This is a genomic window from Paractinoplanes polyasparticus (assembly GCF_019710575.1).
GTDB classification, from domain to species: Bacteria; Actinomycetota; Actinomycetes; order Mycobacteriales; family Micromonosporaceae; genus Actinoplanes; species Actinoplanes polyasparticus.
Genome location: NZ_JAHWFK010000024.1, coordinates 1 through 57,671, shown reverse-complemented (window position 1 = coordinate 57,671; position 57,671 = coordinate 1). Strand labels below are relative to the sequence as shown.

General features: G+C 70.2%; 51 protein-coding genes, 3 tRNA genes and 1 other RNA gene (1 of these 55 running past the window's edge). 23 read left to right on the top strand and 32 right to left on the bottom strand.

Annotation, left to right across the window (positions count from 1 at the left end):
• From KXC43_RS23120 to KXC43_RS23110, 3 genes are all read left to right on the top strand, one after another.
• Positions 1–352: the 3' portion of a Crp/Fnr family transcriptional regulator gene (locus KXC43_RS23120; protein WP_020515203.1), read on the top strand. It extends 326 nt beyond the left edge of the window; the window shows 352 of its 678 coding nt (coding positions 327–678); its start codon lies off the left edge, out of view; the stop codon is at positions 350–352.
• Positions 353–554: 202 nt separating this feature from the next.
• Positions 555–1,886 (top strand): carboxyl transferase domain-containing protein, encoded by a 1,332-nt coding sequence (locus KXC43_RS23115; RefSeq protein ID WP_221378209.1) that lies wholly within the window; start codon positions 555–557, stop codon positions 1,884–1,886.
• Positions 1,883–3,889, top strand: coding sequence for an ATP-binding protein (locus KXC43_RS23110; protein WP_221378208.1), 2,007 nt, complete (start codon positions 1,883–1,885; stop codon positions 3,887–3,889). The genes KXC43_RS23115 and KXC43_RS23110 overlap by 4 nt, the downstream gene beginning before the upstream one ends.
• Here KXC43_RS23110 and KXC43_RS23105 read toward each other — a convergent pair.
• The 5 genes from KXC43_RS23105 to sp36 form a co-directional block, all read right to left on the bottom strand.
• Positions 3,866–4,807 (bottom strand): serine/threonine-protein kinase, encoded by a 942-nt coding sequence (locus KXC43_RS23105; RefSeq protein ID WP_221378207.1) that lies wholly within the window; start codon positions 4,805–4,807, stop codon positions 3,866–3,868. The two genes, KXC43_RS23110 and KXC43_RS23105, sit on opposite strands and share 24 nt — an antisense overlap.
• Before the next feature lie 31 nt (positions 4,808–4,838).
• Positions 4,839–8,489 carry an adenylate/guanylate cyclase domain-containing protein gene (locus KXC43_RS23100; protein WP_221378206.1) on the bottom strand — a complete coding sequence of 1,217 codons (3,651 nt, stop codon included), beginning with the start codon at positions 8,487–8,489 and terminating at the stop codon, positions 4,839–4,841.
• Positions 8,486–9,298: an MBL fold metallo-hydrolase gene (locus tag KXC43_RS23095; RefSeq protein ID WP_255644620.1), complete on the bottom strand. Its 813-nt coding sequence runs from the start codon at positions 9,296–9,298 to the stop codon at positions 8,486–8,488. The genes KXC43_RS23100 and KXC43_RS23095 overlap by 4 nt, the downstream gene beginning before the upstream one ends.
• 109 nt (positions 9,299–9,407) lie before the next feature.
• Positions 9,408–9,893 (bottom strand): RidA family protein, encoded by a 486-nt coding sequence (locus KXC43_RS23090; RefSeq protein WP_221378205.1) that lies wholly within the window; start codon positions 9,891–9,893, stop codon positions 9,408–9,410.
• A 64-nt stretch (positions 9,894–9,957) separates the two neighbouring features.
• Complete coding sequence (gene sp36 / locus KXC43_RS23085) at positions 9,958–10,113, bottom strand: Sp36 family protein (RefSeq protein ID WP_127498762.1); 156 nt, start codon at positions 10,111–10,113, stop codon at positions 9,958–9,960.
• Between the two features lie 118 nt (positions 10,114–10,231).
• Here sp36 and KXC43_RS23080 point away from each other — a divergent pair, with 118 nt between their 5' ends.
• Genes KXC43_RS23080 through bagB form a run of 3 tightly spaced genes read left to right on the top strand, consistent with a single transcriptional unit; the run spans position 10,232 to position 13,216 of the window.
• Positions 10,232–11,053, top strand: coding sequence for an Rv0361 family membrane protein (locus KXC43_RS23080; RefSeq protein WP_221378204.1), 822 nt, complete (start codon positions 10,232–10,234; stop codon positions 11,051–11,053).
• Between the two features lie 23 nt (positions 11,054–11,076).
• Positions 11,077–12,030 (top strand): ATPase BagA, encoded by a 954-nt coding sequence (bagA, locus tag KXC43_RS23075; RefSeq protein WP_221378203.1) that lies wholly within the window; start codon positions 11,077–11,079, stop codon positions 12,028–12,030.
• Positions 12,031–12,088: 58 nt separating this feature from the next.
• Positions 12,089–13,216, top strand: coding sequence for an ArsA family ATPase (gene bagB / locus KXC43_RS23070; protein ID WP_308129207.1), 1,128 nt, complete (start codon positions 12,089–12,091; stop codon positions 13,214–13,216).
• Between the two features lie 10 nt (positions 13,217–13,226).
• Here bagB and KXC43_RS23065 read toward each other — a convergent pair whose 3' ends face one another.
• Positions 13,227–13,529: a WhiB family transcriptional regulator gene (locus KXC43_RS23065; protein ID WP_097317528.1), complete on the bottom strand. Its 303-nt coding sequence runs from the start codon at positions 13,527–13,529 to the stop codon at positions 13,227–13,229.
• A 325-nt stretch (positions 13,530–13,854) separates the two neighbouring features.
• Between KXC43_RS23065 and KXC43_RS23060 the strand changes: the two genes are divergently transcribed.
• Entirely contained in the window at positions 13,855–16,266 is a 2,412-nt protein-coding gene (locus KXC43_RS23060) for a transglycosylase domain-containing protein (RefSeq protein ID WP_221378352.1), read from the top strand.
• Positions 16,267–16,340: 74 nt separating this feature from the next.
• Here the strand turns inward: KXC43_RS23060 and KXC43_RS23055 are convergent, their stop codons facing one another.
• The 5 genes from KXC43_RS23055 to pyrE are packed head-to-tail and all read right to left on the bottom strand — an operon-like array spanning position 16,341 to position 19,369.
• A complete protein-coding gene (locus KXC43_RS23055; protein WP_308129205.1) occupies positions 16,341–16,604 on the bottom strand; it encodes a hypothetical protein in 264 nt (87 codons plus the stop codon).
• A 38-nt stretch (positions 16,605–16,642) separates the two neighbouring features.
• Positions 16,643–17,704, bottom strand: coding sequence for a Gfo/Idh/MocA family protein (locus KXC43_RS23050; RefSeq protein WP_221378201.1), 1,062 nt, complete (start codon positions 17,702–17,704; stop codon positions 16,643–16,645).
• 37 nt (positions 17,705–17,741) lie between these two features.
• Entirely contained in the window at positions 17,742–18,494 is a 753-nt protein-coding gene (locus KXC43_RS23045) for a hypothetical protein (RefSeq protein ID WP_221378200.1), read from the bottom strand.
• The gene (locus KXC43_RS23040) at positions 18,491–18,805 is read right to left on the bottom strand and encodes a PadR family transcriptional regulator (protein ID WP_221378199.1); all 315 of its coding nucleotides are present in this window, start codon (positions 18,803–18,805) and stop codon (positions 18,491–18,493) included. Before KXC43_RS23040 ends, KXC43_RS23045 begins: the two co-directional genes overlap by 4 nt.
• 39 nt (positions 18,806–18,844) lie before the next feature.
• Positions 18,845–19,369 carry an orotate phosphoribosyltransferase gene (pyrE, locus tag KXC43_RS23035; protein WP_221378198.1) on the bottom strand — a complete coding sequence of 175 codons (525 nt, stop codon included), beginning with the start codon at positions 19,367–19,369 and terminating at the stop codon, positions 18,845–18,847.
• Between the two features lie 91 nt (positions 19,370–19,460).
• Between pyrE and KXC43_RS23030 the strand changes: the two genes are divergently transcribed.
• Genes KXC43_RS23030 through KXC43_RS23020 form a run of 3 tightly spaced genes read left to right on the top strand, consistent with a single transcriptional unit; the run spans position 19,461 to position 23,192 of the window.
• Positions 19,461–20,621: an FIST signal transduction protein gene (locus KXC43_RS23030; protein WP_221378197.1), complete on the top strand. Its 1,161-nt coding sequence runs from the start codon at positions 19,461–19,463 to the stop codon at positions 20,619–20,621.
• Between the two features lie 3 nt (positions 20,622–20,624).
• Positions 20,625–22,832: a putative bifunctional diguanylate cyclase/phosphodiesterase gene (locus tag KXC43_RS23025; RefSeq protein ID WP_221378196.1), complete on the top strand. Its 2,208-nt coding sequence runs from the start codon at positions 20,625–20,627 to the stop codon at positions 22,830–22,832.
• 60 nt (positions 22,833–22,892) lie between these two features.
• Positions 22,893–23,192 carry a hypothetical protein gene (locus KXC43_RS23020; protein ID WP_221378195.1) on the top strand — a complete coding sequence of 100 codons (300 nt, stop codon included), beginning with the start codon at positions 22,893–22,895 and terminating at the stop codon, positions 23,190–23,192.
• 51 nt (positions 23,193–23,243) lie between these two features.
• On the opposite strand, the gene KXC43_RS23015 is transcribed toward KXC43_RS23020, so the two are convergent.
• Together KXC43_RS23015 and KXC43_RS23010 are read right to left on the bottom strand one after the other, a co-directional pair.
• Positions 23,244–24,191, bottom strand: a complete 948-nt coding sequence (locus KXC43_RS23015; RefSeq protein WP_221378194.1) for a DUF4190 domain-containing protein — start codon at positions 24,189–24,191, stop codon at positions 23,244–23,246.
• A 639-nt stretch (positions 24,192–24,830) separates the two neighbouring features.
• Positions 24,831–25,283: a GatB/YqeY domain-containing protein gene (locus KXC43_RS23010; protein ID WP_221378193.1), complete on the bottom strand. Its 453-nt coding sequence runs from the start codon at positions 25,281–25,283 to the stop codon at positions 24,831–24,833.
• 26 nt (positions 25,284–25,309) lie between these two features.
• Between KXC43_RS23010 and KXC43_RS23005 the strand changes: the two genes are divergently transcribed.
• The 3 genes from KXC43_RS23005 to KXC43_RS22995 all read left to right on the top strand — a co-directional run bounded on the left by KXC43_RS23005 (position 25,310) and on the right by KXC43_RS22995 (position 27,404).
• Positions 25,310–26,206, top strand: coding sequence for a metallophosphoesterase (locus KXC43_RS23005; RefSeq protein ID WP_221378192.1), 897 nt, complete (start codon positions 25,310–25,312; stop codon positions 26,204–26,206).
• A gap of 72 nt (positions 26,207–26,278) precedes the next feature.
• A tRNA-Pro gene (locus tag KXC43_RS23000) sits at positions 26,279–26,355 on the top strand.
• 104 nt (positions 26,356–26,459) lie between these two features.
• Positions 26,460–27,404, top strand: coding sequence for a toll/interleukin-1 receptor domain-containing protein (locus tag KXC43_RS22995; protein WP_221378191.1), 945 nt, complete (start codon positions 26,460–26,462; stop codon positions 27,402–27,404).
• A gap of 21 nt (positions 27,405–27,425) precedes the next feature.
• Here KXC43_RS22995 and cutA read toward each other — a convergent pair whose 3' ends face one another.
• The 3 genes from cutA to KXC43_RS22980 are packed head-to-tail and all read right to left on the bottom strand — an operon-like array spanning position 27,426 to position 30,075.
• A complete protein-coding gene (gene cutA / locus KXC43_RS22990; RefSeq protein ID WP_221378190.1) occupies positions 27,426–27,749 on the bottom strand; it encodes a divalent-cation tolerance protein CutA in 324 nt (107 codons plus the stop codon).
• The gene (locus tag KXC43_RS22985) at positions 27,746–28,801 is read right to left on the bottom strand and encodes an aspartate-semialdehyde dehydrogenase (protein WP_221378189.1); all 1,056 of its coding nucleotides are present in this window, start codon (positions 28,799–28,801) and stop codon (positions 27,746–27,748) included. Before KXC43_RS22985 ends, cutA begins: the two co-directional genes overlap by 4 nt.
• A gap of 8 nt (positions 28,802–28,809) precedes the next feature.
• The gene (locus KXC43_RS22980; protein ID WP_221378188.1) at positions 28,810–30,075 is read right to left on the bottom strand and encodes an aspartate kinase; all 1,266 of its coding nucleotides are present in this window, start codon (positions 30,073–30,075) and stop codon (positions 28,810–28,812) included.
• A 222-nt stretch (positions 30,076–30,297) separates the two neighbouring features.
• Here KXC43_RS22980 and KXC43_RS22975 point away from each other — a divergent pair, with 222 nt between their 5' ends.
• The 7 genes from KXC43_RS22975 to KXC43_RS22945 all read left to right on the top strand — a co-directional run bounded on the left by KXC43_RS22975 (position 30,298) and on the right by KXC43_RS22945 (position 38,839).
• A complete protein-coding gene (locus tag KXC43_RS22975) occupies positions 30,298–31,074 on the top strand; it encodes a hypothetical protein (protein ID WP_308129204.1) in 777 nt (258 codons plus the stop codon).
• 184 nt (positions 31,075–31,258) lie between these two features.
• Positions 31,259–32,986, top strand: a complete 1,728-nt coding sequence (gene leuA / locus KXC43_RS22970; protein ID WP_221378187.1) for a 2-isopropylmalate synthase — start codon at positions 31,259–31,261, stop codon at positions 32,984–32,986.
• Between the two features lie 99 nt (positions 32,987–33,085).
• Complete coding sequence (locus tag KXC43_RS22965; protein WP_221378186.1) at positions 33,086–33,730, top strand: HNH endonuclease family protein; 645 nt, start codon at positions 33,086–33,088, stop codon at positions 33,728–33,730.
• The gene (locus KXC43_RS51155) at positions 33,730–34,131 is read left to right on the top strand and encodes a hypothetical protein (protein ID WP_255644617.1); all 402 of its coding nucleotides are present in this window, start codon (positions 33,730–33,732) and stop codon (positions 34,129–34,131) included. The genes KXC43_RS22965 and KXC43_RS51155 overlap by 1 nt, the downstream gene beginning before the upstream one ends.
• 87 nt (positions 34,132–34,218) lie before the next feature.
• Positions 34,219–35,685 (top strand): calcium-binding protein, encoded by a 1,467-nt coding sequence (locus tag KXC43_RS22955; protein ID WP_221378185.1) that lies wholly within the window; start codon positions 34,219–34,221, stop codon positions 35,683–35,685.
• A 166-nt stretch (positions 35,686–35,851) separates the two neighbouring features.
• A complete protein-coding gene (locus tag KXC43_RS22950) occupies positions 35,852–37,333 on the top strand; it encodes a calcium-binding protein (RefSeq protein WP_221378184.1) in 1,482 nt (493 codons plus the stop codon).
• A gap of 135 nt (positions 37,334–37,468) precedes the next feature.
• Positions 37,469–38,839, top strand: coding sequence for a calcium-binding protein (locus KXC43_RS22945; protein ID WP_221378183.1), 1,371 nt, complete (start codon positions 37,469–37,471; stop codon positions 38,837–38,839).
• Between the two features lie 61 nt (positions 38,840–38,900).
• Here the strand turns inward: KXC43_RS22945 and KXC43_RS22940 are convergent, their stop codons facing one another.
• From KXC43_RS22940 to ffs, 9 genes are all read right to left on the bottom strand, one after another.
• Entirely contained in the window at positions 38,901–39,938 is a 1,038-nt protein-coding gene (locus tag KXC43_RS22940) for an ABC transporter ATP-binding protein (protein WP_221378182.1), read from the bottom strand.
• A 16-nt stretch (positions 39,939–39,954) separates the two neighbouring features.
• Positions 39,955–40,995, bottom strand: coding sequence for an ABC transporter ATP-binding protein (locus tag KXC43_RS22935; protein ID WP_221378181.1), 1,041 nt, complete (start codon positions 40,993–40,995; stop codon positions 39,955–39,957).
• 11 nt (positions 40,996–41,006) lie between these two features.
• A complete protein-coding gene (locus tag KXC43_RS22930; RefSeq protein ID WP_221378180.1) occupies positions 41,007–42,008 on the bottom strand; it encodes an ABC transporter permease in 1,002 nt (333 codons plus the stop codon).
• A 117-nt stretch (positions 42,009–42,125) separates the two neighbouring features.
• A complete protein-coding gene (locus KXC43_RS22925; RefSeq protein WP_308129203.1) occupies positions 42,126–43,898 on the bottom strand; it encodes an ABC transporter substrate-binding protein in 1,773 nt (590 codons plus the stop codon).
• 71 nt (positions 43,899–43,969) lie between these two features.
• Positions 43,970–44,974, bottom strand: coding sequence for an ABC transporter permease (locus KXC43_RS22920; RefSeq protein WP_221378179.1), 1,005 nt, complete (start codon positions 44,972–44,974; stop codon positions 43,970–43,972).
• Positions 44,975–45,385: 411 nt separating this feature from the next.
• Positions 45,386–45,979 (bottom strand): recombination mediator RecR, encoded by a 594-nt coding sequence (gene recR, locus KXC43_RS22915; RefSeq protein ID WP_221378178.1) that lies wholly within the window; start codon positions 45,977–45,979, stop codon positions 45,386–45,388.
• A gap of 4 nt (positions 45,980–45,983) precedes the next feature.
• The gene (locus KXC43_RS22910; RefSeq protein WP_221378348.1) at positions 45,984–46,283 is read right to left on the bottom strand and encodes a YbaB/EbfC family nucleoid-associated protein; all 300 of its coding nucleotides are present in this window, start codon (positions 46,281–46,283) and stop codon (positions 45,984–45,986) included.
• A gap of 242 nt (positions 46,284–46,525) precedes the next feature.
• Positions 46,526–50,896: a DNA polymerase III subunit gamma and tau gene (locus KXC43_RS52800; protein ID WP_308129202.1), complete on the bottom strand. Its 4,371-nt coding sequence runs from the start codon at positions 50,894–50,896 to the stop codon at positions 46,526–46,528.
• A gap of 85 nt (positions 50,897–50,981) precedes the next feature.
• An RNA gene (ffs, locus tag KXC43_RS22900) (signal recognition particle sRNA small type) lies at positions 50,982–51,078 on the bottom strand.
• Between the two features lie 79 nt (positions 51,079–51,157).
• On the opposite strand from ffs, the gene KXC43_RS22895 reads away from it, so the two are divergent.
• Positions 51,158–51,245, top strand: a tRNA-Ser gene (locus KXC43_RS22895).
• Between the two features lie 185 nt (positions 51,246–51,430).
• Here the strand turns inward: KXC43_RS22895 and KXC43_RS22890 are convergent.
• Together KXC43_RS22890 and KXC43_RS22885 are read right to left on the bottom strand one after the other, a co-directional pair.
• Entirely contained in the window at positions 51,431–51,772 is a 342-nt protein-coding gene (locus KXC43_RS22890; protein ID WP_221378177.1) for an STAS domain-containing protein, read from the bottom strand.
• A 719-nt stretch (positions 51,773–52,491) separates the two neighbouring features.
• Positions 52,492–52,581: transfer RNA gene (locus KXC43_RS22885), tRNA-Ser, on the bottom strand.
• Positions 52,582–52,715: 134 nt separating this feature from the next.
• On the opposite strand from KXC43_RS22885, the gene deoD reads away from it, so the two are divergent.
• Entirely contained in the window at positions 52,716–53,423 is a 708-nt protein-coding gene (gene deoD / locus KXC43_RS22880) for a purine-nucleoside phosphorylase (RefSeq protein WP_221378176.1), read from the top strand.
• A gap of 184 nt (positions 53,424–53,607) precedes the next feature.
• On the opposite strand, the gene tadA is transcribed toward deoD, so the two are convergent.
• From tadA to KXC43_RS22860, 4 genes are all read right to left on the bottom strand, one after another.
• The gene (gene tadA, locus KXC43_RS22875; RefSeq protein WP_438870908.1) at positions 53,608–54,060 is read right to left on the bottom strand and encodes a tRNA adenosine(34) deaminase TadA; all 453 of its coding nucleotides are present in this window, start codon (positions 54,058–54,060) and stop codon (positions 53,608–53,610) included.
• The gene (locus KXC43_RS22870; protein WP_221378175.1) at positions 54,057–54,572 is read right to left on the bottom strand and encodes a tRNA adenosine deaminase-associated protein; all 516 of its coding nucleotides are present in this window, start codon (positions 54,570–54,572) and stop codon (positions 54,057–54,059) included. The genes tadA and KXC43_RS22870 overlap by 4 nt, the downstream gene beginning before the upstream one ends.
• Before the next feature lie 89 nt (positions 54,573–54,661).
• Positions 54,662–54,829 (bottom strand): hypothetical protein, encoded by a 168-nt coding sequence (locus KXC43_RS22865; RefSeq protein WP_221378174.1) that lies wholly within the window; start codon positions 54,827–54,829, stop codon positions 54,662–54,664.
• Between the two features lie 124 nt (positions 54,830–54,953).
• Complete coding sequence (locus tag KXC43_RS22860) at positions 54,954–55,325, bottom strand: hypothetical protein (protein ID WP_255644616.1); 372 nt, start codon at positions 55,323–55,325, stop codon at positions 54,954–54,956.
• Between the two features lie 122 nt (positions 55,326–55,447).
• Between KXC43_RS22860 and KXC43_RS22855 the strand changes: the two genes are divergently transcribed.
• Positions 55,448–56,185 (top strand): M23 family metallopeptidase, encoded by a 738-nt coding sequence (locus KXC43_RS22855; protein ID WP_255644614.1) that lies wholly within the window; start codon positions 55,448–55,450, stop codon positions 56,183–56,185.
• A gap of 71 nt (positions 56,186–56,256) precedes the next feature.
• Here the strand turns inward: KXC43_RS22855 and KXC43_RS22850 are convergent, their stop codons facing one another.
• A complete protein-coding gene (locus KXC43_RS22850) occupies positions 56,257–57,393 on the bottom strand; it encodes a PQQ-binding-like beta-propeller repeat protein (RefSeq protein WP_308129201.1) in 1,137 nt (378 codons plus the stop codon).
• Positions 57,394–57,671 lie beyond the last annotated feature (278 nt).

Here is a 57,671-nt window from a genome sequence, read left to right as displayed (position 1 = left end):
GCGGCCGTGGCTCAACAACCGGCCCGAGATCGCCGAGCAGCTGCTGCGGGTGCTCGCCCGCCGGCTCCGGCGCACCAACGACGCCCTGGCCGACCTGATCTTCACGGACGTGCCCGGCCGCGTGGCCAAGAACCTGCTGCAGATGGCGGGCCGGTTCGGCACGCGCGACGGCGGCGTCCTGCGGGTGACGCACGACCTCACCCAGGAGGAGCTGGCGCAGCTCGTCGGCGCGTCCCGCGAGACGGTGAACAAGGCCCTGGCCGACTTCGCCTCCCGCGCGTGGCTGCGGCTCGACGGCAAGAGCGTGATCATCCTGGACCCGGAGCGTCTCGCGCGGCGCGCCCGCGTCTGACCTGAGCTGATCTTCAAGGGGCCGCCCACCGGGCGGCCCCTCATTGCGTATGTAAACCCCTGAAAAGGCGACAAACCAGCCGCATTTGCATCCGTGTCGCACCCACTCGACCACTCGTTACGGAGGTGGTCGAGAGGCATCAACGGATACGAGAGGGCGCGGCTTTGAACATCGGGGTCGAACAGCGCATCGGGGTGCCGACGTGACCGTGCTCGACACCGCCATCGACACGCGCACCCCCGGCTACCTGGAGGGTCGCAACACCACCCTCGACCGGCTGGAACGGCTCGAGGCGGCGATCGAGGAGGCTCGCGCCGGCGGTGGCGAGCGGGCGGTCACCCGGCACCACGCCCGGGGCAAGCTGCTGCCCCGGGAACGCATCGAGATGCTGCTCGACCAGGACGCCCCGTTCCTGGAGTTGTCCCCCGTCTGTGGCTGGGGCACGGAGTTCGCCGTGGGCGCGGGCGTGGTGACCGGCATCGGCGTGGTCGAGGCGGCCGAATGCATGATCATTGCGACCGACCCGACCGTCGAGGGCACGGCGGTCAACCCGTACGCGGTCGAGAAGATTCGCCGGGCCGCGCGGATCGCCGCGGCCAACCGCCTGCCGCTGGTCAACCTGGTCGAGTCGGCCACCGAGGCCGGCGGCGGCGGCTCCCCGCCGGGCGGCGGCATCGCCCGCGATCTGAGCCGCCTGGCCTCGGCCCGGGTGCCCACGGTCGGTGTGGTCTTCGGGCCCACCAACGGGGACGCGGCCTATCTGCCGGCGCTGTCGGACTACACGATCATGGTGCGCGGGCACGCCAAGATGCTGCCCCGGGGCGGCACGAACGGCGCCGAGATGCGCGCCGCGGCGGCGCCGGCCGACCAGCTGGCCGAGGACGAGCGCGACGCCCTGCGGCTGGCCCGTCAGTGCGTACGCCGCCTGAACTGGCGCAAGTGCGGCCCGCCGCCGCGCGTCTTCCCCCCGCCGGCCCCCAAGTACGACGCCGAGGATCTGCTCGCCCTGGCCGGCGCGGGCCGTCCCGCCCTGGTCGAGCCGCGGGAGGTGCTCGCCCGCATCCTCGACGGCAGCGACTTCGACGAGTTCAAGCCGGCCGCCGGCGGCGCCGTGCTGGCCGGCTGGGCCGAGCTGCACGGTTATCCGGTCGGAATCCTGTCCACGTCGGGCGCCCCGCAAACGGCGGCCGACACCCAGAAGGCGGTGCACTTCATCCAACTGGCCAACGCCACCGACACCTCGCTGCTGCTGATCCGGCCCGGCGAGACCGGCGCTCTCGGCTCGGGTGCGGTCGACGCCCTCGCCCACTCCACCGTGCCGCTGCTCGCCCTCAACACCGGGCGCACCGGCGACCCCCGCTTCGCCTTCCGCTGGCCCGCCGACGGCCCGCTGGCCAACGGCGACGACGACGGCGTCATCGACCCCCGCGACACTCGCACCGTGCTCGGGCTCTGCCTCTCCGCCGTGCACAGCGCGGCCGTCGAGGGCGCCGGGCACGTCGGGGTGTTCCGATCCGGAAAGGTGGACCAGTGATCCGACGGCTTCTGGTGGCCGACCGCGGCGAGACCGCCCGCCGGGTGTTCGCCACCTGCCGCCTGGTCGGCATCGAGACGGTCGCCGTCTACGCCGCCGCCGATTCCGACGCGCCGCACGTCGGCGAGGCGGACTACGCCGTACGCCTGGACGGCGGCACCCCCCGCTCCTCGTACCTGCGCGGCGACCTGATCATCACCGCCGCCCAGCGGTCCGGCGCCAACGCCATCCACCCCGGCATCGGCGAGCTGGCCGAGGACCCGGACTTCGCCTCGGCGGTGGCCGAAGCGGGCCTGATCTGGGTCGGCGCTCCGGCCAAGACGCTCGGCGTGCTGCGCAGCAAGCAGGAGACCAAGGCGCGCGTGGCCGAGGCCCGGGTGCCGGTGCTGCCGAGCTTCACCGACCCGGCCGAGGTGCCCGGCTTCCCCGTCCTGATCAAGCCGGACACCGGCCTCGGCGGCACCGGCCTGCGGGTCGTCCGGGATGCCGCGACGCTGGCCGAGGCGCTGGCCACGACCCGGCGCGAGGTGGGCGGCGAGGTCTACTGCGAGCCGTACGTCGAGGACGTGCGGCACATCGAGGTGCCGATCCTGGCCGACGAGCACGGCGCGGTGATCCCGTTCGGCGAGCGCGAGTGCTCGATCCAGCGCCGCTACCAGAAGATCGTCGAGGAGACCCCGTCGCCGGCGGTCGACCCCGGGCTGCGCGAGGAGCTGTGCCGCGCGGCGATCGTCTCGGTGCGGGCGCTGGGCTACGTCGGGGCGGGCGCGGTCGAGTTCCTGCTCGACACGAACGGTGATTTCTGGTTCCTCGAGCTCACCCCGACCCTGCAGGCCGAACACGCGGTCACCGAGTGCGTCTCGGGCTACGACCTCGTACGCCTGCAGCTGCTCGTCTCCGAGGGCGGCAGCCTGCCGATGCCCGGACCGCCGCCGATCCGCGGCCATGCGATCGAGGTCCGCCTGTGCGCCGAGGACCCGGCGTACGCCTGGCTGCCGGCCAGCGGCACGGTGCACCGGTTCGCCGTGCCCGACGTGGCCGGCCGGTTCCGCCCACTGCCGGCTCCCGGCCTGCGGCTCGACGCCGGGGTCGAGAGCGGTTCGGTGGTCGGCGTGCACCAGGACTCCACACTGGCCAAGCTGATCGCCTGGGCCCCCACCCGGCAGGAGGCGGCCCGCATGCTGGCCTCGGCGCTGACCCGCACTCAGCTGCACGGCGTGGCCACCAACCGGGACCTGCTGGTCCGGGCCCTGCGCCACCACGCCTTCCGCACCGGCGACGTGGACACCGGCTTTCTCGACCGGCGGCCCGAGGTGTTCGCGCCGCTGCTGTCGGCGGTCGACGCCGTACGCCTGTCGTGTCTCGCCGCCGCCCTGGCCGGCGCGGCCGACCGGCGGGCCGCCGCCACGGTGCTGGGCACGCTGCCCTCGGGCTGGCGCAACGTGCCCTCGGGCTCGCAGACCGCCGTGTACGACGGCCCGGCCGGCCCGGTCGAGGTCGGCTACCGGATGAACCGGCACGGCGAGCTCGCCGGCTGGTGGGTGCGCACGGTCGACCCCGAGGAGCTCGACCTGGCCGGGCTGGGGCAGGCGCCGGTGTCCACCGACTACCCCGAGACCGTGGTCGTGCAGGCGGGCAACGAGCGGGTCGTGCTCGACGTCAACGGCATCCGGCTGACCTTCAACGTGCACCGGGTGGGGGACGTCTCGTACGTGGACAGCCCGGAAGGCTCGGTGGCGTTACGCGCGCTCTCCCGGTTCCCTCTGCCCGCTCCCGAGGCCGTCGAGGGCTCCCTGATCGCGCCGCTGCCCGGTGCCGTCCGGCGGGTGCTGGTCGTGCCCGGTCAGCGGGTGCGCGCCGGGGAGCTGCTCCTCACGCTGGAGGCGATGAAGCTGGAACACCCGGTGCACGCGCCCAGTGCCGGCGTGGTCGCCTCGCTGCCGGTCGCCCCGGGAGCCGAGGTGGACACGGGCGAACTGCTAGCGGTTCTCGCTCCCGAGTAGGCCGAACCACTTCTTCTTCGGCGGGCGCGGATTGCGGATGGTCGGGGTGTCGTCGCCGGGTTCCCAGCGTGGCGCCGGCACTTGGTGCGGCGGGTTGAGCTGAACCGCGGTCAGCATCTCGCGCAGTTGCTGGGCGGTGGGCCGCGATTCCGGGTCGTTCGCCATGCCGTACCGCAGCACCTGGGTGAGCCCGGCCGGGACGCCCGGCAGGTCGGGGATCGGCTGGTGGAACAGGTCCATCAGGCTCAGCAGGCTGGGGCTGCGGTCGCCGTCCCAGCGCGGCGGCCGGCCCCGCATGACCGCGTAGAGCGTGGCGCAGAGGGCGTAGACGTCGACCGCCCCGCTCGGCTCGTCGTGGCGGAACATCTCGGGCGGCGCGTAGGCCGGGGTCAGCACCTCGAGCGTGACCGAGGAGTCTCGCATCTCGCCCAGCACGGCCAGTCCGAAATCGGCCAGCACAGCGGTGTTGAACTGCGAATACAGGATGTTGGCGGGCTTCACGTCGCGGTGCAGCACCCCGTTGGCGTGCGAGTGCACCAGCGCGTCGGCGATCTTGACGCCGAGGTCGCGGGTCTCGGCGGCGCCCAGGGGCGAGCGACGCATGCGCTCGAGGTACGACCCGTCGCACAGCTCCATGATCAGGTAGGGGTGCTGGTCGACCGTCACCCCCACGTCGAACAGGTCGACCACGTGCGGGTGCGACGACATGCGCCCGGCCGCCCGCGCCTCACGCAGGAAACGCGCCTGGTCGCGGTCGCTCTCGAGGCGGCGGTTCTCCACCTTGATGGCGACCTCGCGGCCGACCGAGTCCTGCATCGCGCGGTAGACGGTGGCGTACCCCCCGCGCGCCATCACGGATAAGCCGGACATGCCAGGCACGTACGGAGCCGGCAACGCTCCGCGCGGTGTCTCGGTCATGAAGTTGAAAATACGCCAGCGGCCCGGGCGATCATCCGGGCCGGTCAGACGCGTAGGCGACAGTCGCAGCCGCGGGGGCTTCGAGCGGCTCCACCGCGAGCGCTGCCCGCAGCTCTTCGGCGGCCTCCCGCTCGCTGATCTGCTCGGTCGAGTACGCCAGCAACACCGCCTCCTCCGCCGCTGCGTGCGCGCCGTCGCACCGGTCGGCCGCGGCCAGCACCCGGGCGTGGACCATGGCGGCCAGCACCCCGCTGCGCACGTCCTCGGCCTTCACCTGCCGGGCGCGCTCGATCCAGGTCAGGGCGGCCTCGACCCGGCCATCGGCCAGCAGGGCGGACGCGTACGAGGCCAGGGCGTGCCGCCGCGAGAAGAGCAGCGAGGGCACCCCGGTGTCGGTGGCGATCGGCGCCAGCAGGCCCATCGCGGTCTTGGCGTCACCCGACCGCAACCGGGCCTCGGCCATCAGCACCCGCGGGCCGACCTGGGCCGGCGCCATCGGGTTGTGCGGCTCGACCGCGGACATCACCCGGCGCGCGTCGGCCTCGGCCCCGGGCAGGTCGCCCCGGTTGAGCGAGATGAACCCGCGCAGCGTCCCGGCCATGCCCAGCAGCAGCGGGTGACCCGTGCGGTCGGCATAGGCCAGCGCGTCGGTCAGCAGGTCGTACGAGTGGTCGAGCTCGCCCAGTCCGCGGGCTATCGCACCCCGGACGACCAGTGCCAGACCCCGGCCCCAGTCGTCGCCGACGGCGTTGAAGTCGCGGTAGGCGCGGCGGGCCTCGCCGTCAGCCTCGGCCAGTTCGCCCAGCTCGGAGGCCGCGTACGCCTCGACCGCCCGCAGCGTGCCGACCGCCCAGGCCTCGCCCACCCGGTCGCCGAAGGGCAGGAAGATCCGGGCCAGCCGGCGTGATTCCTGCAGGCGGCCGGAGAGCAGCCGGGCGAACGCCGTGGTGCCGCGCAGCCACGAGCGGCCGACCGGGTCGCCCAGCTCGGCGAAGAGCCGGGCCGCCCGGCCCAGCACGGCGTCGGTGCCGGCGAAATCCCCCCGGGTGGTGGTCACCCAGGCGAGGTTCTGCAGCGCCCAGGCCTGCCCGTGGCGGTCGCCGGCGGCCAGCGTCACCTGGTAGGCCGCGGCGAACCGGCTGCTGGCCTGGCTGAGCCGGCCGGCCAGGAAGTCGGCCATGCCGAGCCGGCGCATGGCGTTGGCCCGCTCGGGCAGCAGCTCGGCCTCGGTCGCCACCTCGAGCGCCTCCTGCCAGGCGGCGACGGCCCGGCCGGTGTCGCCCAGCGCCTCGTGGGCCCGGCCGACCACCAGCAGCGCCTCGGCCTTGTTGACGGGCTCGTCGGTGGCGTTCTTGGCGATGCGTTCGCCCTGCGTCAGCGCCTCTTCGGCGCGGCCCAGGCGCAGCAGGGCCCGGGCGTGCACGAGCTGGTCGGGCAGCGGCAGGCCCTCGGGGGTCAGGGCGCCGGCCCGCTCGGCGTACTCGATCGAGGCGGCCGGCTCGATGTTGGCCAGCGCGCGGCGGGCCAGGCGGCCGAGCGCGGCCACGCCGAGCGGGGCGACCTCGCGTACGGAAGCCTCGGGACGCAGCCGCACCGCGTCCGCCAGCTCGACCGCGCACTCGGTATGCGTGGCCACGAAAGCGTCGCGCTCGTTGTCGGTCAGGTTGAGCCGGGCCGCGCTGTCGTAGCCGACGCGGTCGAAGCTCTCGGGCGCGGCCCATTGGGCCAGGTAGGCGTGCCGCTCGGCCAGGTCGGCCTTGCCGATGCCGGAGTACGCCGCCTCCCGCATCAGCGGCGTGGTGAAGGCGTAGCCACTTCGCGTGCGGTGCAGCATGCGGCGCTGAAGCAGTTCGTCGATCGAGCGTTCCAGCTCGACCGCGGCGACCGCGCCCGGCCGCGCGTCGCTCGACGCCCGGCGCTCCCGCAGCGCCTCGATCACGCCGATCGGCACCGTGTCGCCCGCGACGGCCGCGTCCCGCAGCACCGAACGCGGCTCGGCCGGCAGCGCGTCGATGCGGGCCGCGAGCACTGCCGCCAGGTCGCGCGAGAGCAGTTGCCGGCCGAGCGAGCCGTCGGCCAGCTGCCACTTGCCGGCCGCGTTGGCGCCCACGGCCGGTGTCAGCGCCCCGCGCTCCATGAGCAGCGTGACCATCTCGGCCAGATAGAACGGGTTGCCCTGAGCAGTAGCGAGCAGCCGGTCGGTGTCGGCCTGGGGCAGCTTGCCGCCGTTCAGATAGGAGGTGAGCAGGCGGGAGGCGTCGGCGCCGCGCAGCGGCGGCAGCGAGTGCACCTCGGCGTCGGCCAGCCGGGTCAGCGCGCCGGCCGTGCGCACCAGTTCGGGCCGGCCCAGCAGCAGCACCACCACCGGGCCGTCGAGCAGCGAGAGGGTACGGCCGAGCGCGTCCACGGTCGAGGCGGTGGCGTCGTGCAGGTCGTCGACGATGACCACGAGCGGCGCCTCGGCGGCCAGGGCGCTCAGCAGCTCGGCGACCGCGCCCGAGATCGCCTCGGCGTCGGCCCGCTTGGTCGAGGGCTGCCAGTCGGCGTCGGCCGCCGGGCCCACCGGGTTGGCCGGGGCCTCGCCGTAGCCCAGCAGCGCGAGCAGGCGGTCGATGTCGATGTCGGCCGGCGCACCGTCGCGGCCGAGCCGGTTGGCCAGCTTGCGCAGTCTCTCCTCGACCACCGTGCGGCCCACCGTGGCCACCACGTCCTTGGGCAGGCCGACCGATTTGCGTACGAGGTCAGCCAGCGGCGCGAAGCGGCGGCGCTCACCGAACGCGCGGCAGCGCACCCGCAGCACCCGGGCGCCCGTGTGTGCGGCATATCGCCCGTTGCCCACGTCGTAGCCGGCGGCCAGCCGCTTGACCTCGCCCGCGAACCGCGACTTGCCGATGCCCGCCTCGGCCGTCATCACCATCACGCGCGAGGTGCCGGAGTCGATCGCCTCGGCCAGCCGGCCGGCCACCCGGCCCAGCTCGGTCTCGCGGCCGACGAAGGGAGCCTCGTCGCCCAGACCCGACCGGGTGCCCGGGGCGTCATGCAGGCCGAGCAGCTCGAACGCCGGCACCGGCTCGCGCTTGCCCTTGAGTCGCAGCGGGCGCAGCTGACGCCACGAGGCCACGTGCCGGGTGCCACCGCTGGTGCGGGAACCGGCGTAGACCGCGCCCACGGCGGCCGCGTCGGCCAGCCGGGCAGCGGTGTTCACCGTGTCGCCGATGACGGTGTACTCGATCGAGGCCTGGATGCCCGCGACCACCTCACCCGTGTTGAGGCCGACCCGCAGGCCGAGCGGGGCGCCGCCGCCGCGCTCGTCGTCGAGCACCCGGCGGACCGCGCGCTGCATGCTCAGCGCGGCCCGGACGGCCCGCTCGGCGTCGTCCTCGTGGGCCACCGGGGCGCCGAAGACGGCCATGATGCCGTCGCCGGTCAGCTTGTCGACGTGGCCGCCGAAGGTCTTGACCGCTCCGGCCAGCGCCGCCAGCACCCGGTCGGTGACGGCGCCGACCCGTTCCGGATCGAGGTCTTCCGACCAGGAGGTGAAGTCGGACAGGTCACCGAAGAGCACGGTGACGATGCGTCGCTCAGCCGCCGGCAGCGTCGCGGCCGCCGGCAGGGCCGCGCCGCAGTTGTGGCAGAAGCGGGCGCCGGGCACGGCGACGGTTCCACACACAGGACAGGTCACAGCGGATCCAACCTGCTTGCGGGTGTTCCTGATTCCCCATTTTTGTGATTCAGGTAATCAAGTTGCGCGGCGGCCGACCACAGGGCGGCGAACCGGACAGCCGGGTCGATGTCGGGGTAGACGATGTCGACGACCTCTTCGGCGGTGCGCGCGCCGGCTGCGATCGCCGCCTCGACCTGCGCCAACCGCTCCCGGCGGTGGTCGCGGTATTCGGTGGCGACGGCCGACACGTCACTACGCGAAGGGCCGTGTCCCGGCAACATCAGAACCTTCTCGTACGCCCGGAGTCGATCGAGACTGCCCAAATAGGCGCCGAGGTCGCCGTCCGGATGGGCAACAACCGTCGTGCCCCGGCCGAGGATCGTGTCACCGGTGAACATCGCCCGGGAGTCACCCTGACGCACCAGGAAACACACCGAATCGGACGTGTGACCCGGAGTGTCGAGAACTTCGACCTCGAGCCCCGAGCCGCCGAGGTGTTCCCGCGGGTCGAGGGGCTCACCGGCGACGCAGTGGGCCGGGTCGGCCGCGAGCACGGCGGTGCCACCCAGGATCTCGGAGAGGCGAGCGGCGCCCTCGACGTGATCATGGTGACCGTGAGTAATCAAAATGAACTGGTACGGACCGTGGTCGGCGATGCGCCTCAGGTGCCCCTCGTCGAGCGGGCCGGGGTCGATGACCACGCCGTACGTCTCGCCGGGCGCCCGCAGCACCCAGGTGTTGGTGCCATCCAGCGTCATCGGACCCGGGTTGGGCGCACGCAACAGCGTCACCCAGCCCGGCAGCCCGTTCGGCGCGACACCCCCCATGCGCGAAATCCTACGTCGCGCATGGGGTTGAACAAGAGGACCGGATGTGCGATCTCCCTGTCCGCTCAGGTCACGCATTGCAACCGGAACGGACGATCGAGGTGGGGGTTTACCCCACCTCGGCGATGATCTCGACCTCGACCGGGGAGTTCAGGGGCAGCTCAGCCACGCCGACCGCGCTGCGGGCATGCCGGCCCTGCTCGCCGAAGACATCGCCGAAGAGGTTCGACGCTCCGTTGATGACGGCGGGCTGACCGGTGAATCCCGGCGCCGACGCGACGAAGCCGGTCAGCTTGACGATCTTCACGACCCGGCCCAGGCCCACCAGCGCCTCGATCGCCGCGAGCCCGTTGAGAGCGCAGAGGCGGGAAAGTTCGGTGCCCTGCTCGGTGGTGACCTCGGCGCCGACCTTGCCGGTGTACGGCAGCTTGCCGTCGACGAGGGGAAGCTGACCCGACACGTACACGTAGTTGCCGGTCTGCACGGCGGGGACGTAGGACGCCAGCGGCGGCACCACCTTGGGCAGGGTCAGACCCAGCTCGGCGAGCTTCGCGTAGGCGTCGACGCCGCCCTCTCCACTGATCGGCGTGGTCACGCTGCTCCTCCGTTGTCGTGCTCTCCTGGCCCTACGTTCGTAACCTGCGCTCCGGTGCAGTCGATCACGACTTCGGTCGCTTCATGTACGCCACCAGTTGCTCGGCGTTCGGGCCGGGCACCACCTGTACAAGTTCCCAGCCGTCCTCGCCCCAGTTGTCGAGGATCTGCTTGGTCGCGTGGACCAGCAGGGGCACGGTCACGTACTCCCACTTCTGCATGCTCGCCTACTCCCTAATCGTCGGTACCTCGGCCAGCTTAGGGCCCGCGGCAGGGTCGGTTTGGCTAGGCTGATCGAGCCTCGGAGCGGACCGGGAGCGGAAGATCACGGAGGGCGACATGACGCAGCCGCCGGGCGAGTGGCCGCCGCCTGCCCCCGGGCCCCCGGCACCGCCGAAGCCGCCTGTGATCGACTTCATCGACGCCGCTCCCGAGCCGCCCGACACCTCTTACCCCCCGGCCGGCTCGTTCGCCGACGAGAGCCTGCACCACGAGAGCACCCAGGTCATCCCGCCCGAGCCCAGCGGCTGGCAGCCGGCCCCGGCCACCTCGCCCTGGCATGCCCAGCACGAGGCGCCCGGCGAGTGGCAGACCACCCCGCCCGAGCACCTGGCCTGGCAGCATTCGATCCCGGCCGCGAGCCCGCAGCCGCCCGACCCGATCTGGGCCGGCGCCCCGCAGCAGCCCTATCAGGTGCCCCCCGAGGCGGACGGCCCGCGCCGCCGCCGGAGCGCGCTCTGGGTCTCGCTGGCGCTCGTCGGCACTCTCTTCCTCTGCGGTGGCGGCGCCGTCTCGGCCTATTTCCTGCTGCGGGACGCCGACAACCCCGGCTCGCCCGACCCGGCCACGGCGGTCGACCGGTTCCTCACCGCGGTCTACACCGAGCAGGACGCCACCGCGGCCGACGACCTGGTCTGCCGCGAGGCCCGCGACGAGACGAAGATCGCCGACCGGGTGGCCGAGATCAAGGCGTACTCCGAGGGTTACACCGACCCGGTCTTCCGCTGGGCCGACCCGAAGGTCTCCGACAACTCGGAGGACCGCGCGCTCGTCTCGGTCGAGCTCACCATGTCCACCGCCGACGAGAAGTCGTCGTCGCAGGATCTGGAGTTCACCGTGATCCGCAAGACCGGCTGGCTGGTCTGCGAGGTGGCCGGCTGACCGCTCGCCGTACCGTTGAGGCCATGGGCGAGCACGTCAGCAGATGGCCGGCACGACTGCATGTGGTGACCGGCAAGGGCGGCACCGGCAAAACCAGCGTCGCCGCGGCCTTGGCCTTGGGCCTGGCCGCGGACGGGCGGCGCACCTTGCTGGTCGAGGTGGAGGGCCGGCAGGGCATCGCCCAGCTCTTCGAGACCGAGCCGCTGCCCTACAAGGAGCTGCGGATCGCCAAGGTGGCCGGCGGCGGCGAGGTGCGTGCGCTGGCCGTCGACCCCGAGGAGGCGCTCCTCGAATATCTCGACATGTTCTACCACCTGGGCGCGGCCGGCCGGGCGCTGCGCAAGGTGGGTGCGATCGACTTCGCCACCACCATCGCCCCGGGCCTGCGTGACGTGCTGCTCACCGGCAAGGTCAAAGAGGCGACGACCAGGTCGCAGGACGGCCGGCGGGCGTACGACGCGGTCGTGCTCGACGCCCCGCCGACCGGCCGGATCGGCCGGTTCCTCAACGTCACGGCCGAGACGGCCAAGCTGGCCAAGATGGGCCCGATCAAGACCCAGAGCGACGGCGTCGCCTCCCTGCTGCGTTCGCCGATCACCTCGGTGCACGTCGTCACCCTGCTCGAAGAGATGCCGGTGCAGGAGACTCTCGACGCGATCGCCGAGCTCAGCGCCCTGCGCATCCCGGTCGGCCGGATCGTGCTCAACGCCACCCGGCCGGCCCTGGTGACCGGCGGCAAGGTCACCAAGGCCGAGCTCAAGCGCGGTCTGGCCGAGGCCGGGCTGCCCACCGACGCGGCCACCGTCAACGGGCTGGCCACCGAGGTCCGGGCCCACCTGACCCGGCAGGAGCTGGAAGAGACGCTGCGCACCGAGCTCGCCGAGACCGGCCGGCCGCTGGTCGAGCTGCCGCTGCTGTCCGGCGGCGTCGATCAGGCGGGGCTCGACGAACTGGCCGCGGCCCTCATGCGTGCGTGACGGGCCACAGTCACCGTGCGCCGGATCAACTTCGGACTACCCTTGAATAGTGGCTGAAGTGAGCACTCAACGACTGGATGTCGACGGTCTGCTCGCCGACCCGTCCACCCGCATCGTCGTGTGCTGCGGCGCCGGCGGGGTGGGCAAGACTACAACTGCGGCCGCGCTCGGCGTACGGGCCGCCGAGGTGCACGGGCGGCGCACGGTGGTGCTCACGATCGACCCGGCCCGCCGGCTGGCCCAGTCGATGGGCCTCAGCGAGCTCGACAACACCCCGCGCCAGGTCAAGGGCATCGACGGTGACAACGGCGGCGAGCTGCACGCCATGATGCTCGACATGAAGCGCACCTTCGACGAGGTGGTGCAGCAGCACACCACGCCGCAGCGCGCCTCCGAGATCTTCGCCAACCCCTTCTACCAGGCCATGAGCTCGACCTTCGCCGGCACACAGGAATACATGGCGATGGAGAAGCTCGGCCAGCTGCGGGCCACCGACGAGTGGGACCTGATCGTGGTCGACACTCCGCCCTCCCGTTCCGCGCTCGACTTCCTCGACGCGCCGGCCCGGCTGTCCCGGTTCCTCGACGGTCGCATGCTCCGCATGTTGCTCGCCCCGGCACGCACCGGCGGCCGCAGCATGTTCAGCCTGGTCACCGCGTCTTTCGGGCTTTTCTCCCGTACGGTGCAGAAGGTCCTCGGCGCCCAGTTGCTCACTGACCTGTCCGGGTTCGTGGCCGCGCTCGACTCGATGTTCGGCGGCTTCCGGCAGCGCGCCGACCAGACGTACCGGATCCTGCAGGACCCCCAGACGGCGTTCCTGCTGGTCGCCGCGCCCGAGCGCGACGCCGTGCGGGAGGCCGCCTACTTCGCCGAGCGCCTGGTCGCCGAGCGGATGCCGCTGGCCGGCCTGGTGCTCAACCGCATGCACCGCACCGAGGTGCCCGGGCTCCCGGCCGACGCCTCGCTGGCCGCGGCCGAGGCGCTGACCGCCGCCGGTGACCAGCCACTGGCCGCCGACGCGCTGCGCATCCACGCCAACCTGGTCCGCCAGACCGATCGTGAGCAGCGGGTCGCCGCCACCTTCATCGACGCCTTCCCGGGCGTGCCGACGGTCTCGGTCACGGCACAGCCCGCCGACGTCCATGACGTCGACGGGCTGCGGACGATCGGCTCGCTCCTGGCGTGACCGACGTGGCTCAGCGAGTGGGGACGAGCACCTTGTCGGCGCCCTTGTCCTTCATCGCGGCCTCGAACATCTTGCGCCAGCTCGCCACGTGCGGGTGACGGCGCAGCAGCGCCCGCCGCTCCCGCTCGGTCATGCCTCCCCAGACGCCGAATTCGATCCTGTTGTCCAGGGCATCGGCGAGGCACTCGTAGCGGACCGGGCAGCTGCGGCAGATTCTCTTCGCCACGTTCTGCTCGGCGCCCTGCACGAACAGCGCGTCAGGGTCGCCACTCTGACACGCCGCCATGCTGGGCCAGTCGCTGATCATCCCCATGTGTAAACGTCCCCCCTTGCGTTACCCCTGACGTCCGCCGCCCCTTGTCCCCCGGGCCGTGCGAACGTCGTGCGACAAGCTCGCCGGACCATCATGCTCTGTAGTCGGGCGATTACGCAACGTTGTACCTGAAATACGTACAGCCCGGCTGTTCTGGGCAAACGCCACGAAGGCCATGGCACCAGTTTCGGTGCGGACTCGGTGCGCTTCGCGGAAATCCCCCCAAGATCTCGGCGAGCGGGGCAGACTAATCGGGGCGAAGCGTGACCTTTCCGATGGGTCGTCACGTGCTTTCTTCGCGTACCCTGCTCGGGTGACCTCCTGGATGCGCAGACGCGATCACAACATTTTCGCCAACGCGACCTCGTTGCTGATCTGCGGTTTACTCGCCGGCGTCGTCGTCGCGGCCGCCGCTTTCCCCGCCGCCGCGATGTCGGGCCTGGCCGCCAAGGCCGGCGGTGAGACGTTCGCGCAGCTGCCCAGCGAGCTCAAGGACTTCAGCTCCCCGCAGATCACCCGGATCTACGCCGCGGACAAGAAGACGCAGATCTCGCAGTTCTACGACGAGTTCCGCAGCGACGTCCGCCTCAAGGACATGTCGAAGTTCATGCCCGACGCGATGATCGCCGCCGAGGACCGCGAGTTCTACAACCACAACGGCGTCGACCTCAAGGGCGTCGCCCGCGCGTTCGTGAACAACAGCGGCAAGTCGGAGTCGAAGCAGGGCGCCTCGACGATCACCATGCAGTACGTGCGGATGTCGCTGGCCTACTCGGCGACCAACCCGCAAGAGGTCGTCGACGCCACCAAGGACACGCCCAAGCGCAAGATCACCGAGATGAAGTACGCGATCCAGGTCGAGAAAGAGCTCAGCAAAGAGCAGATCATCGAGCGCTACCTCAACATCGCGCCGTTCGGCAACCAGGCTTACGGGGTCTACGCGGCCAGCCAGGTCTACTTCAACAAGAAGCCGAAGGACCTGACGGCCGGCCAGGCCGCGATGCTCGCCGGCATGGTCAAGGCGCCGTCCAGCTTCAACCCGACCACCAAGGGCGGGTACGACCAGATCAAGCAGCGCCGCGACAACTACATCCTCCCGGCCATGGTCGAGATGGGGAAGCTCACCCAGGCCCAGGCCGACAAGGCCAAGAAAGAGGCGATCCCGCGCCAGGTCAAGCCGGTCGGCAACGGCTGCGTGTCGGTGGCCAACAACAACTGGGGCTTCTTCTGCGACTACTTCTACCGCTGGTGGATGAGCCAGGAGGCGTTCGGCGCCACCCCGTACGACCGTGAGCGCCGGCTGAAGAGCGGCGGCTACCGCATCATCACCACGCTCGACCTGGGGGCCCAGGCCGACGCCCGCAAGCGGATCAACAAGCGGATCAAGGACGACAACAAGAACGCCCTGCTGCTGGCCGCGACCGAGCCCGGCACCGGCAAGGTGCGGCTGCTGGCGGCCAACCGTAAGTACAAGCTGCCCGACCCCGCCCACCCCAACCCGCTGTCCTCGGACAGGAAGAAGGCCAAGGCGGGCGTACGCGCGACCTATCCGAACACGACGAACCCGCTGCTCAGTGGGGGCGGTGACATCAGCGGCTACCAGGCCGGCTCGGTGTTCAAGATCTTCACGATCATCGCCGCGCTCGAGAAGGGCTACCCGCTGGCCTGGCCGATCAAGGCCGAGAAGCGCTACAAGTCGGGCTACATCATCAGCTCCAGCAGCGACAGCGCCTGCCCGGGCACACACTTCTGGTGCCCCAGCAACTCGGGTGGCGGCGGCGCGGGCGTCTACAACATGCACTCCGCCTTCGCGAAGTCGATCAACACGTACTTCGTGCCCCTCGAGGAACAGGTCGGCGCCGAGAACGTGGTGGCCGTGGCCAAGCGGTTCGGCGTGCAGTTCCGCGTCAAGCAGGACGCCGACTTCGCGAACAACTCGGTGGCGGCCAACCAGTGGGGCGCCTTCACCCTCGGCGTGTCCGCCTCGACGCCGCTCGACATGGCCAACGCGTACGCGACGCTGGCCGGCGACGGCATGTACTGCGAGCCCACCCCGATCGAACAGATCACCACCCAGGACGGCAACAAGCTCGACATCGGCAAACCGCGCTGCATCCGGGCCACCAGCAAGGATGTCGCCCGCGCGGCCCTCGACGCCGCCCGCTGCCCGGTCGGCGACTCGGCCCAGATGGGCCGCTGCGAGGGTGCCACGGCCCGCCAGACCAAGTCGACGGTCAAGCACCCGGTGTTCGGCAAGACCGGCACGACGGACGCCGACAAGACGGCCGCGCTGATCGCCGGCACCACGTCCCTGGTGATCGCGGGCTACCTGGTCAACCCCGACTGGCCCGACCACCGCGACCGCATGTCCCACGACATCGTCAACCCGGCGGTCTACCAGACCCTGGGCGACTTCATGGAAGGCAAGCCGCGCGAGCAGTTCAAGGAGCCCGAGAACCGAAAGATCGCCTTCGGCGACCAGCGCTCCATCCCGAACGTCGAGTGCGACTCGATCGAGGACGCCCGCGACCGCCTGGAGGACGCCGGCTTCGACGTCTCCGTCGGCAGCGAGATCGACTCGGACTGCCCGCCCGGCACAGCCGCCGGCACCAGCCCCGACGGCCGAACCCTCAAGGGCGGTTTCGTCATCATCAACCCGGCCAAGGCCAAGGCCGCACCCCCGGCCGGCCCCCCGGCCGGCCCCGGCGGCCCACCCTCGGGCCGACCACGGCGGTAAGCAATAAGAATGGGCGGGACGTCTTCAGACGTCCCGCCCTTCTCGTACCGAAAGTTTGATTGGAAGAGTGCCCGCTACTCGTCGGTCAGCTCGGCCAGCACGTCCTGGGCGTCCTCGCTCCCCGCCGCGGCGAGCTCGCGCAGCTCGTCCAGGTCTTCCCGCTCGCCGGCCAACTCGATCAGCACGGCCGCCGCATCACTGCTTCCGGCCGCCGCCAGCCGCCGCAGCTCGTCGAGATCGCCGCTTTCGCCGGCCAGTTCCACCAGTTGATCGGTCGCGTCCCGATCACCGACCGCCGCCCGTTCCCGAAGCATCGCCAGTTCGTCGTCGTCGCTCACGGCTGTCATCCTCCCGCACCTGCGACCGATGTCCACCCTCATGTGTGCGCCGATGGCGGCCAGTTTCCCGCGGTCGTGGTCACTTCCTGGCCGGTCTCCGCGGCTTCCTCAATGGCCAGTGCCAGCAGATGATCCTGGCTACCCTCGGCCAGCGGATAGGGCGGTGGCCCCTCGCCTCGCACCCAGGCCGCCATCGCGTCGAGCAGGGCGGCGGTGGCGATCTCGTCGTCGTTGAGGCGATGACCGACGTACGGATTGCGGTGGAGCACCTTGTCGCCGAGCGTGATGGTCTCCGTGTCGAAACCGTTCAGGTCCAGGTCGTGGCCGCTCTGCCGGCGGGTGAGGGCGGTGCGGGTGATCGTCCGCGGGGCCGGCATGTGGACGATCTCGTCGTTGCTCAGTTCGCCGTGCGTGCCGCGGACCAGCAGCCGTCGTGAGCGCAGCAGATTCCTCGTCTGGTTGGTGGTGAAGTCGTAGACAGCCGAGCGCCCGTCGCCGAAGTCCAGCGTGGCGATGGTGGTGGTGGCCGGCTTCGGGTCCGCGGCATCGGTCCACCCGGCACGATCGAGCGGGTCGAGCAGCGGCGCGACGGTTCGCACGGCCCGCACCGTCGCCGGGTCATGTCCGACAGCCAGCATCCCGCGGATCAGCGAGATCGCGTGGTACTGCTGAGTGGACGACACGTGCGCCTGCGTCGGCGTCCCGATGATGCCGGACTGCACCGCCGCGAGCCGGGCGGCATGCGACGGCATCAGCAGATACTGCTCCGCGACCTGCACCAGTCCGGACGGCCCGGCCATCGTCCACAGCGACCGCAGGCCGGCCCGGTCGGGCGCCGGTGGCGTCTCGGCCAGGACGGGCACGCCGAGCTCCACCGCGCCGGCGATGACCCCCGGGTTGGCCGCGCGTGGGACGGCGGTGACCACGAAGTCGGGCCGGGCACTGCGTACGCATTCGCGCAGGTCGCTGTAGGCCGGCACGGGCAACGGCCGTGGCTCCCGCACGACAGCACCGACGCACTCCAGCCGGGGGACCGCCTGCGCGACCCGGTGAAACGCCGCCGCACGAAAGCCGAACCCGACAAGAGCGAACCGCGTCATCCGTCCACGGTAGAGCCCGCCGAAGGCTGGGCCGGCCCTACACGCGAGCCCGCCGGCGCGCCGCCCACGCCCCGACGATGAGGAAGGCGGCCACGTAAGCGATGCGGGACCCGGTGAGGATGAGTACCCCGCGGGCGTCGGCGCCCGGCAGGTCGGCGATCACCTGCAGGAACGCTACGCAGAAGGCCAGCCCGACGGCGAGCGCGACCCGTTCGTCGACCACCGCCCAGGCCAGCACCGCCAAGCCGAGCAGGTAGAGCGGCTCGGTGCCCAGTGCGACGGCATCGAGGGGCACGAGGGGAAGCGCCAGCAGGATCGGGTTGCGGACGGGGGTGGGTGGGCCGGGAATCAGCAGCAGCACCGCCGCCAGCGAATAGGCGGTGACCGCTCGCCAGTCGACCCCGTCGGCCGCACTGATCGCGAAGGTGGCGAAGCCGGCCAGGGCCGCGGGCACCCGCCAGCCGGCAATGATCGACACGACCGCGACGGCCACCGCGACCCACACCAGGATCTGCATGGTGCTCAGCGGCAGCCACGTCGACGCGACCTCGCGGGCCGAGCCCACGGCGCTGAAGATCAGCAGCAGGAGGGCCGCCGCGCGGGCCGCGTAGAGCCAGCGGACGGCGAGCGGCTGGTCGCCGCCGCACCGGGCCCGCAGGCCACCCAGCACCAGCGACGGGATCTCGCGCCACGCCGGCCGGCCGGCCGTCAGCAGCACGTCCAGCATCTCGTCGCGGGGGTGGGCGGCGGGGTAGAGGCGCAGCAGAGTTTCGTACAGACGCTCGCTCATGCCGCACCCCCGGCGACCCGCGGCCGCAGAACGACGCGTGCCGCCGCGGCCATCCGGGCGGCCTCCGCCTGGAGGGCGGAGCGGCCGTCCGGAGTGAGCGCGTAGTGGCGGCGGGCGCGGCCGTTGACCACCTCTTCCCGGACGACCTCGATCAGCGCCTCTCGGGTGAGGCGGTCGAGGGCCTGGTAGAGGGTGCCGGTGGCCAGGCGCACCCGGTCACCGGAAAGCGCGGTCACCCGGCTCATGATCGCGTAGCCGTGGCCCGGCTCGTCCTGCAGCGCGGCCAGAATGAAATATGTCGGCTCTCTCACGGAGCCAACATATGTCGTCAGGTTACCTATGTAAATGGATCAGGCGACGGCTTCCAGGTCGGCCCGGGTCAGCAGCGCCCGCAGGGTGATGCCCTCGGCCGCGAGCGCCTGCGCGCCCCCCTCCTGGCGGTCGATCACGCAGAGCGCGTGGTCGACGTGCGCACCCAGCTTGCGCAGGTCGCCGGTCGAGATGACGACCTGGCCGCCCGAGGTCACCACGTCCTCGACCACGAGCACCCGCCGGCCGGCCACCTCGGCTCCCTCGGCCAGCCGCGCGGTGCCGTACTTCTTGGCCTCTTTGCGGACGAAGGCGGTGGGCAGCTTCGCGTGCCGGGCGACCGCGGTGACGACGGCGATGCCGCCCATCTCGAGACCGGCCAGCACCTCGGTGCCCTCGGGGATCAGCACAGCCATCGCTTCGGCGAGCTGGTCGAGCAGCACCGGGTCGGCCTCGAACTGGTACTTGTCGAAGTACTCGTTGGCGACGCGGCCGGAACGCAGGGTGAACTCGCCGGTCAGCCGGCTCACGGCGCGGACCTGCCGCGCAAGGTCGAAGTCAGTCACGCAAGCAAGCCTCGCAGGCCGCTCGGGGACACCGGACGGCACCCCAGACGCAACCACTCAGCAACCGACAAACGGTGCCGATCAGAAGATCATGCAGAGCATCCTGCACCGTTGGTTCGGCGTGGGCCAGAGCAGCGCGCCCGACTCCCGCAAGGCGGGGGCCGAGGCAGCGTCGGAGGCGATCGGCGGGCGGGAGACCAAGGCCGTCTTCGTCTTCGCATCGGTTGCCCACGATCTGCTGGCGCTGCTGCGGGGCGTACGGATGGAAGCCGGACCGGACGCCGAGATCGTCGGCGCCACGACGATGGGCGAGCTGGGCAGCGCCGGGACGACCGACGGAGGCGTCGCGGTCGCGGCCCTCGGCGGCGACGGTTTCACCGTGCAGGCCCGGGCAGCCCGGATCCACAAGTCCGATCCACGGGCCGCGGGGGCGGCAGCGGCCGAGGCGCTGCACGGTCTGGACGACGAGAACCAGGTGCTGGTGCTGCTGGCCGACGGGCTGGCGGGCCCGCAGCACGAGATCGTCCGCGGGGCCTACTCCTCGATCGGGGCCAGCGTTCCGCTGGTCGGTGGGTTCGCGGCCGACGACCGGCGGTTCCGGCAGACGTACCAGTTCATCGGCGACGAGGTGCTCACCGGTGCGGTGGTGGGGCTCGGGCTCGGATCGGACGGCCCGATCGGCATCGGCGTCGCGCACGGCTGGCGCCGCAAGGAACCGCCGATGGTGGTCACCAAGGCCAACGGCCCGCACATCTACCAGCTCGACGGGGAACCAGCCCTGGACGTGCTGCTGCGTCGCAACGAGATGGAAGGCACGGCCGCCGAGCTGTTCGACCGCGGCCGGGCGTTGCAACCCCTCGGGCTCTCGCGGCGCAGCGGCGAGGACATCCGGGTGATCCACGCCGGCGACGACGAGGAGCGCTCGGTCTGGGGTTCCAACGACGTGCCGCAGGGCGCGCTTGTCTGGCTCATGGAGGGCGACCGGCAGTCGATGTTGGACGGTGCCGCCTGGTCGTGCACCGAGGCGATCGCCCGGCTCGACGGCCTGCCGCCACTCGGCGTGCTCGCCTTCGACTGCGGCGGCCGGTGGGCCGGTCTCGTCGAAGGCGGCCTCGACCATGAGATCCAGGCGATGCGTACGGCGTTGAGCGATGCCCCGTTCGCCGGCTTCTACACGCTGGGTGAGATCGCCCGCGTACGCGGCGCGCTCGGCACCCACGCCCTGACCCTCGTCACGCTGGCTCTGGCCTGAACCATGGAATCCTGGTCGACGCACCAGCTGACCGAGTACTTCACCGCGGTCAACGCGGCCGACGACGAACAGACGGCGATCGCCGGCGCGGTCGAGCGGGCCACCGAGATGGTCGAGGCCGAGGTAGGCGCGGTGGTGCGTGAGGGCCGGGTCTCGGGGGCGTACGGCTTCGGAGCGGTCGTGCCCGAGGCGGCGTTGCACGAGGTCGCCGCCGGACAGCCGATCCTCGTCGTCCCGTACCTCGGGGAGCTGCATGCCGTCAGCAACCCGCTCGGCGGCGAGAGCGGCGACGCGCTCATCGTGGCCCGGCTGACCGAGCCGTTCGGCCCCGCGGAACGGCAGATGTTGCAGGGCATGGGTCAGGTGCTCGGGCTGGCCCTGCGCAGCATCCGGGTGCTCGCCGCGGAACGCCACCTCCGGGCCGAGACGGAACAGCAGGCGACGAGCGCACAGACCCGGCAACGGCTGGTCGAGTCGCTGCTCATGATTCAGCGGGCGATCTCGGCCCGGCGGCCGCTGCCCGAGATCCTCGACGCGGTGACCTGCGGCGCCGCCGAGTTGCTGGGCGGGGCCACGGTGGCGCTGATGCTGGCCGAGGGCGGGCCCGACCGGCGGCTGAGCGTTGCCTCCACCTGCGGGGACGGCGAGGCGCCACCGGAGAGCCTGGCCCGCGCGGCGATGGCCGGCGGAGCCGTGCTGGTGCGGCCGGCCGCGGACGGCGTGATGATCGCGGCCCCGGTCCGGGTCACCGGCGAGATGGCCGGCAGCCTGGTCGCGTACCTGCCCGGGGTGGCCGACCGGCACACCGAGCAGCGCGACCAACTGGACGCCTTTGCCCAGCAGGTCAGCCTGGCCCTGACCGACGCGCGCACGGTCGAGGCGGTACGCGAGGCCCACCACGACCTGCTCACCGGGCTGCCCAACCGCGCGCTGTTCCTGAAGATCCTCAACCGGGTGCTGGCCTCGCGGAACACCCTGGTCGACCCGACCAGCGTGCTCTTCATCGACCTCGACCGGTTCAAGACGGTCAACGACAGCCTCGGGCACGACGCCGGCGACCAGCTGCTCGCCCTGGTGGCGCGGCGGCTGCGGGGGTGCGTACGGGCCAGCGACACCACGGCCCGGCTCGGCGGCGACGAGTTCGCGGCGCTGCTGCACGACTCCCCGGCCGAGTCCGCCCAGTTCGTCGGCGAGCGCATCGTGGCCACCCTCAAGGAGCCGTTCCGGGTGGCCGGCCGCGAAGTCTTCATCGGCGCCAGCGTGGGCATCGCGACCTCGCGCGAGGCCGACGAGAAGTCCGAGGAGCTGCTGCACAACGCGGACGTGGCGATGTACCGGGCCAAGAAGGAGAGTCCGGGACGGGTGCTGGTCTACGAGCCGTACATGCACGCCGAGGCGCTGGACCACCTGAGCCTGCGCGGGGACCTGCAACGGGCGTTGCGCGACGGCGAATTCCGGTTGCAGTATCAACCGCTGATACGGCTGACCGACGGGCAGCCGGCCGGTGTCGAGGCCTTGATCCGCTGGCACAGCCCGACCCGTGGCCTGGTGTCGCCGGTCGACTTCATCCCGGTCGCCGAGGAGTTCGGGCTGATCGTCGACATCGGGCAGTGGGTGCTCGAGACGAGCGCGATGCAGGTGGCGAAGTGGCGGCGTGACTTCCCGGATCTGGGCCTCAACGTCAACGTCTCGGGTCACCAGCTCGTCCATCCGCGGTTCGCCGACAACGCCATGCGGGCGCTGGCCATGGCCGGGCTGCCGTCGAGCGCCGTGACCCTCGAGCTGACCGAGTCGGTGCTGGTCAGCGAGCCCGATCTGGGGAAGTCGGCCCTCGGTGTGCTGCGCGACCTCGGCGTACAGCTGTCGATCGACGATTTCGGTACGGGGTATTCCTCGCTCGCCTACCTGCGGGAGTTGCCGGTCGACGAACTCAAGATCGATCGGGCGTTCATCGCCCGGGCCGAGCTGACCGCGGAGGACCTCGCCCTGGTTCGCACGATCGTCGAGCTGGCGCAGATCCTCGGACTGCGGGTGGTGGCCGAAGGGATCGAGAACGCCGCACAGCTGGCCGCGTTACGCGGACTCGGGTGCGGTTATGGGCAGGGGTTCCACCTGTGCCGACCATCCGATCCCGACGACATTCCCGCTCGGCTGGCCGGAGCGCAAGGGGAGTCACCCGTTGGCGTACTTGATCACCGCTCTACCGCATGAGCCATGCTCTAGGGGTACTTTTCGGCTAATTAGTACATTTACCCCGGAAGGAAAATAACGGTGACACCCTTCGCGTTGCTCTTCCTCCTCGCCCTCGCCGGCTCCTCCTGCTTCGCTCTCGGCCGGGCCCTCGGCCGCGGGGAGCGCTACGAGAAGGGCTACCGCGAGGGCTTCCGCGACGGGGAGACCGGCTCACTGGCCCGCGCCGCCCGCCTGATCCAGCTCAACGACCGGCCGGCGATCGCCCCGGCCATCGAATCCATGCTCGGACCGTACGCAGTGCCGCAGCAGCAGTTGCCGGGGCGCAGCACGAGCCCGGCGGTCACGGCCGTCCCGGTCCGGCCCCAGCTCGCGATCTGATGTCCCCTCGCGGGGGTACGGCCGGATCGCCGCACCCCCGTTTCGCTGCGTTCAGTCGGCGAGCAGGAACTGCCGGATGACGCCGAAGGCGAAGCCCAGAACCATGCCGGCGATCGCGAGAATCAGCGCCAGCCTGCCCCGGCGCTCCCCCTTCCGGAGCGCGATCACGGCCGATCCCACCGCGAGCGGACCGAAAACAATCGGAAGAATCAGCAGCGCCAGCACGGCCAGCCCGAAGGCCGCACGGCTGAACTTGTTTCCGGCGCTCCTGACCGCGGCGTGGCCGCCCATCATGTACGGCGGCGGGTTGAGGTCCGGCGGCTGCTGCGGATAAGCCGGAATCCCCCCGACAACCGTGGCATTCATCGCCGTCGGAGCGTCATAGCCATCCTGCGAGGATTGATACGCGGCCGGCACCTGATATCCCGTTGCGGGTGAGGCGACCGGCGCCTGATACCCAGCCGCGGGCGAGGGCGCGGGTTGCGCGGCCGGCACCTGATAACCGGCCGTAGGTTGAGCAACGGACGCCTGATACCCCGCTGCCGCCGAGGCCTGATACGCATTCGTGGCCGGGCCCGGAACACCGAACGTCGAGGTCGCGTCGGTTGCCCACCCGGGCTGTTCCGGCGTTTCCCATTGGTTCTGCGGGGAAGCCGACCAGCCATTCTGTTGGGGAGTTGCCCGTTGGCTCTGCTGCGGAGCCAGCCCCTCGGGCTGCTGCGGAGCCGTCCGCTCGGGCTGCTGCGGAGCCGTCCGCTCGGCCTGCTGCGCGGCCCACCCGTTCTCCTGCGGCACCGGCCACCCAGCCTGCCGGGTGGCCGACCGCTCGTCCTGCTGAGTCGGCCATGCGCTTTGCTGCGGTGCTGAAGGCTCGATCTGCTGAGTCGCCCACGCGCTCGGCTGCAGCACCGACGGCTCGGTCTGCTGAGTGGCCCACGCGCTCGGCTGCAGCACCGACGGCTCGGTCTGCTGAGTCGCCCACGCGCTCGGCTGCAGCACCGACGGCTCGGTCTGCTGAGTGGCCCATGTGGTCTGCCGCGGCGACGACCGCTCGTCCTGCTGGGTTGCCCACGCGCCCTGCTGCGAAGTTGGCCACTCGGTCTGCTGGGCGGCCGGTCGCTCGTCGTGCTGGGCCGCCCATCCGCTCGGCGGGGGAGCCGGCCAGTCGCTCGGCTGAGGCGCTGACCAGGAGGGCTGCTGCGGCGGCGACGGCCACGCGGCCGGCTCGGATGCGGCAACCGGTGAGGGGGCCGGCTGGCCACAAGCACCGCACCAGCCGTTCGGCTGAATCGCCGTCGAGCCGCAATTCGTGCAGGTCATGAGCGCACTCATTTCGGGGATGTCGGGGGTCGATCCTGCAATCGACCTGCAACCCACGGACTTGAGTGAATCCCTCAGCGCCACCCACCACTGCTCGAACAGGCGGCCACCCGCCGTCTGCGGTTGGGGGCCCGTCGCCGCGTACATCTGCAAAAGCCGCCGAAGCCGCCGCCGAACGACGGCCTCGAAGGCTCGCCCAGCCGGATCTTCCAAACGCAGACCCAGCCGCCGCCGAACGACGGCCTCGAAGGCTCGCCCAGCCGGATCTTCCGAACGGAGAGCCCACCCAGCCGGATCCTCAAATGTCGCGCTCAGCCCCTATCCCAGCTGTTTGCGCACCTCGGCGGCGACACGGCCGCCCTCGGCCCGGCCCGCCACCGCGGCCTGGGCGGCCTTCATCGCGGGACCCATCTGCCCCTTGCCGGTGAAGCCGCCGGCCGCGAGCGCCCCCGCCACCAGCTCGGCGATCTCGTCGTCGCTGAGCTGCTGCGGCAGGTAGCGCTCGAGCACCTCGCCCTCGGACCGCTCCTTGGCCGCCTGCTCGGCCCGCCCCGCGTCGCTGAACGCCGTGGCGGCCTCGCGCCGCTTCTTCGACTCCTTGTTGAGGACGGCGAGCACCTCGTCGTCCGACAGGTCGCGGGCCGCGGAACCGGCGACCTCGGCGTTGCGCACGGCGGACAGCGCCATCCGCAGCGTGGCCGTGGTGAGCTCGTCCCGGCTCTTCATGGCCGAGTGCAGGTCATCGTTCAGGCGGTCCTTCAGCGTTCCCATGGACGGAGAAACTACCCTTGTCACCCATGCGCAAGCGCTCTCTTTTCACACTCGGTTCCGCGGTGCTCGCCACAGGGGCCGCCACGTTCGCCTACGCCTCGCTGATCGAACGCAACCTGTTCACGCTCCGCCGCTTCGACGTGCCGGTGCTCGAACCCGACGCCGAGCCGCTGCGCATCCTGCACATCTCGGATCTGCACATGATGCCCGACCAGCGCCGCAAGCAGGCCTGGGTGTCCGCCCTGGCCGGCCTCGACCCCGACCTGGTCGTGGTGACCGGCGACAACATGGCCGACCCCGAGTCGCTACCAGGCGTGCTGCGCGCACTCGGCCCGCTGCTGACAATCCCCGGCGCGTTCGTCTTCGGCTCGAACGACTACCGCGGCCCCCGCTGGAAGAACCCGATCCTCTACCTGCTCCCCGAGCGCGAGTACGTCCAAGGCGACGCCGACCTCCCCGCCGAAGACCTGCGGACCGCCCTGACCGACGCCGGCTGGGCCGACCTGAACAACGCCCGCACGGTGCTCAAGGCCGGCGGCCGCTCGATCGAGCTGGCCGGCGTGGACGACCCCCACATCAACCGCGACCAGTACGACACGGTCGCCGGCCCCATCAACCCCGGCGCCGACCTGCACCTGGGTGTCACCCACACCCCCGCCTCCCGCGTACTCAACGCCATGGCCGCCGACGGCTTCGACCTCCTGCTGGCCGGCCACACCCACGGAGGCCAGGTCTGCGTCCCGTTCTACGGCGCCCTGACCACCAACTGCGACCTCCCCCACCGGATGGCCAAGGGCCTGCACCGCTGGCCCGGCTCCGACGCCTGGCTCCACGTCTCGGCCGGCCTGGGCACCCACCCCACCGCCCCCATCCGCTTCGCCTGCCGGCCGGAGGCCTCGATGCTCACTCTGATACCGCGCTGACCTGCGGTTTTACGCTTCTGGGGATACCGATTTCGCGCTGGCCGAAGCGTCGGATAGTATTTCCAGGCAGCTCGGGGTGTGGCGCAGCTTGGTAGCGCGCTTCGTTCGGGACGAAGAGGCCGTCGGTTCAAATCCGGCCACCCCGACCAACGTGTTGCAAGTCAGGCCCGGTCTCAGTGAGACCGGGCCTGACTGCTTCGGTAGCTGATCGTCGTTGTGATCGCTCGGGTCGTCGCCCTGGGAGGTTCCGTCCGTGCACGATGTTTTCATCTCTTACTCCCATCAGAATCGACGCGCGGTCCAACGCATCGTGGCCGATCTGAAGGACCACGGCATCGACGTGTGGTTCGACGTGATGGAGTTGACCGTCGGCGATTCGATCAACAAGAGCATCGAAACCGGGATCAGGAACAGCCGGTTCTTCTGTCTCGCCCTCTCCCCGGCCGCACTCCGCTCCTACTATGTGCGCGAGGTCGAATTCGAACAGGCCTTCTCGCGCTCACTGAAAGAGCGGCGCGGCCTGATACTGCCCATTGTCGTGCAACGCTTGGGCGCGGACAATCGCCCGGTTCCCGAAAGAATCGCGCACCTCGCTCGGCTGGACCTCTCGAGTCACCGATCGTATGCGACCAACATCCGCAAGCTGGTCGACCGAATTCGCGGTGTGGACGACAATTTCACCGGCGAGCGCTGGTACAAGGGTCTCAACATCTCGAACTTCGGCGAGCCCGCCGGCGTGGGCCCGACGACCCAGATGGCGACGCTCGGGCCGAGCTACCGGATCAGGTGGACGCAGGGCGTCGTCACCCGGGTCGACGTCTTCCAGAACGGCTCACTGGCGAATTACAAAGAGTTCGAGTTCGACTCGAGCGGCCGGGTCGTCGCCAACAAGATGTTCACTCGCGACCACGCCGGCGAATGGGCCGTGCTCGACGACGTCTGGTATTACGATTACGACCCGGTGACCGGCACCCGATCCACCAAGACCATGCGGTACCTGGGCGAAAGCACTGCTCGCGTCGTCACGTACGACAAGAACGGGAACGCCCTGCGGGAAGATATCGTCACCGAGGGCGGCGGGCCGCCCGATCGGCATTTCCCGTATCGCAGCAAGATTTTTCGTTACGACGACGACGGTAATCCGCTCGGCGAGGAGCACCTCGACGAGAACGGCGCCGTGATCGAGGAAGCGTCCTGACGAGGCGCCGCGCCGCCCGGTTCAGGTTTCGGTCGTCTCGCTGAGGACCCATTCGAGATAGGCAGGATTGCCCGCCGCGACCGGCAGAGCCAGGACGCAGGGGACGTCGTACGGGTGCTCGGCGTTCGCCCGCTCGACGATGCGGTCGACCAGGGACGCTCGGGTGTGCAGGGCGACCCGGGCCTCGGGGTCGTCGTGGACCTCGCCGTCCCAGCGGTAGATCGAGCGGATGGCCGAGACCTGCTGACCGCAGGCGGCCAGGCGGTCGTCGACCAGGCGGCGGGTGAATTCGGCCAGCCAGGAAGCGTCGGCGGCGGTGATCACGACCTCGACGACGCCGGTCATTTGGACAGCTCGGCCGCGATCAGTTCGGCGATCTGCACGGTGTTGAGGGCGGCGCCCTTGCGCCGATTGTCGCCGGTGACGAAGAGGTCGAGCGCGCGGGGGTCGTCCATCGCGCGGCGGATGCGGCCGACCCAGGACGGGTCGGTGCCGACGGCGTCTATCGGCATCGGGAACTCGCCGGCCTCGGGATCGTCGACCAGGATCACGCCGGGGGCGTTGCGCAGGGCCTGGCGGGCGCCCTCGGCGTCGACCTCGGAGCCGAAGACGGCGTGGACGGCGATCGAGTGGGCGGTGACCACCGGAACGCGGACGCAGGTGGCCGAGACCTTCAGCGCCGGTATGGCCAGGATCTTGCGGGACTCGTTGCGCAGCTTGAGCTCTTCCGACGACCAGCCGAGTGGCTCGAGCGCACCCGACCAGGGCACCACGTTGAGCGCCAGCGGCGCCGGGAACGGGCCGAGCTCGTCGCCGACGGCCTGGCGCACGTTGCCCGGACGGGAGCCCAGCGAGCGGTCGCCGGCCACCTTGCTGAGCTGGTCGTGCAGCGTGTCCACGCCGACCTGGCCGGCGCCGGACGCGGCCTGGTAGGAGGCCAGCACCAGCTCGCGCAGGCCGTACTCGCGGTGCAGGGGAGCGATCGCCATGATCATGGCCATCACGGTGCAGTTCGCGTTGGCGATGATGTTGCGCGGCCGGTAGGCCATCGCCTCGGGGTTGACCTCGGGCACCACGAGCGGCACGTCGGGGTCCATGCGGAACGCGGCGGAGTTGTCGACCACGGTGACGCCGCGGGCCGCGATGATCGGCGCCCACTGCAGGGACACCTCGTCGGGCACGTCGAACATCGCGACGTCGACGCCGTCGAACGCCTCGGGGGTCAGCTCCGCCACCGTGAGCTGCTCGCCCCGGCAGCTCAGCTGCTTGCCGGCCGACCGCGACGACGCGATCAGCCGGATCTCACCCCAGACGTTGCGCCGGCCGGACAGCAGCTCGAGCATGACCGTCCCGACGGAGCCGGTCGCCCCGACGACGGCGAGCGTGGGCTGCGCCATGACGGGGCTTACCGTCCGGTGCCCGCGTAAACCACTGCCGTTTCGCCGCCGCCCAGCTCGAACTGGTCGTGGACGGCGCGGACCGCGGTGTCGAGGTCGCTGTCGCGGCAGACGACCGAGACCCGGATCTCGGAGGTGGAGATCATTTCGATGTTGACGCCGGCCTCGCCGATGCAGGCGAAGAAGGAGGCGGCGACACCGGGGTGCGACCGCATGCCCGCGCCGACCAGCGAGACCTTGCCGACGTGGTCGTCGAAGAGCAGGCTCTTGAACTTGATCTGATCTTTGATCTTGTCGAGCGCGGTCATCGCGGTCGGGCCGTCGGCCTTGGGCAGCGTGAAGGAGATGTCGGTGCGTCCGGTGCCCTCGGTGGACACGTTCTGCACGATCATGTCGATGTTGATCTCGGCCTGGGCCACGGTGTCGAAGATGCGGCCCGCGGCACCCGGCTCGTCGGGCACCCCGACGATCGTGATCTTGGCTTCGCTGCGGTCGTGGGCGACCCCGGTGATCAGCGCTTGTTCCACGTCAGGGTCCTCCATCGATCCAGTGACCAGGGTGCCGGGCTTCTGAGAATACGAGGAGCGTACGTGGATGGGCACCTTGAAGCGGCGCGCGTATTCGACGCATCGCAACATCAGCACCTTTGCCCCGCCCGCGGCGAGCTCCAGCATCTCCTCGTACGTGATCTGCTTGATGTGCTTGGCGTCGGGCACGATCCGCGGGTCGGCCGTGAAGACGCCGTCGACGTCGGTGTAGATCTCGCAGACGTCGGCGTGCAGGGCGGCCGCCAGGGCCACCGCCGTGGTGTCGGAGCCGCCGCGGCCGAGCGTCGTGATGTCCTTCGTGTCCTGCGAGACGCCCTGGAAGCCGGCGACGATGGCGATCGCGCCCTCGTCGAGCGCGCTGCGCAGCCGGCCGGGCGTGACGTCGATGATGCGGGCCTTGCCGTGCGTCGACGTGGTCAGCACGCCGGCCTGCGAGCCCGTGTACGACCGGGCCTCGTAGCCCAGGTTGTGGATCGCCATCGCGAGCAGCGCCATCGAGATGCGCTCGCCCGAGGTGAGCAGCATGTCGAGTTCGCGGCCGGGCGGTAGCGGGCTGACCTGGTTGGCCAGGTCCATCAGCTCGTCGGTGGTGTCACCCATGGCGGAGACCACGACCACGACGTCATCGCCGGCCTTGCGGGCGGCGACGATGCGCTCGGCGACGCGCTTGATGCGCTCGGCGGTCGCGACCGACGAGCCACCGTACTTCTGCACCACCAGTGCCACGGCTGAACCAATCCTTCGGCTGTGCGTGCCGGCGGGGCCGGCAGGCTTGGCGTGCCGGCGAGGCCGGCCAGGACAATCGCCACCACAGTAGCCGCGCTCCGGCCCGCCTCCGACAGGCGATCCCAGAATCCGGCGCGCAAGGGAACAGACACGCGCGACACGCCGAAGCTTCAGAAGGCTCAGCACCGGGGCGATTCGGCCCGTGGAGGCGAGAATGTCTCGGTGCGCCCACGCTCGATGCTTCTGTCCACCGCCGCCCTGCTCCTGACGGGCGTGGCGGCCTGCAGTGGCGCCCCGGAGACAGTTCCGCTCCCGGCGAGCTCCGGGCCGAGCCAGGCCGCGGGGGACGCTCGCGACAGCCTGGCCGCGACGGCTGCGCTGGCCATGGACAAGGCGTACGCGGCTCTCTACTCGCTCGACGACGGCAGCGGCCGGCCTCGCAATGTCGTGGCCACCGTCGGCGGGGACGGCACGTGGCGGGTGGATGTCAGCGGTGGCGCGCTCGGCGGCACGGCCGACGTGACGATCGCCTCGACGGCGGCGGGCGTCTTCCAGTGCACGCTCGGGTCGCAGTCCAACCCGATCACCTCGACCTGCGTCAAGGTCGCGAAGCCCGGCAAACCCGTTCCCGACGAGTACGACCCCAAGGTCCAGCGCCTGTTCCGGCAGTGGCTCCCCGTCTTCACCGACCGCCAGGCCGCGCTCGCCGTGACTCAGGTGCAGCCGCTGGCCGGGGCCAAGGGCAGCTGTTTCTCGATCGACTCGATCTCGGCCTCGCTCGCCGACCCGGTCGACATCGGCGTCTACTGCTACGCCGACGACGGGGTGCTGACCGCGGCCCGGGTCGGCTTCGGCGTACTCAAGATCACGAGTCAGGTCGAGGGGCCGGCCACCGTGCCACTGCCCGGCCCCGAGGTGGCCGGTCCGCCCATGGGCATGGACGCCCCACCCCCGGCGCCCGACCCCGTTCAGCCCACCGGGATCGTCCCCTCAGCCTGAGCCTTCTCACCATCCGGGCGTACGGCTGGCAACGGCTCAGTTGATCACGTAGGGTCATTTTCGACATGTGGCAGGCGCTTCTTCTTCTTAGCTGCCGCGACGAGGCCCCATCCCAGGCCGGCACCTCGTCGCGGAGCTGACGCGCGCCGCCTTCTCGTCTTCTCTCCCTTTGGAGCAGTTCCACATGTCCTCTTCGGCTTTCGAGACCCAGCGCTCCAGCAAAATGCCGTTCGAGCGCTACGTCCCGTACCAGAAGCAATTCGCCATCGAACTGAACGACCGGCAGTGGCCCGCCCGGCACGTCGAGGCTGCGCCCCGCTGGTGCGCGGTCGACCTGCGCGACGGCAACCAGGCCCTGATCGACCCGATGTCCCCCGAGCGCAAGCGGCGCATGTTCATGCTGCTGGTACAGATGGGCTACAAGGAGATCGAGGTCGGCTTCCCGGCCGCCAGCCAGACCGACTACGACTTCGTCCGTCAGCTCATCGAGCAGGACCTGATCCCCGATGACGTCACCATCCAGGTGCTGGTGCAGTGCCGGGAACACCTGATCGACCGCACGTTCGAGTCGATCCGCGGGGCCAAGCGCGCGATCGTCCACTTCTACAACTCGACGTCCACGCTGCAGCGCCGGGTGGTCTTCGGCCTCGACAAGGACGGCATCACCGACATCGCCACCACCGGGGCGCGGCTCTGCCAGAAGTACGCCGAGATCCACACCCCGGACACCGAGATCTTCTACGAGTACTCGCCGGAGTCCTACACGGGCACCGAGCTGGAGTACGCGCTGGAGATCTGCTCGGCCGTGATCGACGTCATCGACCCGACGCCGGACCGGCCGCTGATCATCAACCTGCCGGCCACGGTCGAGATGGCCACCCCCAACGTGTACGCCGACTCCATCGAGTGGATGCACCGCAACCTGCCCCGGCGCGAGTCGGTCGTGCTGTCGCTGCACCCGCACAACGACCGTGGCACCGCGGTCGCCGCGGCCGAGCTGGGTCTGCTGGCCGGGGCTGACCGCATCGAGGGCTGCCTGTTCGGCAACGGCGAGCGCACCGGCAACGTCGACCTGGTCACCCTGGGGCTGAACATCTTCTCCCAGGGGATCGACCCGATGATCGACTTCTCGGACATCGACGAGATCAAGCGGGCCGTCGAATACTGCAACCAGCTGCCCGTCCACGAGCGTCACCCGTACGTCGGTGACCTGGTCTACACGGCGTTCTCGGGCTCGCACCAGGACGCGATCAAGAAGGGCTTCGCCGCGCTGCAGGCCGACGCCGACGCGGCCGGGGTCGACATCGACAAGTTCACCTGGGGCGTGCCCTACCTGCCGATCGACCCCAAGGACCTGGGCCGCAACTACGAGGCCGTCATCCGGGTCAACTCGCAGTCCGGCAAGGGCGGCGTGGCGTACATCATGAAAGAGGAGCACAAGCTCGACCTGCCGCGGCGGCTGCAGATCGAGTTCTCCGGTGTGGTGCAGCACCACACCGACGAAGAGGGTGGCGAGGTCAGCCCGCAGGAGATGTGGGACATCTTCGCCGGCGAGTACCTGGTCGACCACCAGACGACCAAGGCGTTCACGATCGAGACCTACTCGACCTCGATCCGCGACGGCAAGGTCGAGATCGACGTCGAGATCTTCCACCGTGGACAGCGGCGGCCGCTGGTCGGCGTCGGCAACGGCCCGATCGACGCCTTCGTGCAGGCCATCGCCCCCCTGGGGATCACCGCGCGGGTGCTCGACTACAACGAGCACGCGCTCACCTCGGGTGAGAACGCGCAGGCCGCGGCGTACGTCGAGGTCGAGGTCGGCGACCAGGCGGTATGGGGCGTCGGGATCGACGAGAACATCGTGAGCGCCTCGATCAAGGCGGTCACCAGCGCCGTCAACCGCGCTCGCTGATCTTGGGGAGTCGTCCCGCGCGCTCGGCGGCGCGCGGGATGATCCACCCACGGGGCACGACTCGGGCAGAACGGGCGTACCCCACCTACTCTGGGGCATGTGCCCCCTCGTACCCCGCTGATCCTCGCCACGGCCCTGCTCGCCCTCGCCGGGTGCCAGGGCGTCTCCCTCGAGCCGACCGACCAGCCCACCACCGGGTCGACCCGGTCCACTCAGGACATCAAGGCCTCGCAGAAGCAACTGGACACGCTGACCGTGGCCAAGGCCGGCACGATGGCGAAGTACAGCCGCGACCGGTTCCCGCACTGGCGCAGCACGGGTGACAACTGCGACGTCCGTGACACCGTGCTCAAGCGGGACGGCAAGAAGGTCAAGTACTCGGGCTGCAACGTCGTCGCCGGCACGTGGAACAGCCTCTACGACGGTCAGGTGCTCAACTCCCCCACCAAGGTCGACATCGACCACATGGTGCCGCTGGCCAACGCGTGGCGCTCGGGCGCCGCGAAGTGGACCGACGCCAAGCGCGGCGACTTCGCGAACGACCTCGACGACCCGCAACTGATCGCGGTTTCCGCCTCTTCCAACCGCTCCAAGGGCGACCAGGACCCGTCCACGTGGAAACCGACCGAGACCAGCAGCTGGTGCGAGTATGCGCAAGACTGGGTGACGGTGAAGGCCAAGTGGAAGCTGACGGTCACCACGAAAGAGAAGGCCGCGCTCGAGGACATGCTGGAGAACTGCTGATGACCACCTCCCCCGCGGAGCCCGTGCCGGCCGCCGCGACCGAAGAGCCGCCGGCTGCCGCCGAGCAGGCCGCCGCTGTTGAGCAGGCCGCCGCCGGCGACGAGGCCGCGCCCGCCGCAGAGGCCGCGCCCGCGCCGGCCGGGACGGCCGTCGTCGCACCGCCGACCACGGACATCGTGGCTGGTCAGGGTGGCGTCATGACCGACGAGGTCGGGGTGGTGACGGGCGACCTGACGCTGCGGACGGAGGTCGACGGCTACGACGTCACGGTCCGCGTGCAGTACAAGGACGCCGACGAGTGGTACACGGTGACCGGGGCCAAGGCGCCTCTGCACGACTCGAAGGACGCCGATGCGATCCACGCCGTCGTCGTGGGCATCCTCAACCGCCCGGAAGGCTAACCCGGCAGCGGTTGCCGCGGGACAGCGGAACGGCCCCGTATCGCCCTACACTCCTGAGGCTTCATGTCCCTCAGGAGAGGAACGACCTTGAATTTCCGTAAGCGCTCGCTCCGGGTCGCCACGGTCGCGGTCGGCGGTGCCGCGGTCGCGGGCGTCGCCTGGATCGCCCTGCCGGCCGACGCGGCGACCACGGGAGTCGTCTCCGTCGTCGAGTCGAACGTCGTCACCTACACGGCGGCGACCGGCAAGGCCAACACTGTCGTCCTCACCCAGTCCGGCAACACGGTGACCGTCGACGACACCATGGCCCTCAAGGCCGGCGCCGGCTGCGTCGCGGTCAGCGGCGACACCACCAAGATCCGCTGCACGCCCACAGTCACCGTGAACTGGATGCGGGTCGACCTCGGCGACAAGAACGACATCGTGGTCAACCAGGCCAACCTCGGCCTGACCGCCCGCACCGGGGCCGGTAACGACCGGATCACCGGCGGTCCCAAGCGCGACGACGTCTACGCCGGCGACGGCGACGACGTCCTGCAGACCAACGGCGGCAACGACGTCCTGCGCGGCGACGCCGGCAACGACCTCGTCATCGGGGGCGACGGCGCCGACTCACTCTCGGGCAGCACCGGCAACGACACGCTGAACGGCGGCCCCGGCGACGACACCGCGTCCTACGCCGGCGCGGGCGACGACACCGTGTACGGCGGCCCTGGCAACGACGCCACCTTCAACGGTGGCCCGGGCGACGACTCGATGTTCGGTGGCGACGGCAACGACACGCTGCGCGGCGACGAGGGCCACGACATCCTCGAGGGTGGCCCCGGGGAGGGCTCGATCTACGGTGGTTCCGGCGACGACAGCATCCTCGGCGGCAGCGTCGACGACTATCTTCTCGGCGACGAGGGCAACGACCGGATCGACGGGGGCAACGGCCGGAACCTCAACTACGGCGGGCCCGGCAACGACACGCTCACCGGCGGCACCGGCACCGACCACTTCGACGGCGGGCCCGGCAACGACGAGATGAACGGCGGAGCCGGCGAGGACTACTTCAACGAAGGTTCCGACCTGCCCGCAGGCACTCCCGACGCTGACACCTTCATCGGCGGCCCCGACCTCGACGTGCTGATCTACGACGCCCGTACGAAGGCGATCACCGCCGACGCCGACGGGATTCAGGGCGACGACGGCGCGGCCGGCGAGGGCGACACCATCGACCCGTCGGTGTCCCACATCTGGGCCGGCGCCGGCAACGACAGTTTGACCGGCACGCCCGGCGACGACACCTTGAAGGGTGGCCCGGGCAACGACACGATCGTGGCCGGTGCCGGCGATGACGCCCTGTGGGGCGAAGCCGGCACCGATACGCTCGACGGCGGCGCGGGGAACGATTACTGCGCCGACCCGATCGCGGCAGGGGAATCCGTCGTCGGCTGCGAGTACGGCGACGGCGCTCCGGCCCTGCGGTCGAGCAAGGCGTCGGACGTGCGGGCCGAGGTCAAGGAGATGGATCGCCTGGAGCGCGAGGCGGCCTCAGTGAAGAAGCGGTAACACCAGTCAGACGAGAACGGCCGCTCCTCTCGGAGCGGCCGTTCTCGCGTACGGGATCGGGCCGGCGATCGAATCCTGGTGATGTCCCACCGCCCGACGGGACAGCGGAACGGCTCCGTATCGTCCTACACTCCTGGGGTTTCGTGTCCTAGGGGGAGGAACGACCTTGAATTTCCGCAAGAAACCGCTCCGCGCGGCCACGGTCGCACTCGGCGGCGTCGCCGTCGCCGGCGTCGCCTGGATCGCCCTGCCGGCCAACGCGGCGACGACTGGAACCGTGTCCGTCGTCGAGTCGAACGTCGTCACCTACACGGCGGCGACCGGCAAGGCCAACACTGTCGTCCTCACCCAGTCCGGCAACACGGTGACCGTCGACGACACCGTCGCCATCAAGGCCGGCGCCGGCTGCGTCGCGGTCAGCGGCGACACCACGAAGATCCGCTGCACGCCCACAGTCACCGTGAACTGGATGCGGGTCGATCTCGGCGACGGCGACGACGTGGTGGTCAACCAGGCCAACCTGGGCCTGACCGCCCGCACCCGGGCCGGCAACGACCGGATCACCGGCGGTCCCAAGCGCGACGACGTCTACGCCGGTGACGGCGACGACGTCCTGCAGACCAACGGCGGCAACGACGTCCTGCGCGGCGACGCCGGCAACGACCTCGTCATCGGGGGCGACGGCGCCGACTCACTCTCCGGGAGCATCGGCAACGACACGCTGAACGGCGGCCCCGGCGACGACACCGCGTCCTACGCCGGCGAGGGCGACGACATCGTCTACGGCGGCGACGGCAACGACCAGCCCTTCTACGGCGGCCCCGGGCTCGACAAGCTGTACGGCGGCAACGGCGTCGACACGCTCTACGGCGATGAGGGCAACGACCTCGTGGACGGCGGCGCCGAGGACAGCACGCTCTACGGCGGCGCCGGCGACGACCGGATCGTGGGCGGCAACGGCGATTCCGACTACCTCAGCGGCGACGCCGGCAACGACCGGATCGAGGGTGGCCCGGGCACGAACCACATGTTCGGTGAGGGCGGCAACGACGAGCTCGTGGGCGGCCCCGACACCGACCACATGGAAGGCAGCCTCGGCAACGACATCGAGAACGGTGGCGACGGGCTCGACTACTTCCACGAGGACCTCGACTGGGAACCGGGCACCGACGCCGACACCTTCATCGGCGGCGGGGACGACGACGTGGTGGTCTACTCGCGGCGCGAGAATGCCGTCACCGCGGACAACGACGGGGTCAAGGGCGACGACGGCGCGGCCGGCGAGGGCGACACCATCGACACGTCCGTCTCCATCATCTGGGGCGGCCGCGGCGACGACCAGCTGACCGGCGCCTCCGGCGACGACTCGCTGCGGGGCGGACCCGGCAACGACACTCTGCTGACCGGCGCCGGTGACGACGCCCTGTTCGGCGACGAGGGCATCGACACCCTGGACGCTGGAGCCGGCTTCGACTACTGCGCGGACCCGGTCGAGACCGGTGAGTCCGTCGCCAACTGCGAGTACGGCGACGGTGCGCCGCCCACGCCGGGCGCTCGCTCCGCGCGCAACGCCGGTACCGAGCAGGAGGAAAAGATGAAGCGCCTCATCCGCCTGGAGGCCGGGGCCCTGAAGGGTCCGAAAGACTGAGTTCTGAGGACGGTACGGGACAGCGGAACGGTCCCGTACCGTCCTATGCTCGCCGTACTTCCCGATCAGCTCCGAATCCGCGATGCCGGCGACCTCGTGTCCGCCTGCGAGCACCGACACCCCGGAGAAACTCCAGTGAAACTCAGCAGAACAGCTCGACGGATAGCCGTCTCGGTGCTCGGCGTCGGCGTCGCGGGGGTGGGCTGGGTGGCGCTCCCGGCCGAGGCCGCGACGACCGGCACCGCCGACGTCACGTCGTCGACGATCGTCCGCTACCGGTCGGCCTACAAGCAGACCCACAACGTCGTCATCACCCGGTCCGGCCGCACGGTCACCATCGACGACGTCGTGGCGATCAGGGCCGGTTCCGGGTGCGCGGCGGTCAGCGGCGACAAGACCAAGGTCCGCTGCACGCCCGCGAAGAATCCCACCTGGCTCCTCATCGAGCTCGGCATGCACAACGACGTCCTCGTCAACAAGGCCGACATCTCCATGACCGCGCACGGCGAGGACGGCAACGACCGGATCACCGGCGGGTCCAAGCGCGACATCCTCAAGCCCGGCTTCGGCCACGACACTGTGTCCGGCCTCGGTGGCAACGACGAGATCGACGGCGACCAGGGCAACGACACCCTCTCGGGCGGCGACGGGGACGACGACCTCTTCGGGTGGGAGGGCAACGACCGGCTCGCCGGCGGAAACGGCGGCGACGAGCTCTACGGCCTCCAAGGCAAGGACGTCGAGGACGGCGGCGCGGGCAACGACTACCTCGGGCAGGACGGCGATCCGACCGGTGCCGACGCGGATTCGCTGTACGGCGGCCCCGGCAAGGACGTCGTGCATTACGGCCACCGGAACAAGGGCGTCACCGCCGACGCCGACGGGGTGAAGGGCGACGACGGAGCGGCCGGCGAGAAGGACAGCATCGGCACCTCAATCGAGGAGATCTACGGCGGCCGCGGGCCGGACCGTCTCATGGGCACCGCCCGCGCCGACCACCTGCACGGTGGCTACGGCAACGACACGATCGGCGGCCTCGGCGGGAACGATCTGCTCGAGGGCGGCGCCGGCCGCGACTACCTGAGCGGATCGACCGGCAACGACGAGCTGGTGGGCGACGAGCCGGCGGACGGAGGCATCGCCGCCGACACCCTGCTGGGTGGAGCCGGCCGGGACACAGTCGACTACAGCTGGTACAAGGCTTCGCTGGTCATCGATCTCGACGGCGTGACCGGCGACGACGGTAAGCCCGGGGAGAAGGACACGGTCGGCGCGGACGTCGAGAACATCAACAGCGGCGAGGGCAACGACCGGATCACCGGCAACGCCGCGGACAACCTCCTCGACGGCGGATCGGGTGAGAACACCATCGCGGGCGGCGCCGGGGACGACGATCTGAAGGGTCCCGGCCGGCTCGACGGAGGCTCCAACCGCACCGCGGCGGGCGACATCTGCGACGAGTGGGGTTACATCACGGTCGTCAACTGCGAGCGCCTGCGCAACTGACCCCGGAAACCCAGAACGGCCGTTCCGCCCGCGTGGGGGAACGGCCGTTTCGCGTACGGGATCAGACCGGCGTAGCCGCGGGCCGGCGACCCGCCACGACCTCGTCCTCGACCACCGGGAAGTGGCAAGCGGTGAGGTGCGACTGGGGGTCGTCGAGCCGGACGGTCAGCGGCGGCTCCTCGGTGGCGCAGATGTCCTGCGCCTTCCAGCAACGGGTGCGGAACCGGCAGCCGGACGGCGGGTTGATCGGGCTGGGCACGTCGCCGGTGAGCAGCACCCGGTCGCGCTGGGCCTTGTCGCGCCGGGCCGGGTCGGGCACCGGCACGGCCGACATCAGGGCGACCGTGTACGGGTGACGCGGATTCTTGTAGAGGTCGTCGCGCTCGGCGATCTCCACGACCTTGCCCAGGTACATCACCGCGACGCGGTCGGAGATGTGCCGCACCACCGACAGGTCGTGCGCGATGAACACGTACGTCAGGTCGAACTCGCGCTGCAGGTCGTCGAGCAGGTTGACCACCTGGGCCTGGATCGACACGTCGAGCGCGGACACCGGCTCGTCGGCCACGATCAGCTTGGGCCGCAGGGCGAGCGCCCGCGCGATGCCGATGCGCTGCCGCTGGCCGCCCGAGAACTCGTGCGGGTAGCGGTTGTAGTGCTCCGGGTTCAGGCCCACCAGCGCGAGCAGGTCCTGCACGGCCTTCTTGAGGCCCTGCGGGGTGGGGATGTCCTGGATCTGCAGCGGGGCCGAGATGATCGAGCCGACCGTGTGCCGCGGGTTCAGCGACGAGTACGGATCCTGGAAGATCATCTGTACGTCGCGGCGCAGCGGCCGCAGCTGCGTGACCGACTTGTGGGAGATGTCGTCACCCTCGAAGAGGATCTTGCCGGCGGTCGGCTCCAGGATCCGGGTGAACAGGCGCCCGGCGGTCGACTTGCCGCAGCCGGACTCGCCGACCAGGCCCAGCGTCTCGCCGGAGCGCACCTCGAGATCGATGCCGTCGACCGCGCGGACGGCACCGACCTGACGCTTGAGCAGCCCCTTGGTGATCGGGAAGTGCTTCTGCAGCCCCGACACCTCGAGCAGGTTCTCGCTCATCTTTGTTCTACTCCGCTCAGAGGTTCGGTAGCACTTCCTGCTGGAAGATCTCGGTACGAGCTTCCTGAGGCAGGTGGCAGGCGACCTTGTGCACGTCGCCGTGCAGCACAGGCACCTCGTTGAAGGATCGGTTGCCGTTGCGCCCGGCGTACGGGCAACGGGGGTGGAACGCGCACCCGCTCGGCAGGTTGATCAGGCTGGGCGGCGAGCCCTTGACCGGGTTGAGGCGCTCACGCACGTCGCGGTCGAGGCGCGGCATCGAGCCGAGCAGACCCCAGGTGTACGGGTGCTGCGGGTTCTGGAAGACCTCGAGCGCCGGGCCCTTCTCGATCACCTTGCCGCCGTACATCACCAGGACGTCGTCGGCCAGTTCGGCCACTACGCCGAGGTCGTGGGTGATCATGATGACCGCGGAGCCGAACTCGTCCTGGAGGTCACGGATCAGGTCGAGGATCTGCGCCTGCACGGTCACGTCGAGGGCGGTGGTGGGCTCGTCGGCGATCAGCAGCTTGGGGTCGTTGACCAGCGCCATCGCGATCATCGCCCGCTGCCGCATGCCGCCCGAGAACTGGTGGGCGTAGTCGTTGAAACGCCGCTCCGGCTGCGGGATGCCGACCCGGGCGAGCATGTCGATCGCCCGTTCCCGGGCCACCTTCTTGTTCACGCCGGGGTGGTGCACCCGGTAGGCCTCGACGATCTGCGACCCCACCGTGAAGTACGGGTGCATCGCGCTCAGCGGGTCCTGGAAGATCATGGCCATCTTGCCCCCGCGGAGCAGGCGGACCTGCTCGTCGGACGCCGTGACCAGTTCCTGGTTGTCGAGCCAGATCTCGCCCGAGACCTTGGCGTTGCTGCGGGTGCGGTGCAGGCCGAGGACGGCGAGCGAGGTGACGCTCTTGCCCGAGCCGGACTCGCCGACGATGCCGAGCGTCTTGCCGGCCTCGACGCTGAACGCCGAGTCGCTGACCGCCTGGACGATGCCGTCGTCGGTCTCGAACCGAACCGTGAGGTCCTTGACCTCGAGGTACGGGCGGGGGTTGGTGGCTCCGATGGACACGTGGATCTCCCTCAGGCCAGCCGGACGCGGGGGTCGATGAAGCCGTAGACGAGGTCGACGACCAGGTTGGCGAAGACGATGAAGAACGCGGCGATCAGCGTGACGCCCAGGATGATCGGCAGGTCGTTGCCGCGGATCGCCGTGAGCGCCTGGTAGCCGAGGCCACGCAGGTTGAAGACCGTCTCGGTGAGGACGGCGCCGCCGAGCAGCGCGCCCAGGTCGAGACCGAAGATGGTGACGATCGGGGTGAGGCCGGAGCGCAACGCGTGCTTGCCGATGACCGTACGCTCGCGCAGGCCCTTGGCCCGGGCGGTGCGCACGTAGTCCTCGCCGAGCGTCTCCAGCATGTTGGCGCGGGTGAGCCGTGCGTAGGTCGCGGCGAACAGGAACGCCAGCGTGATCCACGGCAACAGCAGTTGGATGAACCATTCGCCGGGATTCTCGGTGAACGGCACGTACTGGCCCTGAGGCAGCCAGCCCAGCCAGTAGACGAAAATCGCCGACGCCAGCAGACCGGTGAAGTAGATCGGCAGCGAGACGCCGGCCAGCGCGCCACCCATCACCGCCCGGTCGAGGACCGTGCCTCTTCGCAGGGCTGAGATGACGCCGGTGGAGATACCCATGATCAACCAGAGCACTGCGGCGCCGAGAGCCAGCGAGAGGGTGACCGGAAGGTCGCCGAGCAACAGCGGCGTGACCTCCTGGTCGGTTTTGAACGAGTAGCCGAGGCAGGGCGCCGGGCAGTGGTTGACGTCCGGGCCGTTGGCGTAGTCCCGGCCGACCACCAGGCCTTTGAGGAACTTGCCGTACTGCACGACGATCGGGTCGTTCAGCCCCATCTTGACGCGGATGCCCTCGACCGAGGCCGCGTCGGAAGTCTTGCCGATGTAGAGCAGCGCGGGGTCGCTGCCGGTGGCCTTCGGGACCAGGAAGAAGATGCCGAAGGTCACCGCGGTGACCACGAGCAGCGTGAGGACCGCGTTGAACAGACGCCGAATCAGGTATGCCAGCACGACGAGCGGCCTGTTGGACGGGCGGGCACCGGATTACGCGAATCCGGTGCCCGCCCCTCACGGGCGGCCTTCACCAACCCTTCGATTAACCCTGTGGACGGTACGGCTCAGCCGTTGTTACTTGCCGTCGCTGACGCCGAGGGCCTGGAAGTCCACCTGGCCGAAGGTGTCGTGGATGTAGACGTTCGTCAGCCGCGGGTTGCGGTAGTTGAGCGCCTTGGCGGAGACCACGGGAAGGTAGTAAGCACCCTCCATGATCTTGGTGTTGATCTGCTTGTAGTACTCCGCGGCCTTCGTCGGGTCGGACTCGAGGTTGGCCTTGTCGAACAGCTCGTCGATCGCGGGGTCCTTGATCTCCGGCAGGTTGTAGTTGCCGTTGGCCGGGATGAAGCGGCTGTCCGAGAGCGGCTGCATGTAGCCGGAGCCGGTCGGGTAGTCGGCCGCCCAGGCGGCCATGATGATCCCGTAGCCCTTCTTCTTCACGTTGTCGGGCGAACCGGTGATCGACGCCTGCTGCGCACCGTCGTACTGGTCGATCTTGGCGGTGATGCCCACGGCCTTCAGCGAAGCCTGCAGAGCCTCGGCCGCCTTGACCTCCTGCGCGCGGTTGTTGCGCGCGGTGATGGTCAGGTTGAAGCCGTTCGGCTGACCGCACTTGGTCAGGGCTTCCTTGGCCTTGTCGACCTGCGGCTTGCCCTGCTTGCGGTTGAACGGGTCGTAGTTCGCGTCCGAGCCCGCGATGTTGTCGGGCAGCATGCTGGTGCCGATGTCGCCGGCGGCCAGCGGGCCACCGAAGGCCGCCTGGAGGGCGGTCGGGTCGGCCGCGTAGATCACGGCCTTGCGGCACTCGATGTTGTTCAGCGGCGCGACCTGCGTGATGCCCGCGTACCGCAGGAAGCCGGACACCGGGTTGTCGGCGTTCTTCTTCAGGTTCGGGTCGCTGAGCAGCTTGGTGCGGGCCGCGGCCTGCACGCCGACCTGGCCGACGTCGAGGTCGGCGGTGCCGGCCAGCAGACGGCTGTCGAGGTCGTCGGCGTTGGTCGTGATCGTCAGGTTGATCGCGTCCGGCAGCGCCTTGCGGATCGGGTCGGTCGCCGGGTCCCAGTTCGGGTTGCGCACCCAGGAGGCGCTCTTACCGGGCTGGATGTCCTTGAACATGTACGGGCCGGAGGAGGCCGGCTTCTTGCCGTACTGCGCGCCGGTGTCCCGCTTCTGCGGCACCGGGCCCGAGCCCGGCATGGCCAGCAGGTAGAGGAAGTCACCGCTGGGCTTGGCCAGCTTGAAGGTGATGGTCTTGTCGTCCGGCGTGGTGACCGACTTCAGACCCAGCTTGTTCGGGTCCGTGTCCTTGTACGGGCCCTTGTAGGTCTTGTCCGGGTCGAGCACGCCGGGCAGGTAGACCGGACCGCCCGAGAGAACGTCGCTGGCCCAGACCCGCTCGATGCCGTACTTGATGTCCTTCGACGTGATCGGGCTGCCGTCGTCGAACTTGATGCCGTCCCGCAGCTTGAACGTGTAGGTCAGCTTGTCGGCGCTGATCTCCGGCTCGGCAGCGGCCAGGTCGGGCGTGAGCTTGAGGCCGTCCTTGCCCGGCAGGGCCGAGTAGTCGACCAGCTTGCGGGTGTAGAGCCGGTTCAGGTTCCACACGAACGCGTAGTAGCCGCGAACCGGGTCCCACGAGTCGGCATCCTGCGACGACCAGAGGTTGAGGGTTCCGCCCTTGGCGGTGCTGGGGTTGACCACGCTCGTGACTGCGGCGTTGTAACCAGCCGCGCCACCCGAGGCGCCGCCCTTGTCATCACTGTCGGAGCTACCACCGCACGCGGCGGTGGTGAGCCCGAGCGCAGCGGCGATACCAGCTGCCGCCATCACCCTTGTCTTGCTTGCCACCTGTACTCCTACCTCTCCGAAAGCGAACCCGGCCGGTCCGCGGATATTGCGGTGGTAACGACCCCCTCGGCTCAGCGAGCCTTCGGGTCGAGCGCATCGCGCAAGCCATCACCGAACAGGTTGAAGGCAAGCACGGTAATGAAGATCATTCCGCCCGGAATGATCATGTACATGGGGTCGATCGAGTAGAAGGTCACCGCGTCCGACAACATGCCGCCCCAGGACGGGTTCGGCGGCGGGATACCGACGCCGAGGAAGCTCAACGCGGCCTCGGTGAGGATGTTGGTCGGAATGATCAGCGTCGCGTAGACGAGGATCGGCGCGGCCAGGTTGGGCAGTAGTTCCTTGAAGAGGATGCGGCCCGAGCGGGCGCCCATGCTGCGCGAGGCCTCGACGAACTCGCGCTCACGCAGCGAGAGGGTCTGGCCCCGGACGATGCGGCCGATGTACGGCCAGCCGAAGAAGCCGATGACGCCCACCAGCACGAACACTCTCGACCAGCGGTCGCCGAAGAACAGGAAGGAATCCGGCAGGACCGAGACCAGCGCGATCGCGAACAGCAGCTGCGGGAAGGCCAGCAGGAAGTCCATGATCCGGCTGATCACCGCGTCGACCCAGCCACCGAGGAAGCCGGCGGCCAGGCCGAAGGTCGTACCGAGGATCGTCGACAGCAGCGCCGAGAGGAACGCGACCGAGAGCGAGGTCTGCGCGCCGTAGAGGATGCGGCTGAAGACGTCCCGGCCGGAGGTGGGCTCGACGCCGAAGAGGAACTCGCGGCTGATGCCGCCGAACTTGCCGATCGGCGTGCTGAACGTCGGATCGATCTGATCGATGTGGTACTCGTCGATCGGGTGTCCGAACAGCTTGCTGAGCACCGGGGCCAGGATGGCGACGACGATCAGGAAGATGACGACGATGCCACCGGCGATCGCCACCCTGTCCTTCTTGAGCCGACGCCAGGCGATCTGCTTGAGAGATCGACCTGCGATCGCCTTCTCGCCACCACGATCGTCGGCCGCGTCGGCAGCAGGCGCCGTCGACTCTTCCTTGATCGACGCCTCTGGGCCTAGCGACATCTAAGCGCCGGTCCTCTCCCGGCGACCGGACGAGCATGAGTCCACGGCCACCGGCGCGCAGGGTTCGGCGAAGAACCCGCGAGACCGGAGAGCGATGGCCCACGCAGCGAACGGCAACCGATCGGTTATCGCATGCCTCGAGTGCCGACCCTCGTCGCGCGACGGTCAGATCAGACCCACGCCACGAAGGCACTCGACGGCGGGTGTGCCGCCATCGGAAGGAACACTCACCTAAGCCGGGGCTTCAGGTCAAGTTCACGGACCGCACACGTCCGGTTCCGTGTCCCCGTCGTGATGTGACCGTGACCTGCCGCCCCGACCAATCGGAAACTACCGGGTAGATGGCCCGTGAGCAGCGAATCCGGGCCAAAATGCTATCGCCTTGTGATCAAGCGATCACCCAGCGTACGTCTAGACTGCCCGTCGCCCCTCAAAAGCACGACCGAGAGTAATTTCGTCGGCGTACTCCAAGTCACCGCCGACCGGCAAACCGCTTGCCAGACGTGTGACCGCGATCCCCATGGGCTTGATCATCAACGCCAGGTAGGTGGCGGTGGCCTCACCCTCGGTATTGGGGTCTGTGGCGAGGATCAACTCTTTCACCTCACCGGTGCCGAGCCGCAGCAGCAGCTCCCGGATGCGCAGGTTGTCCGGCCCGATGCCCTCGAGCGGATTGATGGCCCCGCCCAGCACGTGGTAGCGGCCCCGGAACTCGCCGGTCCGCTCGATAGCCACGACGTCCTTGGGCTCCTCGACGACGCAGAGCACCTCGTTGGTGCGGCGGGTGTCCCGGCACACCCGGCACTGCTCCGACTCGGCCACGTTGAAGCACGTGGTGCAGAACCGCACCAGCTCCTTGACCTTGCGCAGAGCGGTCGACAGCCGATTGACGTCAGCCGGGTCCGCGGACAGGACGTGGAAGGCGATCCGCTGGGCGCTCTTCGGGCCGACGCCCGGCAACCGCCCCAGCTCGTCGATCAGGTCCTGGATGGCGCCTTCGTACACGCGATCAGAACCCCGGCAGGGTCAAGCCACCGGTGGCCGGGCCCATCTTTTCCTCGGTCAGCGCACGCTGCGCCTCGGCGGCGTTGTGGATGGCGGCGAGCACGAGGTCCTCCAGCGTCTCGACGTCCTCCGGATCCACAGCCTTCGGGTCGATCTTCACAGACTTGTACTCCCCGAGCCCCGTCACGGTGACGGTGACGAGCCCGCCGCCCGCCGTGCCGGTCAGCTCGGCCGCGGCCAGCTCAGCCTGAGCCTCCGCCACCTGCTGCTGCATCTTCTGCGCCTGCTTCATGATCTGCTGCATGTTCGGCTGTCCGCCCGGGCGCATGGCACCGCTCCTCATGTCCGCTGAAAGTCCGCACACGCGCAAGCCCGTCAATCCCCAACGTTCCCGCGCGCAGTCGCCGCCCAGCGTAGCCGCCCCTAACGCCGACGACACCAAGCGCCACTCCCGACACCCCACCCCACAACCGATCACCCACCGGCCGGGTCGCCCCCACCGCCCGCGGATGGGGACCGGCCCAACTTTCTGACCGTGTTACAGGGTCAGCTCTCACCGATCTTTTCGGCGCCGAAGGCCTCCTGGAGCAGGCGCATGGCCATCTGCTCACCGCTCTCGCGCGCGGTCTTCTCGTCGATCACCTCGTCGAGCGGTTCGTCACCGGGGTCGAATCCCTCGAACTTGGCCTTGCTGGACGGCGGCCCGTCGAACTCGGGGTCGTACGGCGCCTCTTCCGTGGGTGAACCGTCGGACCAGGCCTCGTTCGCCTGCTTCGCCGCCGGCCGCGCCCCGGCAGCCCCACGGGCCGCGGCAGCCCGGGCCGCAGCCAGGCCGCTGCTCGGCCCGGAGTTCCGCCCGGTGCTCGCAGCACCGGCGCCACCACCCGCTCCCGCCGGCGCGCTCGGGGCCGGCGCTCCGCCGGCACTGCGAGCAGCGTTCGCCCCTGCCCGCGCCGCAGCAGCCCGGGCGGCAGCCACAGCCGAACTGCCGGCAGCCGCGGTGGCACCGCCCTGCCGCTCGCCCTGGCCGGCCTGCGCAGAGTCACGCGGCCCGCCTTCGCCGAGACCAATAGGTTCGCGGCCGGATCCGCTGACCCGGCCGGCAGCGGGCGAGTCGCCAGCCGTTTCCTGGCCGGCAGTACCACCGGCTACGCCGCCCGCGTCACGATCGGCGAAGCCAGGCGCTCCAGCACCCGCGCTGCCGATGCCAGGGTCGGTGACCTCGGATCCAGTGCCGCGCGCGCTGCCATCCAAACTGCGGCTGCCTGGAGCGAAGTCGCGACCGCCAACACCGGTATCGGCGACCTCGACTACAGAACCGCGTACGCTGCCATCCGAACCACCGTTGCCCGCAGTGACAGCGCTGCCGGCGGAGCCAGAGCCGGTGATCTCGGGCCAGGTGCCTCCCGAACTGCGGTTGCCCGCATCGAGGCCGCTGCCGACAGCGCCAGCGTTGGTGACCTCGGATCCAGTTCCACCCGAACCGCGGTTGCCCACATCGGAGTCGCTGCCGACAGCGCCGAAGCTGGTGGCCTCGAATCCCGTTCCACCCGAACCGCGATTGCCCGGAGTGAGTGCGCTTCCGGCGGCGCCGGCGCTGGCGACGTCGGGCCAGGTGCCACCCGAACCGCGGTTGCTCGCACCGAGATCGCTGCCGACAGCGCCAGCGTTGGTGACCTCGGATCCAGTGCCGCCCGAACCGCGGTTGCCCGCAGCGAGACCGCTGCCGACAGCGCCGGCGTTGGTGACCTCGGATCCCGGACCGCGGTTGCCCGCAGCGAGGTCACTTTCCTCGGCGGGGCCCGAGCGGTGAGCACCATCCCCGCCAAGCGGGCCGACCGCAGCAGCACCGGCGTCGACGGAGCCAGCCGTTGCAGCTGCGGCGGAGCCGGACACGTCGGCGGATGCCGGCCGGCCCTGATCCTCCGACCGAGGTGGCGGGCTTGTCGGGATCGCGCGGACCTCGGGCCAATCTTCCTCGTCGTCCTCGACGGAGGCTTCGGCCTCAGCGGAGTGGCCGCCCGGTTGGGCCGGCTCCGGCCAATCGTCGTCGCCGCCGGAGGCGGGAGCCTCCGACGGACGCCGCTGGGTGTGCGGAGCCCGCCCAGCCGCAGCCGGCTGAGCTGTCTGCTGGGCCGCCCCGGAGGGAGCAGCACCGGCCGGGGCCACGCCCGCAGGAGCCGCGGCCGCGCGGCCCGGAGCCGGCCGCTGCCCGCTCGCATCCGGCCGCTGGCTCGGCGCGCTCTGGTTGCGAACCTGGGCACGGCCGCCGCCCGCTGACCCGCCGCCTGCGGACCCGCCTGCGGAGCCGCTGCCGCCTGACCCGCCGCGTGCCGGCGCTGAGCCGCCGTACGGGGTCGCCCCCGCGGCGCCCGCGACCTCGCAGCGGATCTCCCACTGGCCGCCGAGCACCTCGTACAGGGCGTTGACGATGAGCGCCGCCCCCTGGGTGATTCCTTGCGCGTGCCGCGGCGACGGCACGGTCAGGATGACTGTCTCGCCTTCAAGTTCGCGCACGGTCGCGTCGGCCGCCATCGCCCGCAGCACCACACCGCGCGGCTGCTTCCTGACCTCGGCCAGCACCTCGGGCCATACCTGCCGCACCGCCTGCGCCGTCAACTGCCCCGGCCCAGCCGCCGCAGCTTCGACCGCCGCGGCCGCCGGCTCCTCGGGCGCATCCGGCAGCACTCCCGCCGGTTCCCGCCGCCGCCCGGAAGCTCCACCAGAAGCCTCAGCCCGCCCAGCTCCACCCCAAGCCTGCGGCCCCGCAGCAGCACCACCGGAAGCATGCGTCCCAGCAGCAGCACCGCCCGGAATCTGCGGCCCTCCAACACCGGTGGAAGCCTCCGCCCCCGCGGCAACACCGTCTGAGGACTCGGCTCGTGCCCCGCCACCAACGCGCGCGGCACCAACCGGGGGCTCGCCCCGAGTGGAGGCGCCGCCCCGGGCGTCGGCCTCAGCCGTTGAGGCGTTGCTCAATTGGTCAGAATCGCGCGCAGGAACGCCACCACCGGCCGAATCCGGCCGCCCCGCAGGAATGGCCTCGGCGACAGGCTCGGAACGCCGCACCGGGTTCGCCTGGTTGGAGGACTGGCCCGCCGAAGCGCCGTCCGAAGACTCGGCGGCTCGCGCGGACGCTGTGGGGCCCCCGGAATCCGGCCCTGCCGACGTGGGCGCCAGGTTCGAGGTCGGTGCGGCCTGGTGAGACGGTGACAATGCGGCGGGGCGTCCGTCACCGGAGTCGAAGTCCTCGGGCTCTTCGTCCCACGGCGGTTCGTCGTGGTCGGGTTCGGAGACGCGGCTGTCGATCGCGGCCCGACCATCGGACATTCCGGCGGCGACATCGTTCCAATCCGCCCCCGCTCCCCCACCAGCCGGCGCAGCACCAGCCTGTCCAGCACCAGCCTGTGTAGAACCGGCCTGCGTAGCCGAGTCCGAAACCGCAGACGTTGGGACCGCGCTCACCGGAGCTGCGGACGACGAAGCCGCGGAAGCGGAAGCAGCAGAGACCGGAGCAGCAGAAACGGGAGCGGGGACCGGAGCAGGGGAGACCGGAGCAGAGCCGGGAGCAGCGGCCGGGGTGTTCGGCTGAGCGGTGGCGGCGCGGCCCCCGGTACCAGCGCGCCGTGCGGCGGCTGCAGCGGCTGCGCGAGCCGCCGACAAGCCTGCGCTGCCACCCCCGCCGGAAGCAGGCGCGGGAGCGGGAGCCGCAGCAGCCGGTGCGTCGCCCGGGGGCAGCGGCGACGGCTCGCCACCCAGCGACAGGCGCCGTTCCATCCGCTCGAGGCGCTGGAGCAGCGCGCCGGTCGAATCCTCGGCGCCGGGCAGCAGCATGCGTGCGGTGACCAGCTCGAGGAGCAGCCGGGGGGCGGTCGTGCCGCGCATTTCGACCAGGCCGTTGTGCACGATGTCGGCGCAGCGTGAGAGCGTCGCCGGGCCGAGCCGTGCGGCCTGGGCGCCCATCGCCTCGAGCTGATCGGCCGGGCCGTCGATCAGGCCCTTGGACACCGCGTCGGGCACCTGCTGGAGCACGATCAGGTCGCGGAAGCGTTCGAGCAGGTCGGACGCGAAGCGCCGCGGGTCGTGGCCGGCCTCGGCCACCCGGTCGATCGTCGAGTAGGCCGCCGCGCCGTCGCCGGCCGCGAGGGCGTCGCACATCTCGTCGAGCAGGGTGACGTCGGTGACACCGAGGAGCGCGATCGCCCGGTTGTAGCTGACGCCCTCGGGGCCGGCGCCGGCGATCAGCTGGTCGAGCACCGACAGCGAGTCGCGCGCGCTGCCGCCGCCGGCCCGCACCACGAGCGGGAACACCGCCGGCTCGACCTGGACGCCCTCGGCCTCGGTGAGCTGCTGGAGGTAGGGACGCAGCGTGGCCGGCGGGATGAGCCGGAACGGGTAGTGGTGGGTGCGCGACCGGATCGTGCCGAGCACCTTTTCGGGCTCGGTGGTGGCGAAGATGAACTTCACGTATTCCGGCGGCTCTTCGACGAGCTTGAGCAGCGCGTTGAAGCCGGCCGACGAGACCATGTGGGCCTCGTCGATCACGTAGATCTTGTAGCGGCTGTTGGCGGGCGCGAAGAACGCTTTTTCGCGCAGCTCACGGGCATCGTCGACACCACCGTGGCTGGCCGCGTCGATCTCGATGACGTCGATCGACCCGGTGCCGTCGTTGGCGAGCGAGCGGCACGAGCCGCATACCCCGCACGGCTCGGGAGTGGGGCCCTGCTCACAGTTGAGCGAGCGGGCCAGGATGCGAGCGCTGGACGTCTTGCCGCAGCCACGCGGGCCTGAGAAGAGATAGGCGTGGTGCAGACGGCCACTGCGCAGCGCCTGAGACAGCGGTTCGGTGACGTGCTCCTGGCCGATGACCTCTGCGAACGTACGCGGACGGTACTTGCGGTATAGCGCGAGTGCCACTGGTGCCCCTCCTCGACGACCGCGCCATTGTCCGTCGGGGGTACGACAAGAACCAACCCAGGTACCGCTGAGGGGGTCGGGGAAAATAAAGGGCCTCCCGTGCACCCGTCAGAGCCCGCTTATCCTTGCTGCCTTCCGGCCCTGGGGAGGTTCACGAGATGCACGCCGCACGAGAGGCTGGCCCCAGCTTACCCGGCCCCCGGCGGACACGGGCGGGGACCCTGCGTCTGCCGACACGCGCGCCTCTGTATTCTGGCTGACGGAGGATTCGCCTAGTGGCCTAGGGCGCACGCTTGGAAAGCGTGTTGGGGGAAACCCCTCACGAGTTCGAATCTCGTATCCTCCGCCAGCACCAGCAGGGCAGACACGAAAGAGGCCGGACCGCGAGGTCCGGCCTTTCGTCTATGTGGTCCCGGTCGGCGTGCCTGCCGAGCGACGGCCGGCGGCTGCGCCGAGGCCTGCCCAGGCGATGCAGCGAGCCCGCCCCCGCGTAGACAAGCGCGGCGATAGATCTCAGCCCACGCCGGACGATGGTCAGAGCTGAGCGGCCGCGATGGCGTCGTCGACCTCGGGGAAGATGGCGAAGTAACGGCTCAGGCCCACCGTCTCCATCAGCTGGCTGAGGAACGGGTTGGCCCCGGCGAAGCTGAGCCAGCCACCACGCGCAGTGATGACGTGTTTGCTGGTAATGAAGGTGCTGAGTCCTACGGAGTCGCAGAACTTGAGGTCGGTCAGGTCGACGACGATGCGGGGGACCGGCCGCTCCAGCAGGTCCGCCATGGTCGCATGGAGCTGGTTGGCGGTATCCGAGTCGAGTTCGCCCCGCAGGTGGAGAACGGCGATGTCGCTTCGGTGATCGGTGACAGTGGCCTGCATGGGAATCGCTTCCTGGCGCTGTTGATGGCAGCTCAGGCTAGATCCGCGTCAACAATTGCCACCGGACAAACGGTGCGGCCGGGAACGGGAACGCAATAGGGGTCAGATCCACTGAAGAATCTGACCCCTACAGGAAAGTCGGCTGGCCGATGAAGACGAGCTGGCGGCGCAGCCTGGGCTCCTGGCGCGATTACAGCTTGCGCCACTGCCAGCGTGGTCCACGCCACGCGTCCGCCAGGATCATGGCCGAGGCCCGCCCTGGACACTGTTGCACCTTCGACTTGCCTTCGGGTCCGCCCATCTGAGCTTCCACTTCCCAGGCCTTACCGTCGGTGCGGACGTAGACGTCACGGCGCGCAAGCCGGACGTCACCATTCCACCAGTGACTGTCAACTCTCACGAGTCAAATCTAGGACAGTTAACAGCCATCGGCGCAGGGCTATCTTGTGAAAGTTTCTCACCAGGTGGTTAAAAGCGCATTGTCTGATCCGGTGGTTTTGGCCTGCGTGACTTGCGCTACAGCGAAGGTCTTTGGGCCGTCCCCTTGCCGCTACTTTCCGTTATCGAACCAGGCAGCGATCGTGATCGTCGAACGCCGAAACGGTGGCGTTACCTTCCCGATATTTGATCATGAGGATCGCCGAGCAGACGGTGACCAACGGTGACCGGACCGCACGAAAAAACCCGCCGGCTCCATGGAAACGGAGCCGACGGGCACTTGGCGGTGGTGAAGGGATTTGAACCCTTGGAGGGCTTGCACCCTCACACGCTTTCGAGGCGTGCTCCTTAGGCCGCTCGGACACACCACCGGTAAGTACGTTACCGGACCCCGATCAGCGCCCGACGCCGGGTTCCCCTTTGCCGCTCCCACCCCGACCGACCAGGCCCGACCTGGCAGGATCGGGGGCATGAGCGGTACGAACGAGCGAGGAGACACAGGACGATGAGCGTGCACATCGGCGGACAGCCGGGCGACATCGCCGAGCGGGTCCTGCTCCCGGGCGACCCGATGCGGGCGAAGTGGATCGCCGAGACGTTCCTGCAGGACGCCAAGTGCTACACCCAGGTCCGCGGGATGCTCGGCTTCACCGGCACCTACCAGGGTGTGCCGGTGTCCGTGCAGGGCTCGGGCATGGGCATGCCGTCGGCCTCGATCTACACCCACGAGTTGATCAACGAGTACGGCGTGAAGTCGGTCATCCGGATCGGCTCGTGCGGCGCGCTGGCACCCGACCTGCAGCTGGGCGACGTGATCGCGGCGATCGGCTCGGCGACCGACTCGAACATGAACCGGTCCCGCTTCGACGGCCTGATCGACTACGCGCCGGTGGCCGACTTCAGCCTCCTGCGCACCGCGGTCGAGGTGGCCGAGCGGCAGGGCACGTCGCTGCGGGTGGGCCCCATCCTGGCTGCCGACGCCTTCTACACCGACCGCCCCGACCTCTATGACGCCCTGGCCGACTACGGCGTGCTGGCGGTCGAGATGGAATCGGCCGCGATCTACACGATCGCCGCCCGCTACGGCGCCAAGGCGCTGACCATCCTCACGGTCAGCGACCACATCAAGACCGGCGCGAAGATGGACTCGGCTCAGCGCGAGCAGGGCTTCGGCGACATGGTCCGGATCGGCCTGGAGACGGCCATCGCCTGAGCAGGAGGCCAGCGCACGAGAAAGCCGTGAGCGCTGCCTGCGGCGTCGGGGCTTCGCGCCGTACGGCAAAGAGCGTGAGCACTGCCTGCGGCGTCGGGGCTTCCCGCCGTACGGCAAAGACCGTGAGCACTGCCTGCGGCGTCAGGACTTCCCGCCGTACGGGGAAGAAGCCGTGACGCCGCAGTCAGCGGAAGAAATCGCGGAGGATCGCCGCGCACTCGTCCTCGAGCACGCCGGCATAGACCTCCGGCCGGTGGTTGAGCCGCCGGTCCCGGACGACGTCCCACAGCGACCCGACCGCGCCGGTCTTCGGCTCCCAGGCACCGAAGACGAGCGTCGACACCCGGGCCAGCACCAGCGCCCCCGCACACATCGTGCAGGGCTCAAGCGTCACCACCAGCGTGCAACCGTCCAGGCGCCAGGTGCCGGCCCGTTCGGCGGCGCGGCGCAGCACCAGGATCTCGGCGTGCGCGGTGGGGTCGCCGCTCGCCTCGCGCTGATTGCCCGCCGCGGCCAGCTCCCGGCCGGCGGCATCGAGCAGCACCGCCCCGACTGGCACGTCCTCACCGGCCGCGGCAGCGACCTCGAGAGCCCGTCGCATCCAGGTCTCGTGGCGCGGCAGGGCGACCAGGCTCACGCGTCGCGCAGCTCTTCCATCTCGTCGCCGCAGCCGATGCGCCCGCAGATCTCGGCGGTGACGTCGGCCGGCATGGTGCCTTCCTGACCACACAGGCCGAGCAGCCGGTGCGCGTTGATGCCGAGGTCGTTGAGCAGCTCGGCGTCGCCCACCGGATCCGCGTCGGGGTCGGACGCGGGACGGTCGGTGTCGTCCTCGTCGTCGCCCGCTGTCAGTTCGTCTATTTCCAGCGCCGGCGCCTCGATGTCGCCCAGCAGCATCGCGCCGATCCGCGACTCGTCGGCGAACGCCGAGTCGGAGCCGAAGACCCGCAGGTCGTCCCCCTCGTCCAGGCGCAGGATGGCCAGATACAGATCGTCGCTCTCGACGAAGAGCAAGGTGACGTCGGCGTCCGGTTCCACGTCCCGCATCGCGTCGACGACCTCGTCGATGTCGGCCAGGCTACTCAGGTCCACCTCGGACGCCGTCCACCCGTTCTTGCCCCGGCCCACGGCGGCAGCGAATGTCGACAACTTTCCCCCCACGACGTATGTGCTCGCGAGTGACGGTAGCGGGAGAAACGGCGGGTGCGGCGCGCCACGCCTTCGGTAGGTGAATGAAGTCAGTTGACCAGGCGACGGCGCATCGCGATGAGCTCGCGCAGCCGTGCCCGGCGCAGCCGTTGGGGCTGGCTGGTCTCCCGCGCCGTTTTCGCGCTGGACAGCGCGGCCAGCAGCTCGAGTCGGCGCCGGCGACGATCGGGATCGAGCCGGGGGGATGTGGGGGGCATGAAGCCGAGGTTGAACCTTTTCAAGTCTTTAAGTCAAGGCCCAGTGTTCTTTAAATCAGAAGCAAGTGCGCACTGCGACGAGTACGGCACATCGGGTCGCTGACAAGGCGGTCATCCCGGACAATCACCACAGCGGCCAATCCTGGGTGGTGATCCAGCGGCTGCCCACGAACAGCATCGCGATCGACAGCCCCAACCCGCTCGCCAGCGCGACCCCGACGGCCACCGCCCGGTCGCCGATCGCGGTCAGGATCAGGGCGACAGCCCACGCGGTGACCGCGGCGAGCAGCGTCCACCAGGCGTAACTGGCCAGGTCACGGCCGAGGGCGCCGAACAGCGCGAGCCAGGCTGCGCCCGCGCCGAGGCCGGCCAGCAGCGGGCCGGCGCCGATCGGGTGCGGCTCGCGGTAGGTCGGCCGGGACGGGCCCGGGAAGAGCCCCGAGGGCGCGCGCATGGGCGGCGGCGCGCTCGTCTGCCAGACGTCGTGCCGGTTCATCGCGGCCCACCTCCACCTCAGCCAGGAGTGCTCGTACCGGCCAGCCTAGCCAGCACGGGTCGGCGGGAGCCGCCGACTTCTGCCACGATGGCTCGGTGCCTTTGCTCCGTACCCTCTCCGGTTTGACCGTTGTGGCCGTCTGCCTGGCCGGTTGCGGCGGCACTGCCGGGGGTGGCTCCGCCGCCCCGACGCCGCAGTTCGTCGACCCGCCGCCCGCAACGAGTCCGGCCGCGACGACCCCGGCGGCCGCCCAGGTGTCCGTGGCGCCCAGTTCACCGGCGCCCTCGACGGCGAGCGGCCTGGCGAGCACCCGGCCGCCGGTGAAGGTGACGCCCAGCCCGAGCCGCAAGGTCGTGAAATACGCCTTCCCGGTCAAGGCGTCGAACGTCGACTGGCACACCACTCACTCGAAATACAAGGCGACCGACATCTTCGCCGACTGCGGGCAGCCGGTGGTGGCCACGACGAGCGGGGTCGTGCTCGAGGTCAGCCGCACTGACAGGTACGTGAAGGGCGCGCCCGACGGCCCCAACAACGGCGGCCTGTCGGTCTCGCTGCTCGGCGACGACGGCGTGCGCTACTACGGCTCGCACCTGAGCAAGGTGCAGGCGGGCGTCAACAAGGGCGTACGGGTCAAGGCCGGCCAGCAACTCGGCAAGGTCGGCCGGACGGGCAACGCCAACAACGTGTGCCACCTGCACTACGGCATCTCGCCGCCGTGTGCCAAGGTCGGCGACTGGAAGGTCCGCCGCGGGGTCGTGTGGCCGTATTCCTACCTGGCCTCGTGGCGCAAGGGCGGCAAAAAGAGCCCGGTGGCCGAGGTCGCAGCCTGGAAGCGCTCGCACAACTGCAAGCCGTAGGCACTCCGGACGTACGCACGGGGCCGCACCCTCGCCCGATGGGTGCGGCCCCGTGCTGCCGGGAGTAAAGCTCAGGAGAACTGCGCGAAACGCTTCTGCTGGCGCCCCTCGACGGTGGTGAACGACCCGCCCATCGCCACCGCGCCCAGCTTCGCGCTGCTGGCCAGGGCGAGCACTCCCTCCACCCCGTTCGCGTCGGCGGTCCAGTCGAGCAGGTGGCCGTCGGCCACCGACAGCGCGGCCAGCTTGATCCGGTTGTCCGAGCCGTCGACGCACACCCCCTGCGCGGCCGTGCGCGCCGTGCTGCAGGCCCGGTCGAAATGCCCGCCGGCATAGACGGTGTCGCCGAGCACGGTCACCGCCTGCGCGTCCCCGTCGAAGGCCGCCGACCACTTCAGCGCGCCCTCCGGCGTGAACCGGGTGATCCGCCCGCCCTGACCGCCGTGCGCCGTGTAGACCGCATCGCCGGTGACGGCCAGCGCGTATGTGATGACCGGGGGCTGCGGTTTGAAAGTGGGCACGATCGTCGCGCCCGCCGGGTCGAGGGCGGCCAGACGCCCGTACCCGGACCTGTTGTTGATCTTTTTGAACCGGCCGCCGACGTAAACCCGCCCGCCGCCGGCCGCGATCGTCTCGACCTGGTCGTCGGCCGTGGGCTGCCACCGGGCGTCGAGCTTGCCGCTGCTCAGGCTGAACGCAGCGAGCCGGCCCCGCGCCTGGCCGTCGACCGCGGTGATGGTGCCGCCGACGTAGAGCCGCCCGTGCGCCGCGAACGCCGCCAGCGGCCGCCCGGCGATCGAGTGCTTGAAGGTACTGTGCAGCGCGCCACTGGCGGCGTCGACCCGGGCCAGGCTGTCCCGCTTCCCGCCGGCGACGGTGGCGAAGTCGCCGGCCAGATAGATCGAGGTGCCGCTGACGACGAGCGCCTTGACGCGACCGTCGGCGGGCGGGGCCCAGGGCAGAAGGGCGCCGGTGCGGGCGTCGATGGCGGCGAGGCGCCCGCGGGCGACAGGCTTGCCGTTGACGATCGCCGCGGTGAAGTCGCCGCCGACGTAGACCGTGTTCTTGGCGTACGCGATGGTCAGCACCGCGCCGTTGAAGCTGGGCATGGCGTCGGAGTCCTGGGCGTACGCGGGCGAGGCGCAGGTCAGAGCCGTGCCGGCCGCGAGCGCGAGCCCTGCGACGAGTGTTTTCCCCCGGTGAGTCACGTGTTCAGTTAAGCGTCCACTCCGGTCGCAGACCCGGCGCGAAACGGACTAAAACGACAGATGAGACGGCTGACCGGTAGCTGACCGAACGGCTGATCTTGGCCTCGTGCCGGGTTACCTGATCTTGGTCGCTTGCCGGGGTGCCACCGCCTCCCCCGCCCACAGAGAGGATGTTGGTGAGCACCTCCCGCCGGGGTGTGACCCACCCTCCCACTGACTTCGGGTCCTGCATGGGATTTGTCGGCTCCGGACGGGAGGTGCTCGTGCACTCACCGGAC

What these genes read in the sequence shown, in the direction of transcription:
- bagA (WP_221378203.1), top strand. Translation starts at nt 11,077, where the DNA reads ATGGGCGAGCACGTCAGCAGATGGCCGGCACGACTGCATGTGGTGACC.
- KXC43_RS22890 (WP_221378177.1), bottom strand. Translation starts at nt 51,772, where the DNA reads ATGCAGGCCACTGTCACCGATCACCGAAGCGACATCGCCGTTCTCCAC.
- KXC43_RS23045 (WP_221378200.1), bottom strand. Translation starts at nt 18,494, where the DNA reads ATGAGCGAGCGTCTGTACGAAACTCTGCTGCGCCTCTACCCCGCCGCC.
- KXC43_RS23095 (WP_255644620.1), bottom strand. Translation starts at nt 9,298, where the DNA reads ATGGGGGGTGTCGCGCCGAACGGGCTGCCGGGCTGGGTGACGCTGTTG.
- KXC43_RS23005 (WP_221378192.1), top strand. Translation starts at nt 25,310, where the DNA reads ATGCGCAAGCGCTCTCTTTTCACACTCGGTTCCGCGGTGCTCGCCACA.
- KXC43_RS23030 (WP_221378197.1), top strand. Translation starts at nt 19,461, where the DNA reads ATGCAGAGCATCCTGCACCGTTGGTTCGGCGTGGGCCAGAGCAGCGCG.
- deoD (WP_221378176.1), top strand. Translation starts at nt 52,716, where the DNA reads ATGAGCGTGCACATCGGCGGACAGCCGGGCGACATCGCCGAGCGGGTC.
- KXC43_RS22865 (WP_221378174.1), bottom strand. Translation starts at nt 54,829, where the DNA reads ATGCCCCCCACATCCCCCCGGCTCGATCCCGATCGTCGCCGGCGCCGA.
- KXC43_RS23010 (WP_221378193.1), bottom strand. Translation starts at nt 25,283, where the DNA reads ATGGGAACGCTGAAGGACCGCCTGAACGATGACCTGCACTCGGCCATG.
- KXC43_RS23080 (WP_221378204.1), top strand. Translation starts at nt 10,232, where the DNA reads ATGACGCAGCCGCCGGGCGAGTGGCCGCCGCCTGCCCCCGGGCCCCCG.
- KXC43_RS23060 (WP_221378352.1), top strand. Translation starts at nt 13,855, where the DNA reads ATGCGCAGACGCGATCACAACATTTTCGCCAACGCGACCTCGTTGCTG.
- KXC43_RS23050 (WP_221378201.1), bottom strand. Translation starts at nt 17,704, where the DNA reads ATGACGCGGTTCGCTCTTGTCGGGTTCGGCTTTCGTGCGGCGGCGTTT.
- KXC43_RS51155 (WP_255644617.1), top strand. Translation starts at nt 33,730, where the DNA reads ATGACCACCTCCCCCGCGGAGCCCGTGCCGGCCGCCGCGACCGAAGAG.
- KXC43_RS22860 (WP_255644616.1), bottom strand. Translation starts at nt 55,325, where the DNA reads ATGAACCGGCACGACGTCTGGCAGACGAGCGCGCCGCCGCCCATGCGC.
- sp36 (WP_127498762.1), bottom strand. Translation starts at nt 10,113, where the DNA reads ATGCAGAAGTGGGAGTACGTGACCGTGCCCCTGCTGGTCCACGCGACC.
- leuA (WP_221378187.1), top strand. Translation starts at nt 31,259, where the DNA reads ATGTCCTCTTCGGCTTTCGAGACCCAGCGCTCCAGCAAAATGCCGTTC.
- KXC43_RS22985 (WP_221378189.1), bottom strand. Translation starts at nt 28,801, where the DNA reads ATGGCGCAGCCCACGCTCGCCGTCGTCGGGGCGACCGGCTCCGTCGGG.
- KXC43_RS22940 (WP_221378182.1), bottom strand. Translation starts at nt 39,938, where the DNA reads ATGAGCGAGAACCTGCTCGAGGTGTCGGGGCTGCAGAAGCACTTCCCG.
- cutA (WP_221378190.1), bottom strand. Translation starts at nt 27,749, where the DNA reads ATGACCGGCGTCGTCGAGGTCGTGATCACCGCCGCCGACGCTTCCTGG.
- KXC43_RS23065 (WP_097317528.1), bottom strand. Translation starts at nt 13,529, where the DNA reads ATGGGGATGATCAGCGACTGGCCCAGCATGGCGGCGTGTCAGAGTGGC.
- KXC43_RS23105 (WP_221378207.1), bottom strand. Translation starts at nt 4,807, where the DNA reads ATGACCGAGACACCGCGCGGAGCGTTGCCGGCTCCGTACGTGCCTGGC.
- KXC43_RS23025 (WP_221378196.1), top strand. Translation starts at nt 20,625, where the DNA reads ATGGAATCCTGGTCGACGCACCAGCTGACCGAGTACTTCACCGCGGTC.
- KXC43_RS22910 (WP_221378348.1), bottom strand. Translation starts at nt 46,283, where the DNA reads ATGCAGCAGATCATGAAGCAGGCGCAGAAGATGCAGCAGCAGGTGGCG.
- KXC43_RS22920 (WP_221378179.1), bottom strand. Translation starts at nt 44,974, where the DNA reads ATGTCGCTAGGCCCAGAGGCGTCGATCAAGGAAGAGTCGACGGCGCCT.